We start from the raw sequence: 57,548 nt of genomic DNA, 5'->3' as shown, positions 1-57,548 counted from the left end.
AGATAAAAATTCATTCCCTACCCTTGGATGACCGAAAGCTAATATTTCCGTGACGTCTCTCCCTACCCACATGGCTAGCCTGGGCGGTGGCCATGGTCTTTATCAAACCCTTTTGGCTGCGCGCCGCACCGGCGCGGAGGCGATCTCTGCCATCGTCACTGTGGCTGATGACGGCGGATCTTCCGGACGGCTGCGCCGCGAGATGGACATTATTCCGCCGGGTGATTTGCGCATGGCGCTCGCCGCGTTGTCGAGTGACTCAGAGGAGGGCCAGATGTGGGCCTCAACGCTGCAGCACCGCTTCCAAAGCACCGGCGCCATGGCCGGCCACGCGGTGGGTAATCTCCTCATTGCCGGACTCACTGAGGTCTTGGGGGACTTCCAAGCGGCGCTTGACGCGGTGGGACGGCTAACGCAGTCTGCGGGCCGCGTGCTGCCGGCTGTGAATCTGCCGCTCGATATCGAAGCGGACGTGGCCGGGCTTGACGACGATCCCCGCATCATGCGCTCTGTCCGCGGCCAAGTCGCCGTGGCATCCACCGTGGGGCAGGTTCGCCGCGTCCGGATCATCCCGGAGAAGCCACAGGCCAACCCGGAAACCATCGCGGCCCTGCGCGATGCGGACCTCATCACCTTGGGCCCGGGATCGTGGTTTAGCTCGGTGCTTCCACACGTCCTCGTACCGGAGATTGTCAACGCAATTACGTCCTCGGATGCGCTTCGCGTTGTGGTACTTAACCTTTCCGCGGAACCAGGGGAGACCCAGGGCTTTTCAGCTGAGCGCCACCTGCACGTCTTAGCGCAGCATGCGCCAAACCTGCGGGTAGACAAAGTAATCGTCGATGGTTCTGGTCTTCCGAATGAGTCGGAGCGAGTTTTCGTGCAGCGTGCGGCCAGCGTGCTCGGTGCTACGGCGGTCTTCCGCGATGTGTGCCAGAGCGATGAGAATGGACATTCTCTCAACAAGCATTGCCCAAACAAGCTCGCGCAGGTACTGACTGAGCTTTATACCGACTATGCCGCTCAGCGCGATTCTTCAGCGGGTGCCCCGGGCACTCACCGCGGCTAAGTGCACGATAGACTAAGTGGCATTCATCGCTCACCGCAGCGTCGCTGCGCTTCACAGGCGCGGTGGTGCGTGCTGTGTATGCACGAGCTCAAGGCCCTTCTAGGGCCAGTTGCACCACTGCTGCTTTCTGCGGTGAGTTACATCAAGAGTTGAAAGGGGAGGCACGAGGTGTCTGCGTCATTGACCGATCAGGTCAAGGAGGAACTTACGGCGGTGTCCGTACCGCGCCAGTCCGCTCGTGCGGCGGAGGTTGCCGCGATCCTCAGGTTCGCCGGCGAGCTCCACATCACCGGAGATAGGGTGATGTACGAGGTCGAATTGGAATCGAAGAGCGTAGCCACTCGCTTGGTCACCGCACTCGACGAGTTGTATTCGATTTCTGCGAGCACCCACGTAGCCGGCCTCGCCGCATCCTCTAAAAAGAGCAGAGTGCAGGTGCGTATCACTACCGGGGCCAAGGAGTTGACTAGGCGCCTGGGGTTGGTGACCCGCTCGGGTCACCCAGTCGTGGGCCTGCCACCGCAAGTAATCTCCGGCTCTGTTGCGGATAATGAAGCAGCTTGGCGCGGCGCGTTTTTGGCGCAAGGTTCGCTAACCGAGCCGGGCCGGTCTTCAGCGCTGGAGGTGACCTGTCCTTGCCAGGAGGCAGCACTCGCTCTCGTAGGCTGCGCGCGTCGTTTGGGTGTAGCGGCGAAAACTAAGGAGACCCGCGGGGCCGATCGCGTCGTGGTGCGTGATGGCGATGCCATTGGTGCGTTGCTGACCAGAATGGGGGCCCAAGAGACTCGACTGACGTGGGAGAAGAAACGTATCCAACGCGAAGCCCATGACACCTCCCGCCGCCTAGACAACTTCGATGACGCCAACTTACGCCGTTCTGCCCGTGCGGCAGTTACAGCTGCGGCTCGCGTCGAACGCGCCATGGTTATCTTGGGCGATGACGTCCCGGAACATCTCGCGGACGCCGGCCGCCTACGCGTGCAGCACCGCGAAGCTTCCTTGGAAGAGCTCGGACGCTTGGCTGATCCGCCGATGACCAAGGACGCGGTGGCTGGGCGTATTCGCCGCCTGCTTTCTATGGCAGATAAGCGCGCGAAGGAACTTGGTGTGCCGGATACGACGAAGGCAGTGACAGAGGAACTTTTTGAGGAATCCTAGTCTCTCGTCTTAGCCCCAGACGCAGTCGAATGTTGTGCCCGTTCGGGCACCATCGCGACCGTCTGGGGCAATTTATTGACTATCGATGGTGAATTTATGACCGGCGATAACCGGTTTATTTTTGGATTCACCCGCTCTTTTTTGCTTTAGTGAGATATCCCACCTTGCCCTCTTTAGGGCCAACACAATCCCACATAAACGGGCATATCTGCAGGTGTGTGCGTTTGGGGGATTGAATTAAGTAACTAGCGGTCCATCTAGTGTACGCCCCTTTTCCCTTTCGTGCGAGCATCTTGGTTGGGAACCTGAACGCGCACTGCAGGATGCAAAATCCGTGGGTACTATCGGCCGTGTTGGGAAAACCACCGAGCACGTCACGGAAGTGGCAGGGCAACGGTGCCGCAAGAACGGTCCACCGCACTGCCTATAAAGACAAAGTCTCGGAAGCCCCCACAATTGAACTTCACTCGATTATTTGAGGAGACATTACAGTGACCATTCGCGTAGGTATCAACGGATTTGGCCGCATCGGCCGCAACTTCTTCCGTGCAGTCGCACAGGGCAACAATGACCTCGAGGTCGTCGCAGTTAACGACCTGACGGACAACGCAACCCTGGCCAACCTGCTCAAGTACGACTCGGTTCTGGGCCGCTTCGACGGTGAGATCGAGCATGACGACGAGTCCATCACTGTCAACGGTCACAAGATTGCAGTCTCCGCAGAGCGCGATCCGAAGAACCTGAACTGGGGCGAGTACAACGTCGACATCGTCATCGAGTCCACCGGTTTCTTCACCGATGGTGAGGCTGCCAAGGCTCACATCGAGGCCGGCGCCAAGAAGGTCATCATCTCTGCACCGGGCAAGAACGTTGACGCAACCTTCGTCTACGGCGTTAACTCCGATGAGTACGACGCTGAGAAGCACAATGTCATCTCCGCCGCATCCTGCACCACCAACTGCCTGGCACCGATGGCCAAGGTCCTGCACGAGAAGTTCGGCATCGAGAAGGGCCTGATGACCACCATCCACGCCTACACCGGTGACCAGCGCATCCAGGACGCTCCGCACCGCGACCTGCGCCGCGCCCGCGCCGCAGCCGTCAACATGGTTCCGACTTCCACTGGTGCAGCAAAGGCTGTCTCCCTGGTTCTGCCGGAGCTGGAGGGCAAGCTGGACGGTTACGCAATGCGCGTTCCTACCATCACCGGTTCCGCTACCGACCTGACCTTCCAGGCATCCCGCGACGTCACCGCTGAGGAAATCAACGCTGCTATCAAGGAAGCCGCCACCGGCGAGTTCGGCGAGACCCTGGGCTACACCGAGGACCCGATCGTCTCCACCGACATCATCACCGATTCCCACGGCTGCATCTTCGATGCTGGCATGACCAAGGTTTCCAACGGAAACTTCGTCAAGGTCCTCGGCTGGTACGACAACGAGTGGGGCTACACCAGCCAGCTCGTGCGCACCACCTCCCTGGTAGCCTCTAAGCTCTAAAGCTTCACCCTCTGAAATGAGCACAGTGAAGCAAGCTGTGATTGCCTGCGGAAGCACCGCGGGCTAGATACCGGCCCACGCGCCGCGCCTACTATCTCTGAATATATGGCGTGCGCTGGGCCGGTAGTCGTCTTTAAGGAACGAGTACGCGCTTTCACACACATCGCGAATCAGGTTCCGGCACACTTTCTAATTGAATAGCATTAACCTTTAGCTTGAGTACCCACCTTTAAGGAGAACACAATGGCTTTCAAGACTTTGGACGATCTGCTCGCAGAAGGCGTTTCCGGCCGCCACGTCCTTGTTCGTTCTGACTTCAATGTCCCGCTTGATGATGAAGGAAACATCACCGACTCTGGCCGCATCACCGCCTCGCTGCCGACTATCAAGGCGCTCATTGAGGGGGGAGCGAAGGTCATTCTGTCGGCACACTTGGGGCGTCCGAAGGGCGAAGTAAACCCGAAGTACTCCCTCGCGCCAGTCGCAGAGGCTCTCTCCGAGGCGCTGGATCAGTACGTTGCCCTTGCCGGCGACGTCAGCGGTGAAGACGCTCACGAGCGCGCCAACGGCCTCAACGATGGCGATGTTCTCCTCCTGGAGAATGTTCGCTTCGATCCGCGCGAGACCTCCAAGGATGAGGCTGAGCGCGGCGCCTTCGCCGATGAACTCGTCGCCCTGGCTGCGGACAACGGTGCCTTCGTTTCCGATGGTTTCGGTGTTGTTCACCGCGCACAGGCCTCTGTGTACGACGTCGCCAAGCGCCTGCCAGCATACGCCGGCAAGCTGGTGCAGAAGGAAGTGGAAACCCTGGCTGCGGTAGCAGAGAAGCCAGAGCACCCGTACGTGGTCGTTCTGGGCGGCGCCAAGGTTTCCGACAAGCTCGGTGTGATCGAAGCGCTTGCCGGCAAGGCCGACAAGGTGATCATTGGCGGCGGCATGTGCTACACCCTTTTGGCTGCGCAGGGCTACAACGTCCAGAACTCCTTGCTGCAAGAAGACCAGATTGACAACTGCAAGGAGCTGCTCGAGCGCTTCGGTGAAAAGATTGTCCTGCCGGTCGACCTCGTTGCTGCAACCGAGTTCGATGCTCAGGCAGAGAACAAGGTCGTCGCCCTGGACGGTATTCCGGAGGGTTGGCAGTCTCTCGACATCGGCCCGGAGTCGGTGAAGGAGTTCGACGAGGTCATCGCTTCTTCCAAGACCGTCTTCTGGAACGGCCCAATGGGTGTCTTTGAGATGGAGGCCTTCTCCAAGGGCACCGCCGGTGTGGCACAGTCGATCATCGACGCCACCGCTAAGAACGGTTCCTTCACCGTCGTTGGCGGCGGTGACTCCGCAGCTTCCGTCCGCCTGCTCGGCCTCGATGAAGATGGCTTCTCTCACATCTCTACCGGTGGTGGCGCTTCCCTCGAGTTCCTTGAAGGCAAGGAGCTGCCGGGCGTCAAGGTCCTGGAAGCCTAAGCACTTAAACCGTCAACTCAGTCTGATTTAGAAAGGCTAATCATGGCACGTACCCCGCTTATCGCAGGTAACTGGAAGATGAACCTCGACCACAAGGAAGCTATTGGTTCCTTGCAGAAGTTCGCATTCTCTCTGCCGAAGGAATACTACGAGAAGGTTGACGTGGCGTTCATGGTCCCGTTCACCGACATCCGCACTGTGCAAACGCTGGTCGACGGCGACGACTTGCAGTTCACCTACGGCGCACAGGACATCTCCAAGCATGAGTCCGGCGCATACACCGGTGAGGTGTCCGGCAAAATGCTCTCCGCCCTGGGATGCTCCTGGGCAGTCGTTGGCCACTCCGAGCGCCGTCAGTACCACGGTGAGACCGACCAGCTGGTTGCTGAGAAGGCCGCTGCAGCTCTGACTAACGGCATCAGCCCTATTGTCTGCGTGGGCGAGCCGCTCAACGTGCGCGAGGCAGGCACCCACGTGGATTACGTGGTCACCCAAACCCGCAACTCCCTGCAAGGCCTTTCTGCCGAGGACCTCTCCAAGACCGTCATCGCGTATGAACCGGTCTGGGCAATCGGTACTGGTAAGGTTGCTTCCGCTGAGGACGCGCAGGAAGTGTGCGCAGCCATTCGCGAGCTCGTCCGTGAACTGGGCGGCGATGAGGTGGCCGAGGGGATCCGCATTCTCTACGGTGGCTCCGTCAAGGTGGATTCCATCGCGGAGATCGTAGGCAAGCCGGACGTCGACGGCGGCCTGGTTGGCGGTGCTTCTCTCAAGGGCGAGGAGTTTGCCAAGCTGGCGGCTAACGCTGCCCAGGGTGCATAGCCCTCATACCAGCTAGCATAACGCTCATGAGCCGTGGCGGGTCGGAATGGTATCTGGCCCGCCACGTGGTGTATTATCGGGGATTATTGCGCCCGCTTTTGGCGCCCTCTTCTCCGTGGGCTGACGGCATAGGCTGTCACCACCACATAAAATGAACGAACGCGTAAAACAAGGAACTATTTCATGATCTTGGCACTGGAAATCATCCTCGTGATTGCCGCAATCCTGATGTCTGTCTTCGTGCTGCTGCACAAAGGTAAGGGCGGCGGTCTTTCCAGTCTCTTTGGCGGCGGTGTGCAGTCCAACTTGTCTGGTTCCACCGTGGTTGAAAAGAACCTCGACCGTTATACCGTGGTCATGGTGGTCATCTGGCTCGCTTGCATCGTAGCCCTAAACCTGCTGCAGGCATATAGCAGCTAAAACCGCCAGCTGGTCTACGGCCACAACAACGCAGAACGCCGCGTGCTTCCTCTCATGGAGGAGGGAACGCGGCGTTCTTTTTTCCTAGGCTTCAAGCGACCGGGGAACCGTGGCGCTAAAGCTGCTGTGCGGCGTCTTCACTTACGAAAAGTAGAGTCTCTTCGGTGCCCCGCGCACCTGCGGCAGGCCAATCCTCAGCCGCGGCCCCGGCTACGAGATGGGACGCAGCTTCGGCCTTCTCCTCACCGGAGACAAGGAACCAAATGCGTTGAGAGCGATTGATAGCGGGGTAGGTCAGCGTGACACGCTCCGACGGGGGCTTAGGGGAATCATGGACAGCAAATGCATAGTCCGTATCCTCATAGACTGCCTCCGAGTGCGGGAAAAGAGAGTTGATGTGGCCTTCATGTCCCATGCCCAAGAGGTGAATGTCGAAGCCCTCCGGCGCAAAATCACGAATCTCGCCTTCATAGGCTTGGGCGGCGTGCTCCATGGATACCGCACCCAAGTCATAGCCATGAATGTGCGGTTCTGGAATACCGACCTTGCTGAGAAGAGCCTCGCGAGCTTGTCCCTCGTTGGAATCCGAATCGCTGACCGGAACATTGCGCTCATCCCCGAAGAAGACATGGACCCGCGTCCAGTCCACGGCCAATGCGGGATAGTCGCCGCCTTGCTGCTCGGCAGCTTCGTGGAGGCGTGCCAATTCGCGGAGGACACCGATTCCAGCACCACCACCGGTGAGGACTACGCGTGCTACTCCGTCCTTGTGCAGGCCACCGCCCGGGGCTTGAATCGCTGCAATCGTCTCGATAAAGGCGAGTGCGGCGGAGGATATGAGCTCGTCGATGTCGCTAACGCGACGAAGCGTGACCATGGTGAAGAAAGATCCTTCTGAATGATGGGACTGGGGGAACGATGGAATAGTTACGCCTACACACTGTAGTGCACGCGCGCTAAGGCGCGGAGAGCATGGGCGTATGTCCTATCCGAATCAAGGTGGCGCAGCTCTTCCGAGAGCACCTCCGCTTCGGAACGCACAGCGAGGCTCACGAGCGATTCTGGGGAACCGGGGACGCTGACCTTAACCGTCGTGGCATCGACGGCCGTGACAGTGATATCCGCGGTGGGGCGCCGGAAGACTAAGGAGGTAATCGGGAAGGCGCCTGCCTCGCATTCCGAGATTCTACGGGTGACGGGGACGGAAAGGGCGTCGAGCAGCCAGCCGGCCGCAAAATCGACGGCGGCATGGTGCTCGGCTCCGGAAATCTCCACCGAATTGACAGGCTCGTGTGGATGGCGGTCAAGAGCAGAGGCGATGATGCCACGCCACAGGGTAATGGCGCCCCAGGACATGTCGGAATCACCCGGCTTATAGCCGGAGGACAGCACGTGAAGGTCGTATTGATCAACACCGCTGCCGAAAGCCACGTTAGTGATGCGGCGTTGGGCTAGAGCACCGATGGGTACGGCTGCGGGCGCAGGCGGGCAGGCAGTAGGCCACCAAGCAACGATCGGTGTATCCGGAAGAAGAAGGGGAGTAACCACTGCTTCTGCTTGGTCGGCGAGGGCGCCATGGAGGTGCATAACGACGATTTCCGAGGCACCCGCCTCGCCGCCGACGCGCAGCTCAGCATCGAGGCGGGTTTCTTCTTCGAGGGAGCCCGAGGCGATCACGATGACGCGGGAGGGGTGCTCGTGGGAGGCATCGCGTACTGAAGTGAGCAGGTTGTCAAGGTCATCGCCTTCTTCGGTCATAACGATGAGCGTAAGAACGCGGCCGGTCGTGAGCGTGTAATGCTCCTGCATCTCCACGAGCTTTTTAGAGATTTTGCGCGTGGTCGTATCTGGCAAGGGGATAATCATAAAGCCATTCCTCCTAGGGGCCCTACGGACGGCGCCAGGAATGACCCCGGCGGCGCAGCATTCTATCGGCAGACTCCGGCCCCCATGTGCCAGCGCGGTACTGCTCTGGCTGACCGATGTTGGACCAGTATTCAATGATGGGGTCGAGGATGGACCAGGACAGCTCCACTTCCTCGTTGGTGGGGAAGAGGGAGGACTCGTCTAAGAGGGCGTCGAGAATCAGGCGCTCGTAGGCTTCCGGTGATTCCTCGGTGAAGGCCTCGGCGTAGGCGAAGTCCATGTTGACGTCGCGCACCTCCATGGTGGAGCCGGGAACCTTGGATCCGAAGCGCATGGTGACGCCTTCATCTGGCTGGACGCGGATCACCACGGCATTCTGGCCCAGTGAATCAGCTTGACCTTGGTCAAAAGGCTGGTGTGGGGCGGTCTTAAAGACGAGTGCAATCTCCGTCACGCGGCGGCCGAGGCGCTTGCCGGTGCGCAGGTAGAAAGGAACGCCCGCCCAGCGACGGGAATTGACCTCAAGGGTGCAGGCTGCATAGGTTTCCGTCGTGGATTCGGGATCGAAGCCTTCTTCTTCCCGGAGGCCATTAACATACTCTGAGCCCTGCCAGCCAGCGGAGTACTGGCCGCGGGCTGTGGTCTTGTTAAGTGGGTGCACCGCGTTGGTGGCACGCAGCACCTTGATCTTTTCGGCTTGGAGCGCCTCAGGGGCAAAGGAGGAAGGCTCCTCCATGGCGACGAGGGCCAGCAGCTGCAGGAGATGGTTTTGGATGACATCGCGGGCAGCGCCGATGCCGTCATAGTAGCCAGCACGGCCTCCGAGCCCGATGTCTTCGGCCATGGTGATTTGCACATGGTCGATATAGTGCGCATTCCACATGGGTTCGAAGATCTGGTTGGCAAAGCGCAAAGCCATGATGTTCTGCACCGTTTCTTTACCCAGGTAGTGGTCGATGCGGAAGACCGAGGACTCTGGGAAAACGGCGTTGACAATCTCGTTGAGCTGGCGTGCGGAATTCTGATCGTGGCCGAAAGGTTTCTCAATGATGACGCGGCGCCAGGAATTATCCGTGCTATCTGCCATGCCGACGCGCTCCAACTGATGGCAAATATCGGAGAAGAACTCCGGGGGCACGGAAAGGTAGTAGGCCCAGTTACCGCCCGTGCCGCGGGAAGCGTTGAGCTCAGCGAGTCGGGCAGACAGCTTGTCAAAGCCTTCGTCATCGAAGCTGCCTTGTACAAACTCGATTCCCTTGGCGAGGTGCTCCCACACATGCTCACTGAAAGTGGTTCGTGCTCCTGCCTCGGCGGCTTCGCGTACGTAGTCGCAGAAGGCCTGTTTATCCCAGTCGCGGCGGCCGTAGCCGACCAAAGTGAAGCCTGCCGGAAGCAATCCGCGATTGGCCAGGTCATAGATTGCAGGCAGGAGCTTCTTGCGCGCCAAGTCACCCGTGACGCCAAAAATCACCATGCCAGAGGGGCCGGCGATGCGTGGCAGGCGCTTGTCCTTCGCGTTGCGCAACGGGTTGACCCACGCGCTGGTAGTGCTCACTAAGTGTCCTTTCGGTCTGTGTGAGTTAAGTCCAACTGCTCAGCATAGCGACCCGCGCCGCGTAGGCCATAGTTGCGTGGCCATAGACGGTGCGTGAGTCGCTGTTGAGCAATCACTGTTCGCCGTTGTCTAAGCGAGGCGGTCCGTCATTGAAGCAAGCAAAGCTTCCCATGCATCGACGAACTTGTCGACGCCCTCCTTCTCCAGCACTGCGAAGACATCCGCGAAGTCAATGCCAACTGCCTCCAGCTGTGACCACACCCGCTCTGCCTGCTCCGCAGAGCCACTGAGAGTATCGCCGTGCAGGTTGCCCTGCTCGAGTACGGCATCGATGGTCTTCTCCGGCATCGTGTTAACGGTATCCGGTCCAGCTAGCTCAGAAACATAGAGCGTGGCAGGGTAGTCGGGGTTCTTAACTCCCGTCGACGCCCACAAGGGGCGTTGCGGGTTAGCGCCAGTTGGAAGGTCTTCGCCGCCCGCCGTGAACTCTTTGCGGAACAGGGCGTAGGCCCGCTGAGCGTTAGCCACGCCAGCTTTTCCGCGCAAGGCAAGAGCCTCGTCAGCGCCGTTCAATTCCAAGCGCTTGTCTACTTCGGTATCCAGACGGGAGACAAAGAAGGATGCTACGGAGTGAATCCTAGAAACGTCCTTGCCCGCCGCAGCCGCGCGCTTGATTCCTTCCTTATAAGCTGCAATGACTTGGGCGTAGCGTTCGACGGAGAAGATAAGGGTGACATTGACGGAGATGCCCTCGGCGAGGGCGTCGGAGATAGCAGGAAGGGAGCCATCGGTAGCTGGGATCTTGATCATGAGGTTGGGGCGCTCAACCTTCGCCCACAGCTCACGTGCCTGCTCCAGGGTTGCTTCCGCATCTGCGGAGATGCGGGGATCTACCTCGATGGAGACGCGGCCATCCCGGCCACCCGACTTCTCGTAGATCTCGGTAAAGACGTCGCACGCGTTACGGACATCGTCGATAGCCAGTGCGTACACAGCTTCGTCCGCGTTAGCGGACTTTTCCTTCAGTGCTGCGATATCGGAATCATAGGAGGTGCCGGATGACATTGCGGCAGCAAAGATCGCGGGGTTCGTGGTGACACCCACGATGGACTTAGTGTCCAAGAGCTCACGGAGGTTGCCGGAGTCTAGGCGTTCGCGGGAAAGATCATCGAGCCAGGTTGACGTCCCGAGGTGAGCCAGATCATCAATATGCGTCATGGTGTGGTGTAGGTCCTTTCGTGAGGGGAACTCGGAACGGGAGACTAGTCTGCCTGCGCCGCGCTCAGTGCTTCGCGCGCGGCATCAGCAACGGCCTCGGCGGTGAAACCGAAGTTCTCAAAGAGCTCTGCGGCAGGTGCAGAGGCACCAAAGTGCTCCAGAGACACGGTGCGGCCGAAGGAACCGGTGTACTTGTGCCACGGCATAGAGATACCAGCTTCGACGGAGACGCGCGCGCGGACCGAGGAGGGAAGGACGGATTCGCGGTAGGAAGCATCCTGCTCATCGAACCACTCCAGGCACGGTGCGGAAACGACCCGGGTGGCAGTACCTTCAGCCTCGAGCTGCTTGGCGGCTTCCACAGCGAGCTGCACCTCGGAGCCGGTGGCAAGGAGGATGACATCTGGAGTTTCCTTCGATGCCTCAACAAGGATGTAGGCGCCGCGGCGGACGCCTTCGGCCGCCTTTTCCTTGGTGCCCTCAAGCACTGGAAGATTCTGGCGGGACAGCGCTAGGCCCTTCGGCGCGGCCTTGTACTCGAGTGCTGCCGCCCACGCCAGGGCCGTCTCGTTAGCATCGGCCGGGCGGATGACGGAAAGGTTGGGGATGGCGCGCAGGGCAGCGAGCGTTTCCACCGGCTGGTGGGTGGGGCCGTCTTCGCCCAAGCCAATGGAATCGTGAGTCCACACGTAGTAGGTATCGGTGGACATGAGCGCACCGAGGCGCACGGCGGGGTACTGGTACTCAGAGAAGATAAGGAAGGTACCGCCATAGACGCGGGTATTGCCGTGCAACGCAATGCCGTTCATGATGGCGGACATGGCGTGTTCACGAATACCGAAGTGGAGGTTGCGGCCATAAGGTGTGGCAGTCCAGGCATCCGTAGTGATGGACTCGGGGCCAAAGGACTCCGCGCCCTTGATCACCGTGTTATTGGAGCCTGCCAGGTCGGCGGAACCGCCCCACATCTCCGGCAGGGAGGCCGCAAGTGTTTGAATGGCGGCTTCAGAAGCCTTTCTGGTAGCCAGAGACTCGCCCGCTTCCCACGTGGGAAGCTCGGCGGCGAAGTCAGCAGGAAGTTCGCGTGCCTGGAGGCGGTCGAAGAGCTTCTTCTCTTCCGGGTTGGCTGCGGCCCACGCGTCGAATTTCTCCTGCCACTCAGCATGTTTCTGTGCACCGCGGGCAGCCAGCTCGCGGGTATGAGCGAGAACTTCCTCGTCGATGTGGAAGGACTGCGCAGGATCGAAGCCGAGGACTTCCTTGGTCGCGGCCACCTCGTCTTCACCGAGGGCGGCGCCGTGGACGCCACCGGTGTTCATCTTGTTCGGTGCTGGGTAACCGATGACCGTCTTTACACGGATGAAGGAAGGGCGGGAGGTTTCGGCGCGGGCAGCAGCAGCGGCCGCTTCGATGGCTTCGACGTCCTCACCGGACTCCACGGTCTGCACGTGCCAGCCATAAGCCTCGTAGCGCTTGGCGACGTCCTCGTTGAAGGCAATGTTGGTGTCATCCTCGATGGAGATGCGGTTGTCATCCCAGAAGACGATAAGGTTGCCCAGCTTCTGAGTACCTGCCAAGGAGGAGGCCTCAGCAGTCACGCCCTCCTGCAGGTCACCGTCAGAGGCGATGACATAGACATAGTGATCGAAAGGAGATTCGCCAGCCGGGGCGGAAGCGTCGAACAATCCACGCTCCTTGCGCGCGGCCATGGCCATACCAACCGCCGAAGCCAGGCCCTGGCCCAGCGGGCCGGTGGTGATTTCTACGCCGTCGGTGTGGTGAACCTCCGGGTGGCCGGGAGTCTTAGAACCCCACGTGCGCAAAGACTTGAGATCCTCCATCTCGAGGCCGAAGCCGCCGAGGAAGAGCTGGATATACTGCGTCAGAGAAGAGTGCCCCACGGAGAGGACAAAGCGGTCGCGCCCCGCCCAGTGAACATCTGCTGGGTCATGGTTGAGCACGCGCTGGTAGAGCGTGTAGGCCAGAGGCGCCAAGGACATGGCGGTACCGGGGTGGCCGGAGCCGCAGTTCTGAACGGCATCGGCAGCGAGCACGCGGACGGTATCCACGGCGCGAGTGTCGAGGTCACTCCAGTCCGAAGGATAACGGCGCTGAACCATAGCCTGCAGTTCCGGGGACAACTTTTCGTGCGACACGGCGAAAACCTCACTTCGCTTCTGGAAACAGATATACCGTTAATCAGTGTAAAGGTTTTTCGATCTTCGGCGGGGGATTATATAAACCAGGTTTCGGGCGGTAGTCTGGCATGGTTGACGCCGTTGCTCCCCGCTTTCGGATCTGGCTGGCGAGTGCTTCGAAGAGGAAACCTCGACCGTGCCACACAGCTCTCGGGATATCTCGGGAACTTTTTAGCGCGAGCAGACGACCACTACTTCAGACCTATAAGCCATACACCCACGTGCCGGATATACGGAGGACTATTCCTTGGAGACCATCAAGGCCTATTTTGCGCTAACGAAACCGAGGATCATTGAACTCCTCCTCGTGGCAGCAATCCCGGCTATGCTCCAGGCCCAGCGTGGATTCGAGGCGGTGTCCTCAAACTTCTGGCTCATCGTATCCACCATCTTTGGCGGATGGATGGGTGCCGCTGCGGCCCACACGTTCAACAACGTCGTGGACTATGAGATTGACCAGAAGATGCAGCGCACTCGTGCTCGGCCGCTGGTGCGCAAGACTATTTCGCGTCGCAATGCCGCCATTTTTGCTTGGGTCATGCTCGCACTATCCGTCTTCTGGCTAGGCGTGCTGGCGCATTCCTGGCTGGCGGCGTTCTTCGTGCTGCTGACTAACTTCTTCTATGTCATCGTCTACACGAAGTTCCTTAAGATGCGAAACTCCCAGAACATTGTCTGGGGTGGTCTAGCAGGCTGTATGCCCGCCATGGTGGGCTGGGCAGTGATCCGGGATAACGCACCGGCGGGGGAGCCTGACCGTTGGTGGCAAGCCGTAGTCTTGTTCCTCATCATCTTCTTCTGGACCCCGCCTCATACGTGGGCGCTGGCGATGAAATACAAGGAGGACTACCGCAAGGCCGGGGTGCCGATGCTGCCCGTCGTTGCCGGGGAGGTGGAAGTTACCCGCCAGATTGTGTGGTACACCATCGGCACGGTTATCGTGACCTTCCTTATTATCCCGGCAGCCTCCTGGATCTACTTGGTGGCCGCGGTGGCCTCCGGTGCGGTCTTCTTATGGATGGCAATCCGCCTCCACCAAGATGTGAAGAAGGGCGCAAAGGTCAAGCCCATGCGCCTATTCATCTACTCCAATAACTATCTCTCAGTCCTCTTCATTGGGCTGTCTATCGACGCCGTCGTGGGCTGGGAACCCATCGGTCGCATGCTGGGCTGGTCGGCCGCCCTCTTCTAACGAGGCGGCCTGCCAACCAGATCAGCGAACCTCCAATTATCTCGAACTAGTCCAGGGAGCTACTCCTTGGACTAGTCTTCTCTTACGCGCAGAACGATGGAGCCGGTGGTTTTGCGCTCTTGGAGGTCGCGGTGGGCCTGAGCGGCTTCGGCGAGCGGATATTCCGCCGAGATGCGGAAGTCGAGGTCGCCATCGATGACCGCCTGCACCACTGCCTGGGCGCGCATCTGGAACTCGCCTTCCTGGGAGGTCCAAGCACCGAGCGAGGGGCGGGTGAGGAAGATGGAGCCGTGCTTGTTCAGCAGCTGCGGGTCCATCGGCGGGACGGGGCCCGACGCGGCGCCGAAGAGCGCTACCGTGCCGCGCGGCCGCACAACCTCAAGGGATTCACCGAAGGTGGCTTTGCCGACGCCATCGTAGACCACGTCGACGCCGCGCCCGCCATTGTGACGACGTACCTGCTCTGCCAAGCCACTGCTGTAGCGGAACACGTGGTCTGCACCCGCGCCGTAGGCCAGCTCTTCCTTCTCATCGGTGGAAACCACGGAATAGACGGTGGCGCCCAGGGCCTTGGCCATCTGGGTGAGGATTAAGCCCACGCCGCCCGCACCGGCGGTAATGAGGCAGGACGCACCTTCCCCCAGCTGATAGACACCGTGGGTGAGGTAGTGCGCCGTCATGCCCTGGAGGAGCATGGAACCTGCGACGGCGGAAGGAATCTCGTCGGGGACGGCCACCACGCGGTCGCGCGGCACGCAGACTTGCTCCGCATAGGAGCCGAAAGCGTGATCCCAGGCCACCATCGTGCCCGGGGCGATTTCCCCCTGGGGGTCGTGCACAACGCGTCCGGTTCCCTCGAGTCCGATGATGAACGGCACGGAGGCGTTGTAGATGCCTTCGCGGTAGTAGGTGTCGATGTAGTTGACACCGGCCACGGAGACGTCGACAAGCAGCTGCTCCTTCGTCGGCGTGGGGGATTCTACCTCGGCGTAGGTGAGGACCTCGGGCCCTCCGGTCGTGGTCACCTGAATAGCATGCATGGTGTCTAGGCTAAACGAAGCCGAGGGCTCCGCGCAGCAAAAAGCGCCGCCATCCTCACTTCCTGATGAGAACGGCGGCGCTTCGAGTACCTGTTTTACCGGCTCCGTTGGCTCTGCTTAGCTGTGGGCGGCGGGGACGTTCTCGCCACCGCGCTGGGAGGTGCTGGCAGTTGTGCCATCCTCGTTGCCGACGCGGCGCAAGCCATGCGCCCACAGCAAGGCGGTGAAGGCCGTGACCACTGAGGACATGCCCACGTGGAAGGGGACGGTCCAGCGGGGGATGTGGAGGTAGAACTGGGTGACACCGATAGCCCACTGTATGACGATGCAGGCAATGAGCACCCAGCCGGCCTTCTTCGCCACCTTGGGAGCGCCGGTGCGGTGCAAGAGGAAGACCACGATGAGCGTCAGCGCTAAGTAGACGTACATGCAGACCGCGTGAATGATGGCCATGCCATAGGTGTCCACGCCGAGGCGGCCCTCCATGCCCACACCGGCATCACCGGAGTGGGTACCCGAGCCAGTGACAAAGGTGCCCGTCAGCAGAACGATGGACAGGGCCACAGTGGCCACCACCGCGAGGGTGCGCACCGCGGCGGGGAAGAGGCGAGTGGGAGTGCCGTCATCGGGTTCATTAATGCGGGAGAACAGCATGGCCGCGATCCACACCAAGACCATCGACGGGAGGAAATGCACAGCCACACTCCACCAAGAAAGCTTCAGCACGACTGACAGAGCGCCAATGAGTGCCTGCACCACGATGCCGGTGAGCCCCGCCCAGGCATAGACCTTGAGCTCCTTGCGGCGCTGCGCCTTGTGAACGACCACAATGCTGGCGATGGCAGCCGCCGCGACAACGAAGGTCAGCAGGCGGTTTCCAAACTCAATGGCTTGGTGGAGCATGGGGGCCGCACCCTCAATGGGCACCAAGGAACCGGGGTGGCAGTTGGGCCAGGTAACGCAACCAAGGCCGGAGCCGGTGACGCGCACGATGGAGCCCGATACCGTAATACCGCCCTGACAGAACAGAAGGATGAGGGCGATAATGCGCTGCATCTTCAGCGACGGGCCAGAGGCCACGCCGGCAGGCGCGAGGGGACGTTGAGAAGAAACACTTGCGGTACTCACGGCTATTCAGCCTACCGCTCGGCCCTGCCCCGGAACCAATATCGACGGGTGGGTCACACCACGCAAGGGAGAAGAATCACTTTTAGCCCTCGAAGCGGAACCAACGCACCGCGGCAAACGACGCCACTGCTGCCCACACCACGAGGACCACGAGCTCAATGCCGGGGAAAGAACCGTTGAGGGCGGTATCCAGACCAGCAGCCATGGCCACCGTGGGCACCAGCGTGAGCACCCCGTTGTCGCCGAGACCCTGGGAAAACATCGCCCACCCGACGGCCCCGAGAAGGAGAAACCAAATCAGGTTGGCCACTGCCAGGACTACCTCAGAGCTAAAGGTTCCGCCCAGCAGCAGTCCCAAGGCTGTAAACGTGGCCACTCCTAACGCCAAGGTCAGCACGCCGATGGCAGCGCCCCCAGCAGAAACTCGCAAGCCGAGGATAGCTGCGACAGTGCCGAGCACAAGGACCTGGAGCACCACCATGGAGAGCACGCCGAGAATCTTTCCCACCACGATGGCCCAGGCAGGAACGCCCGATGCGCCGGTGCGCTTCAGTGCACCATAGCGACGGTCGAAGGCCAAGGAGATGGCCTGACCTGTGAAACCGGAGGAGGTCGCTGCAACGGCCAGCACCATGGGGAAAACCTCATCCACACCATGCCCGATAGTGTCCTTCAGCTTCGCGGCGCCGATCAGGATAGCGAGCGGGATAATGATGCTCAGTAACTGTTGCTCGCCGTGCCGCAGCATCAGTTTGGATTCGATAGCCCCTTGGGCACGCGCCATGGCCGCTACGCCGACGCGCTGCGGGTGCGGGCTAAAAGTGCCGGGTGCGAAGGTGCTCATGGAGCGTCTCCTTGATCAAAGAAAGTGGTGAAAAACAGTAGAGGAAATCAGCAGCGGTTCTAGCTGCGCATCTCGCGACCGGTGAGGTCCAAGAAGACCTCTTCGAGGTTGCGGTGCGAGGTATGCAGGTTGCGGAGGACAACGTTTTGTGCGGCCAAACCCGTGGCGAGATCCGCGATAACGGCTGGGCTGACCGTAGAGGTGAGTCGGTAGTGCAAGGGGCGAAGGGCCTCGGCGGAGATCCCGACCTCACGCAAGGCCTCCAGATCCACCGGGGTTGCGGTATCAAAGTTCAGCTGCGGGATGTCGGTTGTCTCCGTGAGGGAAGCTGCGGTGCCGCTGGCTACGAGCCGGCCGTGGTCGATGATGACGACATGGTCGCTGAGCGCTTCCGCCTCGTCCATGAGATGAGTAGTCAAGATGACGGTGACGCCGTCGGCCCGCAAAGAGCGGATAAGGTCCCAGACGGCAAGACGCGATTGGGCATCCATGCCTGCGGTGGGCTCATCGAGGAAGACCAATTCGGGGCGACCAATGATGGCCAGAGCGAGAGAGAGACGTTGTTGTTGCCCACCGGACAAACGGCGGTAGCTATTCTTTGCCACCCCGCGCAGCCCGAGGGTATCCAGAAGCCACTCCGGGTCCAAAGGATTTTCGTTATAGGAGGCGCTGAGTTTCAGCATCTCCTTGACCTTGATGCCGGAGTAGGAGCCCCCGCCTTGGAGCATGATGCCGATGCGGGAGCGCACTGCATCAGGGTTGCGAGCGGGGTCAAGGCCTAAGACTTCAATGTGGCCAGAAGTGGGCTTTTTGAAGCCTTCACACATCTCGATGGTGGTTGTCTTTCCGGCACCGTTAGGGCCCAGCAAACACAGGATCTCGCCATGTTTGGCGCGGAAACTCAGCCCGTTAACTGCGTTGACGTCGCCATAGGTCTTAATGACGTTATCCAATACAAGAGCTGATGTAGTCACGGAGCCTTAGTCTAGGACACGGACGCCTGAGCGTCGCAATACAACCCACCCCGCAGCGGCGAGCGCGAGGAAGGTCACCAGGGCGGCGAGGTAGATGATGAATACCGTCCCGGGAGGAAGCCCGAGTCCGCGGGGCAGGACGATGAAGCTCATCAATCCGGAATAGATCATGACGGCCAAGCGGAAAAAGCGGCGGTTAGCCCACGCGGCGAGCGGCAACACGGCCCACAGGATGTACCAGGGTTGGACAACGGGGAAAAACACCACGAGCACAAAGGTGGACACTCCCAGACCACCCACTGGGTGGATTGCGCCGCGGTAGGTGGCAAACAGCATGCGGATCATGAAACCGGCGGCGATAATGACGCCCACGGTACGGGTGACGCTGAGGATGGCTTCGGTGTGATCGCCTAAACCTAGCAGCATCCCCAGGGAGCCGGCGCCGACACCCACGGAGGTTGTCGCAGACAGCCAGGAACGGATAGTTGCTGCGCCGCCCTGACCGAAAATCCAACCTATGTCGATCCCCGTAATGACAGTGACAGCGGCGATGGACGCTGCGAGCACCAGCAATTGGGTCACGCCAGCGCCAAGCACCGCCCGCACTGGGGGGATGCCGAGCTTGTCGACGAGCCCGCGAGCCGCCGCCATGCCAACAAAGCCTAGGCCAATGAAGCCGGTGACCTTGACCATGCCCGCGCAAGAAATAAGGACACCCGAGGCTAGAAACAACCCCGACACTCGCCATCGGGCGTTGTGCTCGTCATTGACCGCCCGCAGGCCCAGCTCTACACCGACGAGAGCCAACCCCAACATGAAGGATTCATTGTGGATTCCGCCGACGAGGTGAAGGATGGTCAAGGGGTTAAGGATGCCCAGCCACAGCGCCGCCTCGGGGGATACACGGCATCGGGTAGCAAGCCGTGCACTGGCCCAGCCGGCAGCGATGATGCCGAAAAGAGAAAACACGCGGTGCAGCACCACACCCCAAATGATGGAATCGTTGGTCAGCCAGCTCACGACAGCTGCCAAGCCCAAGGCTACGGGGCCATAGGGGGAAGGGGAGTTTGCCCAAATGAAGGGGACGGACCGGGCAAGATCATTATCTGCGCCCAAAAGTTCCACGGGGCCCGCGGAATAGGGATCGAGCCCTTGAAGCACGATGGAGCCGTTGGCGAGATAAGAGTAGATGTCTTGGGTAAACAGCGGCGCGGTGACGAGCAAGGGGAGAACCCATCCCAACCATGTTCGCCACATCTGACTTTGCGTGACTACTCGCGGGGAGTGGCTAAACCGCGGATCTGCGCTAGGTGTTGAGCCTGTACTTGCGCTCGCCGAGTTCTTGCCCAAGCGCAGCGGTGCACCCACCAACGGGGCCATGCATACCCAGGCCGTCACCATGAATCCGACACCAATGAAGACAAGGGCGGATGCTGATTGCAGCATTCGCGTCATGAGCGAGCCAAAGGGCAATGACTCATAAGGGTTACCCACGACGGGCAGGGCACCGGCACCTAGGCCGCCAAGCGCAATGAGTAAGGCTCCAATGGTTCCGAGCCATCTCAGGCTAAAAAGTGTGCGCAGCTGGGCTATGGTGCGGCGGTGAACGTCGCCAAGCGCGGCGTGATCTGCATCTTCGGGGGAGTCGGGAAAATCCTGGTGAAGGAGCGCAGAGCGGGATCCCGGGACTCCCATGCGGGGGAGTTCATCGCGCACACCCCAGATGACTCGGTGCAATCGCCCCGATTGGGTGTAGCCGCGCTCCATATTCATGCCTGTTTACCTTAGTCGCTCGGTGGGGAGAAGCGACTAGGTGCCCGCGACACGAATGAAAGAGTGGAAATCGGGAATGAATTAAGGAACACTAGTGTTGTCTAAAGGGAGAGTGTTTCATTCAAGGAGGTGTACACCGTGACGAAGGAGTTGCCAAGGGAAACTCGCTCTACAGAGGGCGATACCCGCCGACACGTCATGCTGTTGCTTCTCAAGGACGGTCCGGTAACGGCGTCGTATTTGGGTGAACGTCTCGGTCTCTCTGCGGCCGGCATCCGTCGGCACTTAGACATTCTGGTGGAGGAAGGACTCACCGAGGTGGTGCACCGCCGCCCGCCAGCCCGTCCCGGGCAAACAGTAGGCCGCGGTCGCCCCGCCAAGCATTTCCGCCTTACGGATCAAGGGCGCGCCCAATTTGGTCACGCCTATGACCAGTTGGCGGCGGAAGCACTCACAGCGCTGCGAGAAGCGGGTGGTCCGGAAGCAGTCCGCCGCTTTGCCAAGGCGCGATTCGAACGCCTCGTAGAGGACGTGACACCTTTGGTACAGGATGAGGAATCTGTTCCGGAGGTGGCTCGTCAGCTAGCTGAGGTGCTCGATGCGCATGGCTACGCGGCCACGGTGACGTCGGTGGGCAACGGAGTACAGATTTGCCAGCACCACTGCCCGGTTGCCCACGTGGCCACCGAGCACCCGGAGTTGTGTGAAGCTGAACAGGAAGTTTTCTCCGCGCTATTAGGCAAACATGTGCAGCCCTTAGCCTCCATCGCGGATGGCCATGGAATCTGCACCACGAATATCCCCTTAACTCCCGTTCCACCAGCTTCGGCGGAGCGGGAAGAAAACTAATCGAACTAGAAAGGAGCGGGCTTTGACACAGGCACAACCAGCACCAGGGCTTGAGACCAAGATGAGCGATGACGAGATCATCTCTTCCATCGGTGGCTATGAGTACGGCTGGCGTGATTCCGACGAAGCCGGCCAGGCTGCACACCGCGGTTTGAGCGAGGATGTCGTCCGCGATATCTCGAAGAAGAAGAACGAGCCGGAATGGATGCTCGAGTCCCGCCTTAAGGCGCTGCGTGTATTCAACAAGAAGCCGGTTCCGACGTGGGGCCCGGATCTTTCCGGAATCGACTTCGACAACATTAAGTACTTTGTCCGCTCCACCGAGAAGCAGGCCCAGACCTGGGATGACCTGCCGGATGACATTAAGGAAACCTACGACAAGCTAGGTATTCCGGACGCCGAAAAGAAGCGACTTGTCTCTGGTGTTGCCGCGCAATATGAGTCCGAGGTGGTTTACCACAAGATCCGTGAGGACCTTGAGGCCCAAGGCGTTATCTTCGTTGATACCGACACCGCAGTGCGCGAATACCCGGAGATCCTCCAGGAATACTTCGGCACTGTTATTCCGGCCGGCGACAACAAGTTCTCCGCGCTGAATAACGCGTGCTGGTCCGGTGGTTCCTTCGTGTACGTCCCGAAGGGCGTCCACGTGGATATCCCGCTGCAGGCCTACTTCCGCATTAACACCGAGAACATGGGCCAGTTCGAGCGCACCCTCATCATCGTGGAAGAGGGCGCCTACGTTCACTACATCGAGGGCTGTACCGCGCCGATCTACAACTCGGATTCGCTGCACACCGGTGTTATCGAGATCGTCGTGAAGAAGGGCGGCCGCTGCCGCTACACCACCATTCAGAACTGGTCCACCAACGTCTACAACCTGGTGACTCAGCGCGCCAAGGTCGAGGAGGGCGGCACCATGGAATGGGTCGATGGCAACATCGGCTCCAAGGTGACCATGAAGTACCCGTCCTGCTGGCTGACCGGCGAGCACGCCAAGGGTGAGGTCCTCTCCCTGGCCTTTGCTGGCGATAACCAGGTCCAGGACACCGGCTCCAAGATGATCCACATGGCGCCGAACACGTCCTCCAACATCGTCTCGAAGTCCGTGGCCCGCAACGGCGGCCGCGCGGCCTACCGCGGCTTGGTGCAGGTCAACGCTAACGCTACGAACTCCGCTGCCAACGTTGAGTGTGATGCCTTGCTTGTGGACAATGACTCGAGGTCGGATACGTATCCGTACAATGACATCCGTAATGATCACGTCACCCTTGGCCACGAGGCAACGGTCTCCCAGGTTTCTGAGGAGCAGCTGTTCTACCTCATGTCCCGCGGTATCGCTGAGGAAGAGGCCATGGCGATGATTGTGCGCGGCTTCGTCGAGCCGATTGCTAAGGAGCTCCCGATGGAATACGCGCTGGAGCTCAACCGTCTTATCGAGCTGCAGATGGAAGGATCGGTGGGCTAAGTGGTAGCTTCCAATGAATTTAATCCTGCTGACGTCACTAAGGGAGACCAATTCACGTCCTTCAACGTAGAGGACTTCCCAGTGCCGCACGGCCGCGATGAGGTCTGGCGTTTCATTTCCTTGCGTAACCTGCGTGGGTTACATAATGGTGAGTTCGCACCGGCTACGGCGCAGCAGATCGACGTGGTGGCTCCGGAAGGCGTGACCTCTGAGACGGTTGCGCCTGACGACGACCGCCTGGGAACCGCTGGCGCACCTGCTGACCGCGTTGCAGCTCAGGCGTGGTGCTCCATGCCGGAGGCCCAGATTGTCAGTGTTGCCGCTGATGCACGTCCCGACAAGCCGGTGGAGATCACCATCACCGGCGCAGGTGAGGGCGTGACGTCCTTTGGCGCGACCTCCATTCACGTGGGCAATCACGCGGAGGTCACCATCGTTCTTAAGTACGTCGGTTCCGGCACTCACGCAGACAACGTGGAGTTCGTGCTGGGCGACGGCTCCCAGGTCACCGTCGTCGTCGACGCTGACTGGGAGGACGACGCAGTGCACCTGTCCCACCAGATTGCGAAGGTGGGCCGCGACGCCGTACTGCGCCACAACACCGCTATCTTTGGCGGCGAGATCGTGCGCCTCGTTCCACGCGTAATTTTCGATGGCCCCGGTGGCGATGCCGAGCTGCTCGGTGTCTACTTTGCTGATGCCGGCCAGTACTTTGAGAACCGCCTGCTGGTGGACCACGACGTGCCAAACTGCCGCTCCCGCGTCTTCTACAAGGGCGCTCTACAGGGAGCTACGGCTGCGCAGAAGGCCGAAGCCGGCTCTGCTTCCCGTACCCCGGAGGCCCGCACCTGCTGGGTCGGTGACGTGCTCATCCGCAAGAATGCGAACAACACGGACACCTATGAGACGAACAACAACCTGATCCTCACCGAGGGTGCGCGCGCTGATGCCATCCCGAACCTGGAGATCCAGACCGGTGAGATCGTCGGTGCTGGCCACGCCGCAACGGTGGGCCGCTTCGACGACCTCGAGCTGTTCTACCTCATGTCCCGCGGTATCCCTGCCGCCGAGGCACGTCGCCTCATCATCCGCGGCTTCTTCTCTGAAGTCATTTCCCGCATCCCGGTCGAGTCCCTGCGCGAGGATCTGGAATCCCGCGTCGTCGACGAGCTCGCCAAGATCAACGCTTAAATCTTTCCGAAAGCAGGTACCAACTCAATGTCTACCCTGGAAATCAAGAATCTCCACGCGCAGGTGCTCCCACATGAGGAGGACGGTGAGCCCACGCCGATCCTCAAGGGCGTAAACCTCACCATCAATTCCGGTGAGACCCACGCTGTCATGGGTCCGAACGGCTCCGGCAAGTCCACTCTGTCCTACGTTATCGCTGGTCACCCCAAGTACGAGGTGACCGAGGGTGAGGTGCTCCTCGACGGCGAGAATATCCTCGAGATGGAAGTCGATGAGCGCGCCCGCGCTGGTCTCTTCCTGGCTATGCAGTACCCGACAGAGGTACCGGGCGTGAAGATGTCGCAGTTCATGCGTTCCGCCGTGACCGCTATCCGCGGTGAGGCTCCGAAGCTGCGTGAGTGGAACAAGGAGCTCACTGAGGCTCGTGAGAAGCTGGCCATCGATAAGTCCTTTGCACACCGCTCCGTCAACGAGGGCTTCTCCGGTGGTGAGAAGAAGCGCCACGAGGTTATGCAGCTGGATATCCTCAAGCCGAAGTTCGCCGTCATGGATGAGACCGACTCCGGCCTGGACGTCGACGCCCTGCGCGTCGTTTCCGATGGCATCAACAGCTACCAGGAGGAGACCAAGGGTGGCATCCTCCTCATCACTCACTACAAGCGCATCCTCAACTACGTTGTCCCGGACTTTGTCCACGTTTTCGCCGACGGACAGATCATCAAGACCGGCGGCGCTGAACTGGCTGACCAGCTTGAGGCAGACGGCTACGAGCAGTTCCTCAAGTAGGCAGTAGCGCCGATCACGACCACACCACGACACGCTAGAGAAGAAGAACCGAGCACAAGGACCTATGCCTGAACTAGACGTTACTGCGATTCGGGAACAATTCCCTATCCTCTCGCGCACCGTGCGCGACGGTAAACCACTGGTGTACCTGGATTCGGGAGCGACCTCGCAACGTCCCCTGCCGGTATGGAAGGCCGAGGAGGAGTTCGTGCTCGGCACCAACGCGCCGGTACACCGTGGCTCTTACCAGCTGGCGGAGGAGGCCGATGACGCCTATGAGTCCGCTCGCCAGGCCATTGCCGCCTTCGTTGGAGCTGATCGCGATGAGATTTCCTTCACCAAGAACGCCACGGAGGCGTTGAATGAAGTTGCCTATGTGCTCAGTGACGAGCGCGCGGGCGAGCTTTATGTTGGTGAGGGCGATACCGTCGTGGTCACCGAACTGGAGCACCACGCGAACTTGGTGCCGTGGCAAGAGCTGTGCCAGCGCACCGGCGCGACGCTGAAGTGGTACTCCATGACTGAGGACGGCCGCATTGATCTCGATTCGCTCGAGCTCGATGACACCGTCAAGGTGGTGGCTTTTACCCACCAATCCAACGTGACCGGGGCCGTGGCGCCCGTCGCAGAGTTGGTGCGTCGTGCTCGTGCCGTGGGCGCCATGGTCGTCCTCGACGCCTGCCAGTCGGTGCCGCACATGCCCGTGGATTTCCACGAACTCGACGTCGACTTCGCCGCGTTCTCTGGGCACAAGATGTGCGGGCCGACCGGCGTGGGCGTTCTCTACGGCAAACAGGAGCTGCTGGCGCAGCTGCCGCCTTTCCTCACTGGCGGTTCCATGATCGAAGTTGTCAAGATGGAGGGCTCGACGTTTGCCGAGCCACCCACCCGCTTCGAGGCCGGAACCCAGATGACCAGCCAGGTTGTGGGCCTTGGTGCAGCAGTGAAGTTCTTGAGCGAGGTGGGCATGGACGCCATCCACGCCCATGAGCAAAAACTCACTGCATTGGCCTTGGAGAAGCTTGCTGAGATCCCCGGCGTGCGCATCATCGGGCCCGAGAACACCGAGGATCGCGGGGGAGCGGTCTCTTTCATCGTGGATGGGATCCACCCACACGATTTGGGCCAGGTACTTGATGCTCATGGCGTGTCCATCCGCACTGGTCACCATTGTGCGTGGCCGCTGCACCGCGCGTGCCAGGCTAATTCGACCGCACGCGCTAGCTTTTACTTGTACAACACTGAGGACGAGGTCGACGCCCTCATAGAGGCAGTGCGGGCTGCCCGCACCTTCTTTGGAGTGAGCGCATGAACCTAGATTCCATGTACCAGGACGTCATCCTGGACCACTACAAGAACCCGAAATTCTCTGGCCTGCGCGAAGGCCAAGCAGAGGTTCACCACGTCAACCCTTCCTGTGGCGATGAGCTCACCCTGCGCGTGAAGCTGTCTCCTGATGGTTCCACCGTCGAGGACGTGTCCTACGACGCCGAGGGATGCTCCATCTCGCAGGCCTCGACCTCTGTCATGGCGGAGGAAATCGTCGGCATTCCCCTCGAGGAGGCGAACGCCAAGCTAGCCGAGTTCGAGAGGATGGTGACCTCCCGCGGGGAGGTTGAGGGTGATGACGAGATTATTGGGGATGGCATCGCCTTCGCCGGCGTGGCTAAGTTCCCAGCCCGTGTAAAGTGCGCTCTCCTCGGTTGGAAAGCTTTCCAAGCCGCCACCGTCGAAGCGCTGAATGAATTGGAGAAGTAGATGGCTGATAACACTGAAACCACCGGTGGCAGCACTGATCCTTACCAGGATCAGAATGCTTCCTTTGATGGCGCTGCTGTCAAGCCTGAACAAACCGAAGAGCAGATTTCCAAGGTCTTCGATATCACCGAGTATCTTCGCGATGTCATCGACCCGGAGCTTGGCATCAACATCGTTGATCTGGGCTTGGTTTATGACGTCTGGCTCGACGAGATCGACGGCAAGAACACCTGCGTCATTAACATGACTCTGACCTCCCCGGCTTGTCCGCTCACTGATGTCATCGGCGAGCAGATCGAGGATGTCATCGTGGGCAACAAGCTCGCCGAGGCAGTCCAGCTCAACTGGGTCTGGATGCCACCGTGGGGCCCGAACATGATTACTGAGGAGGGCCGCGAGATGCTCCAGGCCCTCGGCTTCGCGGTCTAGGTTCCGCGAATCGCCTTAGTTAATATCACCGCCGGTTCGAGAGTGCGCATTGTTCTTGTGTCCACACGAACCGGCGGTGTTCTGCGTATATGTGAGCATCCCTCGCCACTGTCAACGCGGTCTCCTCAACCAAAAGCAAAGCCCCAGACCTCGATCCCGAAAGACGCAGGTGGGCGTCGCCAAGCACTGGCTCACTCAGTAGAGGCGAACAGGAGGTTGCGGGATCGAGGTCTGGGGATCTATTCGTCAGTGGTGGTTCGCAAGCGATGCTGTGCCTGGGCGCCGTGCAGTTCGGGTTTAACTGCCCTGGTTGCTAGACTGTTTCGACGTGATTGTGACCAATGATTTCGAGGTGCGCGTGGGCGCACGCACGCTTCTCGACGCCCCCGGCCAGCACCTTCGAGTGCAACCGGGGGATCGTATCGGCTTGGTCGGCCGCAATGGTGCGGGCAAGACGACGACGATGCGCATCCTGGCGGGGGAGACCGAGCCCTATGGCGGCTCGGTGACACGCTCTGGTCCTATTGGTTACCTGCCGCAGGATTCCCGTGAGGGCAATATCGAGCAGACCGCTCGTGAGCGCGTGCTCTCCGCTCGCGGCTTAGATGAGATCAAGCGCCGCATGGCCAAGCAGCAAGAGCTGATGGAAACCGCCACGGACGATAGGTTCCGCGACAAGGCCATTCGTAAGTTCTCCCGCCTCGAGGAGGAGTACCACACCTTAGGTGGCTACGAGGCAGACTCCGAGTGCGCCCAGATCTGCGACAACTTGGGCCTGCCGCAGCGTGTGCTCGACCAGCAACTCAAGACCCTGTCCGGCGGTCAACGCCGCCGCGTGGAGCTGGCGCAGATTCTCTTCGCAGCTTCGGCTGGGTCAGGCAAGTCCCAGACCACGCTGCTTCTCGACGAGCCCACGAACCACCTCGACGCGGATTCGATTACCTGGTTGCGCGGCTTCCTGTCCAAGCACGAAGGTGGCCTCGTGATGATTTCCCACGACGTAGACCTGCTGGAAGCCGTCTGCAACAAGGTCTGGTTCCTTGATGCCGTGCGCGCCGAAGCAGACGTCTACAACATGGGCTTTAAGAAGTACCTTGATGCCCGCGCCACCGATGAGGCACGCCGTCGCCGCGAGCGCGCCAACGCGGAGAAGAAGGCCGCAGCACTACACAAGCAAGCCGCCAAGTTAGGCGCTAAAGCCACGAAGGCCGCCGCCGCCAAGCAGATGCTGCACCGTGCTGAGCGCATGATGAACGAGCTGGATGACGTTCGCGTGGCCGATAAGGTAGCCCACATTAAGTTCCCGGAACCAGCTCCCTGCGGCAAGACTCCGATGAACGCCAAGGGCCTGACCAAGATGTACGGTTCGCTGGAGGTCTTCGCTGGCGTCGATTTGGCCATCGACAAGGGCTCCCGCGTGGTTGTGCTGGGCTATAACGGTGCGGGCAAGACGACTCTGCTCAAGCTTCTGGCGGGTGTGGAGCGCACCGATGGCGAGGGCGGCATCGTCTCCGGCCACGGCCTGCGCATCGGCTACTTTGCGCAGGAGCATGACAACATCGACCCAGACAAGACCGTGTGGGAAAATACCATCGAGGCCTGTCCTGATGCTGGCCAGCAGGATTTGCGTGGACTGCTGGGTGCCTTCATGTTCTCCGGTGACAAGTTGGAGCAACCCGCCGGAACGCTCTCCGGTGGTGAGAAAACCCGACTGTCGCTGGCAACGCTGGTGTCCTCGCGTGCCAACGTGCTGCTTCTCGACGAGCCTACAAACAACCTCGACCCACAGTCCCGCGAGCAGGTGCTCGATGCCCTAGGCACCTACACCGGCGCCGTGGTCTTGGTTACCCACGACCCGGGTGCGGTCAAGGCGCTCAACCCGGAACGCGTCATCATCATGCCGGACGGCGATGAGGATTTGTGGAACGACGAGTACATGGAAATCGTGGAGCTAGCCTAAAGACTATTTTCCAAATATAGCTCTGTCCTGATTCTGCTTCCTGCGCTAGACTCGGGCTCACAACCACACCGCTCAAGACTCTTCTCTTGGGTCCTTCCGCTTCCCACGCACAGGGTCTAGAAGTGGTAAGACCCTTTCGCGCCGCCGCTGGAGAGGAAGAGACCATGAGCACCGCCGCGACCCTAGATTCCGTCATCGAACCTTTGCTCACCGGATTGGTGAGCAAGCGCCCTGAAGTACGAGTGGACTGGGCCTATACCGAATTGAAAGAAGGCATTGAGTCAGGCCAGTGGGACAGCCATCTCGGCCAGATTCGGGAGCGCCTCACCGGTTACTTGCGTACAGGCAAGGTGTGGACCAAGGCTTTGTCCGCTCAGTTGCTGAATGTGCTCGCGGAAGCAGGCCACTTCCACTACGAGGACTACCTCACCTTCCGCGCGTGGTATGTCACAGAGGAGGACACACGCGGCATCGTCAAAGACATTGGTCCTATCATGGCCGTCGGCTACGGCGCTGACTACGTAGAAACCTGTGTTCGCATAGGAATGATCCCGGCTGTCGAAGGTGCGGCGATCATCTCGTGCCGCCTTCGCGCGCCCGGAGGAGTGTGGCATGACGATGAGAGCATCCGCTTAGCGCGTGCGGCCTGCACCACGATTGCCAAGAGTACCTCGCCGCATATCCTCGAAATTTGGACCGAACGGCTGAGCACTACCGTGCTCACCGAAGGCATTCGCAACAATAGCCGTGCCGTAGTCGAAAATTTCGCCCACTTTCTTACGGCCACAGCTGACATGGTCCGCAGTGAACCGGAGAAGTGGGGAATTGACGCTGAACGTGCGGATCTCGTGTTGCCGATGATTGCGGAGATTGAAGAAGAACTTCGCAACGCCAGTAATTAGCAAGAAATAGCACCATAAAAGCGCACCTTCGTTACCTCCTTTGGGTGAGCGCGCTGCCATGGGTAGCGGTCCGGTGATGCCTGGACGGGTTCACTGAGGTCAAGGATGGTATCGGTTCCAGCTGGGCCACCTACAGTTAGTTCACCTTTGTTTATAACAACCGCTGATTCGAATGTTCGGTCTGCCCGCCTGCTACGGACAAGAACCATCGGTACCTTAACGAAGACAGTTTTTCCGCGCCGCAAAACTGTGAGTTCGTTGGTGACATAGCTAGGTCGAATACGTTCAGCAGCGATCAAGCCCCACACAAAGATGATGGCCCACAGCGACAGCAGCAACGCCAGAATTCGTAGAACGCCCACAGGGAGTAGAAAGTGAACGGCCACCATTTCAACCACCAGCACCGCAGTGACGAAGCCGAGCATCTGTAGCCTGCCCGGAGGGTGGGGAAGTGCCACCGCTCCGGCGGGGACCAACGTCTGGCCCCGCATCCAGCGCCACAGATCGTGGTAGAGGCCCAATTCATATTTGGCTAGGCGAAATCCAGGATGTTTCTCCACAAATCGCCAGATACTAGCCACCTGAGCCACCTACCAAAGCTTTGAGCGCTACACCTTGCGCACCAGTAGTCGGAGCATCAGCCACGGTCAGCGGAGCGTTACCAGGTCGCAAGGTGGGATAGATTCCTCGCATCAACCCGTGTTCCCCCAGGTAGCGCATCTTCTCGATGATACGCGCGACCTCACAATCATGCGGAGACAGCGAGCCAAGCTCTCGCCACAACATTTCAGCCTCGCGGAGAGCTGCAAGGCAATGGTCGTCGGCGAGGTTCTGTCGTAGCTGTTTCCAGGTGGCTGATGTAGCGACTCCGGTAAGTGCAATGAGATCCCAGGAATCCAGTTCGAGTTGAAGCATTGCCGGATCCTCGATGACCTGGCTGAGGGAGTCACGGATATCCTCTGGTGTCCCTTTGGGGGCTTGAGAAAGGGCACGCAAACGTTCTCGCTGCTGTTGCAGCCGAGCAATGCGCTCATCCAGCATGTTAAACGAGCGCTCGACCGCATCAGGAGATGAGACATCAGCGACGGGAACGCCGGCGTCGATAAGCACACGCGCTCGCAGCACCGAAGCCAGGTCAGACACAGAATAGTCGCGATAGTTTCCGCTGGTGCGTGCGGGTTCAGGAACCGCGCCCGTTTCGTGCAAATGGCGCACGGAGCGCACTGAGCAACCAGCGACCGCGGCGACGTCCGATATCTTCATAGGATAAAGCTAAACCCTCACATTGTGTGAGGGTCAAGTGCTCGGTGCGCATTGCTCCGTGTGGCGTTTGCCTTAGTTGCGGAAACCGTGTACCGGCGCCGGGATGAAGCCACCGCGGTTGATGAAGGTGGAGTTGCCCACGTCATTAACCGGGATGACCGGGGCGTAGCCCAGGAGGCCACCAAAGTTGACCTCGTCGCCAGCCTTGGTGCCTGGAGCAGGGATGACGCGCACGGCGGTTGTCTTATGGTTCATCACGCCAATGGCGGCTTCGTCCGCGATCATGCCGGCGATGGTCTCCGCAGAGGTATCGCCCGGAATGGCGATCATGTCCAAGCCCACAGAGCAGATCGAGGTCATGGCCTCCAGCTTGTCGATGGAGATAGTGCCAGAGCGCACCGCATCGATCATGCCCTTGTCTTCAGAGACCGGGATGAAGGAACCGGACAGACCACCCACGCGGGAGCAGGCCATCATGCCGCCCTTCTTGACGGCGTCGTTAAGCAACGCGAGCGCTGCCGTGGTCCCGTGCGTGCCCACCTGATCCAGCCCCATGTGCTCCAGGATGTGTGCGACGGAGTCACCCAGTTCCGCGGTGGGAGCAAGCGAGAGGTCAATGATGCCAAAGGGGACACCGAGGCGCTGAGAAGCCATGGAACCCACGAGCTGGCCGGCGCGTGTTACCTTGAAGGCTGCCTTCTTGACTTCCTCGGCGACCTCATTGAGGGTGGCTCCCTCAAGGGAGCCGAGCGCGCGATCGACGACACCGGGTCCGGATACGCCAACAGAAACCACGCAGTCCGGCTCCTCAATACCGTGGAAAGCGCCGGCCATGAAGGGGTTATCGCCCACGGAGTTGGAGAAGATCACGAGCTTGGCGCAACCGATAGCGCTGCGGTCCTTGGTCAGCTCGGCTGCTTCCTTGATGATGCGTCCCATCTGGGCCGCGGCATTCATGTTGATGCCGGCGCGGGAGGAAGCGATGTTCACCGAGGAGCAGACGAGGTTCGTCTCTGCGAGGGCTTCCGGGATGGATCGGATCAGGGCCTTTTCAGCAGTGGTAGCGCCCTTTTCAACGAGCGCGGAGTAGCCGCCAACGAAGTCGACGCCGGTCGCGGCTGCCGCACGGTCGAGCGCGCGGGCGACGTCTACGGGGTTTCCTTCGACGCCGGCCACGATGAGCGCGATTGGGGTGACGGAGATGCGCTTGTTGACGATCGGGATGCCGAGCTCGGCCTCGATTCCCTCGCACACCTCAACCAGCTGTGCGGCGCGGGTGGTCACGAGGTCGTAGACAGCCTCAGCGGTGGCTTCCATGGTGGAGCGCGTGCAGCCGAGCAGCGAAATGCCCATGGTGACGGTGCGGATATCGAGACGGTATTTCTCGATCATCTCGATGGTGTCGAGAATGCTGGCGGTATTGAAGCGGTTAAGCATGACTGGTTATCGCCCCTAAATCTCGTTCATTGCGGTGAACAGCGCTTCCGACTGCACGCGAATGGATTGTTTGATGGACTCACCGACGGTGTTCATCCGCTCCTGGAGCTGCTGGATGCTGACCTCGTTCTCATCGAATTCGACGCGCAAGATCATGGTGAAGTACTCAGACATGAGGGTCTGGGAGACATCTACGATATTGACGTTAAGCTCTGCGAGGGCGGTGGACACGGCGGAGATAATGCCGGTGTTATCGACACCGGTAACAGTCATGATGGCGATCATGACTAGATTGTAGCCTGTAGGTTTTTCCAGCTGTCCTGGGGTCCTGCAGAGATATCAGACAGCGCGTACGGTGGCGCTCATGACTGATACGACAACAACTGCACGCAAGAAGGTTCTGTACATCGGCGGCCATGGCAAGGTTGGGCTTTTAGCGGCGCCCAAGCTTGTCGACGCCAATCTTACCGTCCATTCCCTTATCCGTAACCCCGACCAGGTCGCTGATGTTGAAGCCCTCGGCGCCACTGCAGTGGTGCGCGATCTCACCGAGCTTTCTGTTGAAGACTGGGTAGAGCTTTTGGCTGACTATGACGTCGTCGTGTGGGGTGCCGGAAACGGTGGCCGCGCTGGCGCTGACGTAACCTGGGCGGTGGACCGCGATGCCGCGCTCGCATCGATTGCGGGTCTGGAGAAGCTAGCTGCTGACGGTAAGAACACTCCGGCCTACATCATGATTTCCTACATGGGTGCCACGACCAATACCACCGATCCCGCGGACGAGAAGTGGTATGCCTACGTGGAGTCCAAGAAGGCAGTAGATAATAAGCTGAATTCGACCGATCTCAATTACCTTATTCTGGGTCCCGCGGCACTCACGGAAGAGCCTTCTCATGGCATCACCGTGCTCGATAGCGATGCTGAGCGCACGAGCGACATGACGACTTCCCGGGAGCTTGTGGCCGAGGTTGTCGCTGAGGTGGCTCGCCGCGATAGCTTCCCGGCCTCGCCTCTGGAATTCATCGATGGTGAAGGCAGCGTTAAGGACATCTAGGAAGCAGAGGATGCGGCGGCGTTAAGCCCGGCTATTACTTGCTCGCGGCTGAGTCCATGACGCAGGCTTGCAACGCGTAGTGGCTTTGTGGATAAGTGAGCGGCAATGTACCACCCCGTGGTGCGCTCAAAGATGGCCTTGCTTTGAAAACGCACCACGCCGATGCCCTGTTCGCGGAAGGCACGTGGAGAAGTGAGAGACGCAAACTCATCGCTGATGATGTCGTGAATAGTGCCATCGGGAAGGAAAAGGCGCACTTTCGCTTTGTAATAGTACTGGGTGGGTTCATATTCTGGGACGTATTGGCCGGTCTGCCAGATCTCGCTGAGCAATGCGGGATAATACTCTATCCATCCATTTTCTGCGGCGGTACGTATCCGGCGCGCACCCCATGTCGAGCTGCGTATTGACCAAAGATTTCTAGCTGCTGTAACCACGAACAAGACAGCGAAGAATGCCGCGGCCAATCCCTGCCATCCGGAGCTGAAGGACAGATCTTCAAAAATAAGGATTGGAACCGCCATGGCGCAGAGTATTACTGCCACCACAATGCGCGTGCGAAGTTCTTTAGTTTCAAGCGTTTTCCCGCCAAGAAGTGGACTTGCTGTTGCGATTGCACACGTGATGGCGCTAGTTGCTGGCGAGGGGTTGGGAGAAGAAACTGACCGATGACTTCGAGGAATCAGCCTTTCATTGTATTCATGGTCGGGAAAGTCAAAAGGGGCTATGTAGTGTTGAGGCATTCTTATCGGCTCCTAGAAGGCGGCCAGTCTAGACTGTAAATCCTTGAGCATTAACCTTTTATCTAGTTTTGCTCGGCAAAAGACAGCGCCGCCTCGATGTTCTTCTTGCGCAGACCATGCTGGAGTTCTAGTCGCGGATTATCCGAGTCGGCGCGGTATCCCACCACACTCCAGCCGTTATTGTGGTTGAAGTCGACGGTGGCGACGAGGGGACCGTCGGCGAGCAACCGGCCACGCAGCTTCAGCCAGTTCGGATTCGGAGCAATGAACTCCGCTGTCCGGCTCTTTGTCAATGAGCCGTCCGGCTGCAAAATCAGTATCGGGGCGGTGTAGTAGTAATCGGTGGTGTCGTTGTAATCGACGCGACGCTTATAAACCAGCTCACCGATCAATGCGGGGCGGTACTCAATCCATCCATTCGCCCACGCAGTGCACAGCCGCGTCGTGGATCCCCAGCGCCCTCGCATGACCATAACTCCGATAAGGATGAATACCAGTGCGGTGAGCGCGATGATAATGCTGGCTATCGGTATCCCGCCGATGGTTCCATCTGCGCCGGGAAAAAGGACGAAGAGGAAAAGCGCATGCGTCACTGAGAAGAACAGGGACATAACTCCCATGGAGATGACAATGAATCCAGCGATGGTCATGCCGAGATTCGTTTGGCCGATCGGTGACCCGACGCTATCGATAGCTTCGCGTATGCCGCTGCGATCTACGTTGGGGTTGGGCTGCTGATCGTGCTCCTTTAGCTCCTTAGGCGCGAGGGAGCCGGCGCTGGCTGCATCAAATTTCAGCGGTGACCGAGGCAATTGAATAGAAGATTGCGTCATGGATCACAGTGTAAAGGGCTTGGAGCCGCCTTTCTCGTCGCTTCAACACCCAACGGGGAGCAGGACCCGTGTGGAGCGGCGGGCCGACCCCAATGAAAGAGCGGCCTTAGCGCACCCAGCGCTGTTCGGCGAAGGAGAGAACGGCTTCTACCTGGCGCCCGGTGAGGCCACACGAAAGTTCTGCTTCTGAACTCGTCCCGTCGGTACGGTAAGCAGCGACGGTCCATCCATTGTTATTCGTGGAGTCCACGGTTGCTAAGCGGGATCCTTCGGCAATAGCAGTGCCCCGCGATCTCAGCCAGTTCGGATTGCCAGCGCGGAACTCACCGGACATGGCTCTAGCTAGTGTGCCGTCTGGCTGGAGGAGCAGAAGGGGCGCCGAGTAATAAAAATAGGTTCGTTCACGGTCGTCGGGGCCTACGGTTTTGCTGCGTAGGTACACCAACTCACCGATGAGAGCAGGACGGTATTCTACCCAGCCGTTGCGCCATGCAGTGCGCAGACGCCGAGAACGACTGACTTTCATGGCCACGCGTCGCAAGCAAATCCCCACGATGATCAGGATGATCAGTAAAGGGAAGACGGGAATGAAAGAGATGAGCCGAAACTGTGAAATGACATGTCGCGCTGAGCCGAGGAAATCGTAAATAAAAGTGAACGCCATGCCACATACGAAGAGCACCACGATAGTGATAAAAATCCAGGTAGCCACGTCGCCAGACTTCAGGCGCCCAGGCAGCGGCCCAGCCTCCTCGATAACCTCGCGGAGCCCTGAATTATCTATTCGCGCGCTCGGCTGAGCATCGTGGGCGCGCTGTTCTTTCGGAGCAAGCCGGGGTGTGGCGTTTAGACTAATTCCACACTGCGTCCGCGGAAGCTGTAGGGGAGTATGGTGCATACGCCATAGTGTAGCGTCAATCACACTCCGCCACTGAGCGTTAATCGCTTAGTGCTCGGCGCGGGAGCCACGAATCGATTGTTCTACCAAACTCAACACCTGGTCTAGGTTCTTGGTGTCTCCCAGCGCGAGGCGGTTGATGAAGCCGTCCATGAAAGTCTCTAGGTACGTCACGAGGGTATCGATGGAGACGTCATCGCGCAGGCGACCTTTTTCCGCGTTGGATTCCAAGCGAGCGCGTACCGCCTTATCCAGAACTTCTTGCTCTTCGTGCCACCGAGCGGCGAAAGACGGATCAGTGCGCAGCATCGAGGTAACGGCCAGGCGAGTGGCCAACCAGTCGTGGCGCTCAGGGTGGCGCAGCATCTCGCTCATAACCTCAACCAGACCGTTATTTGCCACAACCTCGGCCTCGCGGGCCGCGTCTTCCCGGGCCAGGGCCAAAAAGAGAGACTCTTTATCGCCGAAGTGGTGAAAGATAGCCCCACGCGATTTGCCCGTGGCTTCTTCAAGGCGGCGGACTGTAGCACCGTCATAGCCGTGCTCCGCAAAGCATTTTCGTGCCCCAACCAGGATGTCGTTGCGGCGGCGATGAAGTTCGGAGTCGCTCATAATCGGCATGGCTGGAATCTCGCTCCTTAAGGCACGGCGGGGGATAATCAGGTGATGAAAATACGTAAAGGTTAGGAAATAGAAAAGGCCAGCCAGCACTCGTTGTTGCTAGCTGGCCTTTTGCCTAGTTATGCGGGGCTATCCGTAGTCGGCGTCCCCGCATGCGGGACAAGGCTGGTTTAGGCCTTGACCATCTGGCGCAGAACGAACTGCAGGATGCCGCCGTGGCGGTAGTAGTCGGCCTCACCAGGCGTGTCGATGCGAACCTTGGCATCGAACTCAACGGTCTCGCCGGATTCCTTGGTGGCGGTCACGTGGACCGTCTTCGGAATGCCGCCCTCGTTAAGAGCCTCAATGCCCTCGATATCGAAGGTCTCGGTGCCGTCCAGGCCCAGAGACTCGTGGGACTCGCCCTCCGGGAACTGCAGCGGGATGACGCCCATACCGATGAGGTTCGAGCGGTGGATGCGCTCGAAGGACTCGGTGATGACGGCCTTCACACCAAGCAGGTTGGTGCCCTTAGCAGCCCAGTCACGGGAGGAACCGGTGCCGTACTCCTTGCCGGCAAGGACAACCAGCGGGATGTTGGCTGCCTTGTAGTTCTCGCAAGCATCGAAGATGAAGGCCTGCGGTGCGCCCTCCTGGGTGAAGTCGCGGGTGTAGCCACCGGCGACGTCGACCAGCTGGTTCTGGAGGCGGATGTTGGCGAAGGTACCGCGCATCATGACCTCGTGGTTACCACGACGGGAACCCAGGGAGTTGTAGTCCTGGCGCTCCACACCGTTGGCATCCAGGTACTGAGCGGCCGGGGTGCCCGGCTTAATGGAGGAAGCAGGGGAGATGTGGTCGGTGGTTACGGAGTCACCGAGCTTAGCCAGAACACGAGCGCCCTTGATGTCCTGAACCGGTTCCGGCTCAGTTGGCATGCCGTCGAAGTACGGTGCCTTGCGGATGTAGGTGGAGTCCTCGTTCCACTTGAAGGTCTCACCCTCCGGAACGTCCAGGCTGCGCCATGCGTCATCGCCCTTGAACACGTCGGCGTAGTCCGCCTCGTAGAGCTCGCGGGAGATGGCCTGCTGGATGGTGTCCTCAATCTCCTGCGGGGAAGGCCAGATGTCCTTGAGGAAGACATCGTTGCCATCCTGATCCTGGCCCAGCGGCTGGGTCTCGAAATCGAAGTCCATGGTGCCGGCAATAGCGTAGGCGATGACCATGATGGGGGAAGCCAAGTAGTTCATCTTGACGTCCGGGGAGATGCGGCCCTCGAAGTTACGGTTACCGGACAGCACCGCGGTAGCAGCCAGGTCATGCTCGTTGATGGCGTTGGAAATTTCCTCCGGCAGCGGGCCGGAGTTACCGATACAGGTGGTGCAGCCGAAACCGGAGAGGTAGAAGCCCAAGGCCTCCAGATCCTTCCAGAGGTCTGCGCGCTGGAAGTAGCCATCCACAACCTGGGAACCCGGAGCACAAATGGTCTTAACCCACGGCTTGGACTTCAGGCCCTTCTCGGCCGCCTTGCGGGCGATGAGGCCTGCGCCGACCATGACGGACGGGTTGGAGGTGTTGGTGCAGGAGGTGATGGAAGCGATGGCAACCATGCCGTGGTCCAGGGTGTACTCGCCGCCGTTCGGGGAGGTGACAGTCACTGGGTTGGACTGGCGGCCGGAGCCACCCTTGGCTGCGGATTCGCCCTCACCAGCGCGAGACTTGTTCAGGCCACCGGTCACGTCGACGAGGGAGTTCTCGTCGGCACCCTCAGCGGTCATGCGCTTCGCCTCGATGGTGGACTCGTCTGCAACAACCTCGCCGGAAGCGTAGGTCGGCAGATCCTTACGGAACTGCTCCTTGGCCTCGGAGAGGAGGATGCGGTCCTGCGGGCGCTTCGGGCCGGCGATGGAGGGCTTAACGGTGGACAGGTCCAGCTCGAGGTACTCGGAGTACTCTGCCTCCGGAGCGTCCTGCTCCAGCCACATACCCTGCGCCTTGGCGTATGCCTCGACGCGGTCGATCTGCTCCTGCGGGCGGCCGGTGAGTTCGAGGTACTTGATGGTCTCCTCGTCGATCGGGAAGATTGCGGCGGTAGAACCGAACTCGGGGGACATGTTGCCGATGGTGGCGCGGTTGGCCAGCGGCACCGACTTCACGCCATTGCCGTAGAACTCAACAAACTTCTGAACGACGCCGTGCTGACGCAGCATCTCGGTGATGGTCAGAACCACATCGGTTGCGGTCACACCGGTCGGAATCTCGCCGGTGAGCTTGAAGCCCACGACGCGGGGGATCAGCATGGACACCGGCTGGCCCAGCATTGCAGCCTCGGCCTCGATGCCGCCGACGCCCCAGCCCAGAATGCCCAGGCCGTTCTCCATGGTGGTGTGGGAGTCAGTGCCGATACAGGTATCCGGGTAAGCAACACCGTCGTTGTCGAAGACAACGCGGGAGAGGTACTCAATGTTGACCTGGTGGACGATACCGGTTCCCGGAGGAACAACGCGGAAGTTGGAGAAGTTCTCAGCACCCCAGCGCAGGAACTGGTAACGCTCCTGGTTGCGCTCGTACTCGATCTCAACGTTCTTCTCCAAAGCTTCGGTGGAGCCGAAGGCCTCGACGATGACGGAGTGGTCAATAACCATCTCAGCCGGGTTGAGCGGGTTCACCTGGTCCGGCTTGCCGCCGAGGGCGGTGATAGCTTCACGCATGGTTGCCAGGTCCACCACACAGGGGACACCGGTGAAGTCCTGCATAAGAACACGGGCCGGGGTGAACTGGATCTCGGTATCCGGCTCAGCGGAGGGATCCCAGTTCGCCAAAGCGTTAATGTGATCCTTGGTTACGTTCTTCCCGTCCTCGTAGCGCAGCTGGTTCTCAGCCAGCACCTTGAGGGAGTAAGGAAGCTTCTCCAGGCCCTCGACTGCGTTGATGTCGAAGTAGTCATAAGACTTACCGTTGACCTCAAGAGTCTTCTTGGCGCCGAAGGAGTTCAGGCTTTCAGTCATAAGGAGCTCCATTCCTTGCTTTTGCTTGTGGGTTATCGAACACTGGTCGAAGGTTCATCGAATTTGCCGTCATGCCCTAGCAGCCAACTGGAGCCAGGAATTTCGACAGTCTCAGAACGCTAATGTTCCGTATCTATTGTAGATGTAAGAACCCTCGGTTGACACCAGCATAACAGTACGAGCGTTCTGTTTCCTACATTTCGGGGGTAGCGGCGAGTCGCCCACGTCAACCGCACTGCACGGTTTAGGCTCAGTCGGGAGCAGCAGGGGGGGCACGCCCCGCCAAAGAAATGAGCTTGACGAGCCGTGACGCCAAGCACAGCGATCAAGGTCCCAATGATCATTGAGGCTAGAGATTAAGGAGAGGCGAATGATTCCTGCGGGAGTAGACATAGATGACATCGCCGATCAGCTCTCGGCCGATGGCGTGGCATTCTCCAATCCAGAACTAGCGCTTGACGACGACCTCCAGACCCACATCGCAGAATCCCTCCAACCCAACCACGGCATTGCTGTCGTTGATGTTTTTCCGGAGAAAATTCCAGATCTCCGCGATCTGGCCACAACCCTTCAAGAGCAAACGGGCCTTGACACAGTAATTCTCCAGGCGCCCATGCGGGTGTCCGCGGTCAGTAATTCTTATGACCGGGCAGCCCTAGAGGCGGCCGAAGATTCGCTTCCCACCGGACTCGATCAGGTAACCCTGCTTAATGATTTTTATGCCGTTGCAGATCAGTTCTCCGTGCCGTGGTTGTTGATTTTTGCGGTCGCGTTCACCGTTGCGGCGGTCGCTGGATGGGCTAGTTTCCGGGCAGCCGCCACGGAGGTTGAACCAGCCAATCACTAGGCGAGAAGACGCCGACCAACACGCGCCGGCCTTCAGTGCGGGGGAGTAGGGAAGTGGCGAAAATCAACCACTAAGACTTGATTTTTCGCCGGGGGAGTGGTTGCCGCTAGGCTTTCGAGCCTTCCAAAGCTAGGTGTGCCACGAGACTTGAGACAGGCGCAGGGCGGGCAATTTCTCGTCCCGCTGGAGGGTGAAATCTCCGGCCGGCGGGCGGGCGATCCCGAGGTCGAAGCTGACGCCGCGAGGCAGAGTTCGAAGGGCGAAAGGCTAATGGGGTCTCGCACGCAAGTGCCGCCTCCTCAAGCACCCTCCGAATGGTGCGCCGCTAGGAACTCGCCCCCGAAGAGAGAAAGGCGCAAGGCAAGGCTTGGGACGCGACAAAGGGGCGGTGCCCGATGGGCAGGACAGGTGAGGGCCGAGAGTAGAGTGAGAAACATCACAGTCACACCTTGGTAACAATGTCATTGCAGGTTAGGTGCGCCTGTAACGCCGTGTGGTCATGCGTGGCTTATGTGAAAGATGGGGAAAGTGTGCGAGAAGGCGTGTCGGTGACGTATGGTTCACGTATCGACTCACGGGTTGACTATTGCTCCATACGTTCATGGACCAAGCCTTGACTCTCAACTGATTTGTCGCACGGGTATGTGGGGAAGCACGCCACGAGCGAAGGGAACTGTTGAGGTTCACCGCCTGGTGGATGACCGTCGCACCACTATGTTGATGCGCATAGCAGTACAGTTTGCTCGGCGCAGTCGGTACCAGTGTTCAAATTTTTTTACATATCGAAACACCTACCTCCCGAGTGGAAGAGGCTTCATACACTTCATGCGCATGCCTTTTTGAGGGCTGCGTCGGCCTGGGTTCCATCGGTTTCCGGTTGGGTGCCAGCCACGAGGGCTTGCGCGTGCGCCACTATTGGTGCGAGACGCGACCCTTCCATGAGCGCGGCGCCGAGCGAGGAGGAACCGACATAGGACTTATCGCCAGATTAGGGTGTGTGCCCCCTCATCGCCGGATCGCGCAGTCATATTTAAGCGCGCTCTATGCGGAGCAAACGAGCCCGCGAGTGCGCAGTCTGATTTGCTTTTATAAAGCGGTCCGGCTTGATGTTGGTGCACACACGAGACGCCGCGCAGTATCGTGTTGCCCCGTGTCAGTGATGGTGCAGCCCAACTTATTCGACCTATATTGTCGTGAAGTTGCTCGTAATCATCTAGGGCAACCCGCGTGGGCATACCCCGGCCAGCACCGGGTGCCAGCCTTTTCGGTTCCACTTATTCCTTTGGACGTAGCCGTCGTCGTAACATCCTGCGGGAAGACCGAGCTAGCTATGCGCACTTTGCGTGCCTTAACTACCGTTTGCCTGGCTGACTCGTTGCCTGTACCGCTCGATGTCCGGCACGCATGTCTGCACGACACGCATGACAGTTCCAATGAGGTAGGTGCCTAGGAGATAACTCTCGTGGCCACCACATCGTCATTTGGCTTCCGGCGTTTCAAGGCAGCTTTCGCTGCCATTGCGACCACCGCAGCCTTGTCTACCGCTTCTTCGCTCGCTCCTGCAGTGGCGGAGGAGCCTGAGCGGCTCAATATTGAGTCACTGCTGTCCTCTGATAGTCCTTCCATCGCTGACCTCGCCGGCGCCATCGCTCAGATTGAGGAACGCATCGCGCAAGCGGAGGCCGAAATCGGCATCCAACGTGAAACCGTCAACCGGGCGCTCGTTGATCTCAATGACGCTCGCACTAAGGCAGCCCAGGCTCGCCAGGGAACCACGACGGCTCGCCAGGAGCTTGATGATGCCCAGGCAGACGTCGCCGATGCTCAAGCCAAGCTGGACGAGGTCTCACGCTCTGCCTACCGCCGAGCAAATACCTCTGACGCCGTTTCCCACGCGGCCGGCAAGGATGCCCGATCGGATATGTTGGAGCGCCAGTCCTACCTCCGCTCGCAATCAGAAAAGCAACAGGCCATTGTGAGCGATCTGGAAAAGGAGCGCACGGAGAAGGCCAACAAGGAGTCGCAGCTACGCAAGACCCAGCAGTTGGCTGAGGAGCGCGCAGAGAAGGCGGCCGATGCTGAGTCCGCTGCACGCGAACAGCTCTCCGCTTCCGAAGCTTCAATTGAAGAATCTGCGGCCGAGCGCGAGGACCTTCTCTCTCAACTCTCATCTCTCCACAAGGCCCTTAATCAAGCTAAGGGTGTTGACGTGGTCGATTCGTCAAGTCCAGAGACCGGAAAGAACGTCAACGATGAGGCCTTGTCGCCAGCGGGGGAGGCCGGTACTCAGGACACAACTACGGCCCCAGCCGATGACTCCACAGAGTCGACCCCAGAGACCGATTCCGTCGCGGCCGCCGGCCCTTCAGCCTCCGAGGCGAAGAACCCTACTTTGCAATCACAACGCTCTGCGCCCTCCGTTTCTGCTGAAGACATGGATGCGCTCTCGAGTGCCGCAAGCACTGTGGCCAACGATCCGAACGTGCAGGAATTGTCGTCGACAAGCACTGCAAGCTCCGCTAAAGAGGAGGCGACTTCAGGCGGCAGCGGCAGCTCCTTCGACCCGAGCGGGATCGATGCTGAGACTGTTGCATTGGGTATTGGCGCGGTAGGAACCGTAGCTTCCTTGGTCGCCGCTTCTCAGCCAGGCCACAGCAATAGCTTGAGCCAGGACGAGATCGACGCTTTGGTTGAAGGCTCCTCAAAGCTTTTCGCCCTGCAGGGCGAAGGCGCGAGGACCGCGGAGGCTAACGATTCTGCTTCCGCGACTTCGGATGAAGACACTGTGGAGTCCGAGGTTTCCGGTGTGCTGGATCCACTTGACACGACCGATAGCGTCACGGATAAGGCTTCCGAATCTCTGGGTGATGCCTCCCGTGAGGCAAAGATCGAGACTGTCATTTCGCGCGCGACGTCCCAGGTAGGTGTTCCGTATGCGTGGGGCGGTGGCGATGCAAACGGTCCCACCCAAGGCATTCGTGACGGCGGCGTGGCGGATTCCCACGGTGACTACAACAAGGTCGGCTTCGACTGCTCGGGCCTGGTTCTCTATGCCTTTGCAGGAGTAGGCATTTCCCTGCCGCACTACACCGGCTACCAGTACCAGAAGGGGACCAAGATCGCACCGAGTGAGATGGAGCGTGGTGACCTAATCTTCTACGGCCCAAGCGGCAACCAACACGTGGCGATCTACCTCGGCGATGGCACGATGGTTGAAGCCCCGCAGTCTGGTCAAAACGTCAGCATTACCCCTGTGCGTCAAGGCGGCATGGCACCCTATGCCGTGCGCCTGATCTAGAACAGCCCGTTGCTAGACTGGGCTGCATGACTGACACACTGCGTACTGCCCAGGGCAACGCCCACAGCACCGATTCGGTGCCCTCTTCATTCGACGCCCTCCTCGTTCTTTCTTTCGGTGGCCCGGAAGCAAACGAGGAGGTTGTCCCGTTTTTGGAGAACGTTACCCGTGGCCGCGGCATTCCCCGCGAGCGCCTCATCGAAGTTGGGGAACACTACTTTCACTTCGGTGGTAAAAGCCCCTTGAACGAATTGAACCGAGAGATTATTGACAACGTGGCCGCGGAGCTCAAGGCTCGCGGACATAATCTACCGCTTTACTTTGGTAACCGTAACTGGCATCCCTTCGGAACAGAAGCTGTCGAGAAAATGGCTGCCGACGGAGTGCGCAACGTGGCTGTCTTTGCTACCTCGGCGTGGGGTGGCTACAGTGCTTGCCGACAATACAACGAAGACATCGTCGCTTTGCGCAAGTACGTCGAAGACAAGAACTTGCCCGCCATGACCTTCACCAAGCTTCGTCAGTTCTTCGATCACCCGAAGTTCATCGAAGAGATGGCTGCCGCGGTCCGAGATGCCTACGCACAGGTCCCGGAAGACAAGCTGGCTAGCACCCGCATGCTGTTTACTGCCCACTCAGTTCCAACGGCGCACGATGCAGTGGGGGGTGCTGAAGGAGATAAGCACATTTACTCCCGCCAGGTGGCGGAAGCTTCCCGTCTCGTCGCCGAGGCAGCAGGGGTGGAGGACTATGACCTTGTATGGCAGTCGCGGTCAGGCAACCCGGCTACTCCATGGCTAGAGCCGGACATCGTCGATCACACGTCGCTCATCCACCAGGAGGACGGTGTCGATGGCGTCGTCGTGTGTCCCATCGGATTCATCTCCGATCATATGGAGGTCATCTGGGACCTCGATTCAGAACTGAAGCAAGCCGCCGAGGAGATGGGGGTTAGCGTCTATCGCACCCACACCGCCGGTCCAACCACTCGTTTCGCCTCGCTCATCGTGGACCTCATCGATGAGCTGGAGCAGGGAACCGAGCCCGTTTCTCTCGGAGACGTCGCTGTCCAAGGTTGCACCGTCGATGGTGCCCCCTGCGCTGAAGGGTGCTGCGATATCTGGTCGCTGCACAAGCCGCATTAACGCGCGAAATCCGTGAGCGCGTAGGCCACGCCAGCCATTCGTGCTTGACGGATGTGGCGCCATAGGCGCAGCAGCTGTGGATCGAGGCTGTGGTCCTGGATGCGGTCGGTCACTGTCTCGATGATGGCCGCGACGCGATCAGCGCGCGCAAAAAGTTTTGCTGCGCGCCCCGGTACCGCAGCGGGTAAACCCGGAGTGTCATAGAAGTCACTAAGAGTTCCCACCGTCAGCCGCGGATTGGGGAGAGCATCGCTGCGGTAGCCCAGAGCTTCGATGAGTGCTGCGGATTCATTCGTTGCGGCGCTCAATAGCGCATCAGCCTCGCCCGGGCTTAGCCACGCAGGCGAGGGGAGCGCAGCAGTTTCCTCAATTACCATCCACTGGGTGGCGCCGTCGGCATAAGAGGGCACCAATACTAAATGACGGTCTCTATCGTTGGTCCGCACCACGATAGCGCCGGCCGGATTATTAGCCGCTGCACGCGCCGAATCCGAACCCGCCGGTAGTGCTGGCGCCTCACCCGGGCTAGAAAGGATGAGTCGCAGGAGGGGCTCGCGTTCATCGCGCTCGATAATGGAGATGGTTTCGCGTCGGAGACGTGACATAACATCAAGGAAGGGTTCTCCGTTCGCTCCCTGCTGTTCCCCGCCTAGCTCGCGGAGGGCATCAAGGAAATCATCGGCGGATTCGTGTCCCCACAGCCACGCGCCAAGCCAGACTGCGACGTTTTGTACGGGGGACCAGACTTCGGCGCGCATATCCATGGCTGGACAGTGTAGACGATAGGGTAGACCGCTATGAACTTGAATTCCCGGGATCCTTACGGCGGCGACATTTTCGCCGGACATACACGCAACAAGAAAACCGAATACCCCGAGGTGCCCGCAGAACCGGGGCTGGTCGTCGAGGTTCGGGGAGACGATTTCGTGGGGGCGGTGATGGGCGTGGACAAGACCGCGTGGGGGCCAGTCGTGCGCCTCGAAGATCGTCACGGTACCGAGCGAGTATTCAAACTTGTCAAGGGCGGCTTCCTTGTAGTGGGGCAGCCGGTGACGCTGACGAGATACGTCGAGAAGCAAGCGCCCAGAAAGTCGAACTCTGGATCGCGCCGCGTTGAGAACGTTGAGGCGAAAGTAGCCGCGCCATCGCGCATTTGGGTCGAAGGTATCCATGATGCGGCGATCGTGGAGAAGGTCTGGGGGCACGACCTGCGAGTAGAGGGCGTGGTAGTCGAATACCTCGAGGGTCTAGACAACCTCGAGGAACGCCTCGCTGAATTCCAGCCAGGACCTGGGCGCCGCGTGGGAGTTCTCGCGGATCACCTCGTAGAAGGCTCAAAGGAAACGCGGTTGACGCAAACAGTGGGCGAGCATGTGCTCGTGACCGGACATCCCTTCATTGATATCTGGGCAGCCGTTAAACCCGAGCGCCTAGGGCTGCGCGCCTGGCCCGAAGTTCCCTATGGGGAGGACTGGAAGACTGGTATCTGCCGGCGAACGGGCTGGTCCGATCCCAAGGAAGGCTGGAGCCGTGTTTATAATGCCGTCAATTCCTTCCGGGATCTCGATTCCACGCTCATCGGCGCTGTAGAACGTCTCGTAGACTTCGTCACGACGCCCGAGCTGCGCAAAGAAGATCTTCTTTAGTTCGAGTTCGCTCGGTCGATGAGATTCACCGCGAGCTGGCATCCGGCGGTTTCCGCTGCCCAGCCTGCCGCCTGGAGGCGCTGGGACATAGCCTGTTTGGAGATACCCAATTCCTCGGCGGCCTCATTCTGGTTTAGTCCTCCGCGCACCAAGGATGTAGCCTCGCGGCCCTCCATCGTGCGCTTAGTGAGTACGAAGCCGAGGAGAGCGAAGGCCGCTGCAATATCCTGCGCTTCCTGCGCCCGCCCGCGCCGATCAACCTTGGCGTAGACATGCCCCGCGCGTGCTGATCCCTTCACAGCAGCGGTAGCGACGGCGCGCGTCTCGGCATCTCCCGCGCCCTCGCCCGGGACAACACCGATACCGATGGCCCAGTCACCGTCCGCAAGAAGTGCCATGACGACATCGCACACCGCGGAAGAGGAGTAGGCAACGGCGCAAATATCCTCGACGCCAAGGACCTCGAATTCACCGACGCCCTCCAGCGTGGAAAGCGCAGCTGCGGAGCGTTGGACCAAATCGGCGCGGCGCACCGAGCGACCGCGGTAGCGGGCATGGACTGCTAGCACGGTGAGAGACTCCTTCCAGTGAGAAACAACGTTTAGTCTACCCCTTGCGCTTGACCGGTCGTTGCATACCGGGCTCGAGCGGCAAGCGCGTGTCTAAAATGAGTCCGGCGATACCGAGTGCAGCGGCGAGGACAAAGCCAACGATGGTGTAGGGGCTTGTCTTACCGGTAAGCGCGTCCCCGAAAAAGACACCGATAGCGGTCGTGGGAATCGAACCGATGAGAGTGGCGATGGAAAACTGCAGGACCGAAATTGGGGTGAGGGCCGCGACATAGTTTAATAAGGAAAACGGAACTCCCGCGACCATCCGCAATGAGGCCACGGCGAGCCAACCGCGGCGGTCCAGGCGCGCATTGATGGCATAGACCGCCGGGTGCGTGAGGTGCGGGCGAATCCATTCACCAAGCAACCTGCGGATTATCAGCAGGGAAACAGTGGCGGAGATGGTCAGTGCGACGAGGGAGATGACCAGCCCGAGCCACGGGCCGAAGAGGAGCCCCGCGGCTAAAGTCCATACTGTTCGGGGGATGGGGAACTGCGTGAAGAAGATATAGGCGCCGGCAAAGGCGATGAGGAACCATGGTCCGAGGTGCTGCGACCAAGAACGGAGCGCGGCGAGAGAGGGGACGTCGACAAACACGGCAAGTATCACCAGCGCCGTGCCGGTGAGGATTACCGCCGCCCAACGCTTCCACGTCCAGCGGCTGCAGCTCCGCCAAGCCGAGCGCGCCAAAGACGTAAAAAAGTCACCGACGCTGTGCACCCAACCAGTTTTCATAGGGCTACAAGCTTAATCTGAGTGAGGCCAAAATCCTCATTGAACACCAACGTACCCGCGAGTCGCGGTGTCTGCGGGCCCATAGAGGCTGTTTACAGTTATGGCACGTCGAAGAAGAAGGCGACCGTAGCGGAAGAATCGGAACCTTCTAGCAGCCCGGCAGCTTAGCAGTCTGCGTAACGAGCGTACTCACCCCGCAAGCGAGCATGGGTGACATAAACGGGTTCGTTGTCCGCAGCGTGCCGCAATTCCTCTGTGAGGCCGCTCATGACCGCATCGCGGGCTTGCGCATGGGTGGCGTGGAAGCTCATCACTGTGCCATTAACGACGGCGTCACCGCGCCGTTTAACCACAACATACTGAGAGCCCTCGGGGGCTTCGACTACATGGCGCTGGGCGGTGAAAGGATCGAGATAGGTAAAAGTAGCGTTCATACGCACCCACTGTACCGAGGCGAAAACCCCGTGACTCACCGGTCATTTCTGACAATGTGAAACACGGGGTTTCTATTTGTGCCCGAGGGGGGACTTGAACCCCCACGTCCGTTAATAGGACACTAGCACCTCAAGCTAGCGCGTCTGCCATTCCGCCACCCGGGCTAGGGTGTTTGTTCAGCCTCTCGGCTGGGCACTCGCATACTGTATCCCGAATTGGCATAACTTCACAAATCAGCACTTCAAACAGTGTTTTAAAGCTTATTCTGAGTGTTGAAAACACACTGATGAAACTTGCTAGGCCCTCGAACAGACCCTCAAGGTTGAGGTTGAGTTTATGTCGATAACCCAAGGCCGAACGCCGGCGCGGGTTTTAGCTTTCCGGTACAAATGGATCTATGACTAAGAACACTTCTGATTCCATTGCGAGCTACGCCACCGATTCCCGTTTCCCGGGCCCAGACCCTTATGCGCCACTGGGTAATGTCCCAGCATTCACCGTCACGTCCTCCGACATCGAGGAGGGGGCGGAAATTGCAGAGCGCTTCCGCGCTCCTGAGAACATCTCACCGCAACTCTCGTGGTCGGACGTACCCGAGGGAACCAAGTCCTTCGCTGTCACCTGCTTTGACCCGGACGCTCCGACGGGTTCCGGTTTCTGGCACTGGGCTGCGTTCAATATTCCGGCTAACGTACGTGAGCTTCCTACGGGAGCAGGCTCCGCGGAAGACCTTGGGCATGAAGGTGTCATCAGCTTGCGCGGAGACTCCGGCCAGCGCGTTTATTACGGGCCCCAGCCGCCAGCTGGTCATGCCCCGCACCGCTACCTCTTTGCGGTCCACGCCGTCGACGTTGAGCGCCTCGACATCGACCCGGAGGCAACGCCGACGGTCCTTGGGTTTAACCTTTTCTTCCACACCCTCGGCCGTGCGATTACGTGGGGCTGGTACGAGGCCCACTAATACGGCCCATTAGACTCGGCACAATGACTAGGAATTCGGATACTAACCCCACGACTGACGGAGTAGATATCCCCGCCGCCCTGCGCGTGGGCGGCGCTTTCATGTTGCTGGCCGCCGTGTTAGCACTATTTGGGCTCGTATCGATTTTCACCGACGGCTGGGGCGCCACCTTTGAATGGACATGGCGCCACCTCGCCATCGTTGGTGCCGCACTGCTCGTCGGTGCATTCAGCACCCAACGCCGCGATCAGCGCGGCAGCCGCGAGCAAATCATTGCGCTAGTCCTAGCGCTGGTGCTCATCATCGCTAGCCGCGCACTGCCCAGTACGGTCCTCACCACGATGGGGCAGTACGTGGTTTTCCTCTACGCCGTGGCTGCAGGCCTGTGCGCGGTCATTATCCGCCGCACACTGCGTTAAGCGAAACGCTTAAAGCGCGGAAGCCCCCCCATCCGTGCTTCTCTTCATCGACAGGGCTGAGCCCCCTCGAAGACTCTTTGGGGGCTTAGTCGATCCATCCCAGACCGGAGCCAACTGCCTCCGAGATGTTACTGAGGCCGTGCGCGTGAATCTGCTGGGCAATGCCGCGGTGAATGTCGCGAATCCAATCCGGTCCACCATAAATCAGTCCGGTGTAGCCCTGCAGCAGCGAGGCACCGGCAGTGATACGCTCCCATGCCTGCTCCGGCGTGGAGATTCCTCCTGCAGAAACCAGCACCAGTTCATCGCCCACGCGGGTGTGAAGGCGCTTGAGCACTTCCAGCGAACGCTCAGCCACCGGGGGACCCGACACGCCACCCGCGCCCATGGCAGCAACCTCGTCGGCCGGGGTATTCAACCCCTCACGGGAAATAGTGGTGTTGGTAGCCACGATCCCAGCCAAGCCAACTTCCACGGCCATATCCGCCACGGCATCAATATCTTCATCGCTGAGATCGGGAGCAATCTTGACCAAGACCGGCGAGGAAGTCGATTCCACCACGGCTTCCATGATGGGGCGGAGGGACTCCACTGCCTGCAGGTCACGCAATCCTGGGGTATTAGGGGAGGACACATTAACCACGACATAATCGGCCAGATCTCCCAGCACAGATGCGCACTGACGGTAATCATCCACAGCATGCTCGGCGTCGGTGACCTTGTTCTTGCCAATGTTGATGCCCACGACATCGTTGTAGCGGCGCTTGCGTAGATTGCGCGCGGCGGCCAGAGCACCCTCATTGTTAAAGCCCATGCGGTTTAGGATTGCCTTGTCCGCCTTGAGTCGGAACAGGCGGGGAGCAGGGTTTCCGGGCTGCGCCTTCGGGGTGATGGTGCCCAGCTCGGCATAGCCGAAGCCAACGGGGGTCCAGACATCAGCAGCCGCCGCGTTTTTGTCGAAGCCGGCCGCCAACCCTAGCGGACGTGGGAAGCGCACCCCAAAGACTTCCTGTTCCAATACCGGATCATTAACCGGTACCACCTTTCCCAGCGCGCGATTGAGCGGGCCACCGGCTTGGAAGATAGCGAGCCCGCCGTTGATGATTCCGTGGATTCGCTCTGGGTCGAGTTTAAACATTCCCTTCAATGCTGCCTGGTAGGCAGCATGGCGGGCGCGGTCAAGAGAGGAGTACTGCATGAAGTGTCCTTAGCTGAGGTTGCGAATGAGGTCTTTGAGACCGGATGCTAGCGCGGTGATATGTCGAGTTGCGGATCGGTGATGAACTGGAGGCCTTCACCGGATGCGGAGGCGGTGACGAGGGTGCCGTCGCCCAGCACAGCAATAGTGCGTGCATCAGCCACAGTGTCCATGGTGCCAACGTTTTCTGGGACGCCCGCGGAAACGGTATAGGCGTGGAGATGGTTGTTATCGGTGGTGGTTACCCACGCCAGTGTGCGGCCGGCATCCCAAGCCACGCCCCACGGTGTGCCGTCGGTGTTGCCGTATTGGTGCAGGCGAATAACGTCGCTGGCAGTGTAGATAGCCACGCGTTTGCCTACGGTGTCCGATGCTACGACCACGGCTCCTTCGCCGCCGGCGATCTGGCCGACGCCCTGGCCTACGCGCAGACGCCCGCCCGCACGGTCCTTTTCCCAATCGAGAGATTGAATCGTCGAGTCTTCCCTTAAGACTCGGACGATGCCGTCCGCACCATCAGAAACGGGAACGGAAATGAGCTGATCCGAACCGGCCTCCACCGTGATGCCGGTGCTGCGTTCCCCGTCGCGGTACACGCCGACGGTGGTCGAGTCCTTTGAACCAACGAATACTTCACCGCTGGAAGCCTCCGCGGCTACCGTTACTGGCTGCTCCTCATCCACTGCCAATTCCTGGGGGGAATCCGGCTGGGATGGATCAACAAGCAAGACTTTTTCCCCACACGCGAGGAGGAAATGCTTGTCGGAAGCGGTCAGGTCGCCGCACTTCTGATCGACGGAAATCTGCGTGGCCTTTTCTTCCTCAAAGTCTGCAGCCGAACCTACAGCGAGGGAGTCCTCGGTGCGCACGGCGAGGGTATCACCCACCGCCTCGAGGTCAGTCACGGCAGTGTAGGGCACGACGGTGCCCACTGGCTCCGATAACTCTGGGGAAGAAGCGGGTTCGGCCTTGCCATAGACCGCCGAGTTGGGGTCCCCGCCAACCCCTTCCGTGGGATTGCAGGCGGCAAGGGCGCATGTGCTGGCAAGAAGGGCAGAAGAAAGCAGGACTCGACGCATTTTCACGATCCCTCATCCTAGCAGTCAGCGTGGTGGAAACCGGAAGCCATGGAGCGCGCTAGTAGGCTGTCGCGGGTGACTACAACAGCTACAACTGACGCCATGACATGGGTACAGGTCATCGTCTTGTCTCTTGTCCAAGGCCTCACCGAATTCCTGCCCGTGAGCTCTTCGGGGCACCTACGCATCGTCTCCACGCTCTTTTGGGGGCAGGACGCCGGCGCCTCCTTTACTGCCGTTATCCAGCTCGGCACTGAGTTAGCAGTGATTGTGTACTTCGCGGGAATGATCTGGCAGATCCTCAAAGGGTGGTTCATAGGTCTCGTGCACAAGGAGCAGCGTGGCCAGGACTACCGCATGGGGTGGATGGTCATCGTCGGCTCAATCCCGATTGGCATCCTAGGCGTCCTGGGCAAGGACCTGATCAGGGATAACTTGCGCAACCTGTGGATTACAGCGTCCATGCTCGTGCTTTTCTCCGTTGTCTTCATCATCGCTGAGAGGGTGGGCAAAAAGGAGCGCAGCTTCGAGGACTTGACGATGCGCGATGCCATCGTCATGGGCCTATGCCAGTGCTTAGCTCTCATCCCAGGTGTCTCGCGCTCGGGAGGCACGATTTCGGGCGGCCTCTTTTTGGGCTTGGATCGCGAGGTGGCGACGCGCTTTAGCTTCCTCCTCGCCATTCCTGCGGTTATGGCTTCGGGCCTGTTTTCGCTTGGCGACGCCTTCGGCCCCACCGTGGGGCAATCTGCCACCGGCGCCCAACTGCTCGTCGGCACGCTCATCGCGTTCGTCGTCGGTTATGCGTCTATTGCGTGGCTGCTGAAGTTCGTGGGTAACCACTCCTTCGAGTGGTTTGCGGCCTACCGCATCCCTGTCGGGCTCCTCGTCATGCTCTTGCTGGGCCTCGGGGTGCTCGCCCCTTAATAACCGGGCATGCGCCAGTTGCGGAGTCAGTACACGTTAGGATGGTGCCCATGCACTCTTGGCCTGTCCCGCACATCGATTCCGTACCTGGCGCCCCGTCGCCGCTTCACCTCTATGATTCCGCTGATGAAGAGGTAAAAAAGCTCAACATCGAGGGGGAGACCGCCACCATGTATGTCTGTGGCATTACCCCGTATGATTCCACCCACCTGGGCCATGCGGCGACCTATCTCACCTTTGATCTGATCTACCGCCAGCTGCTGGATAACGGCTACAAGGTGAATTACGCCCAGAACATCACCGACGTGGATGATCCGCTCTTCGAACGCGCCGAGCGCGATGGCGTGGATTGGCGCGAGTTGGGTACCTCGCAGATCAATCTTTTCCGCTCCGACATGGAACTGCTCTCTGTGTTTCCTCCGGAGCACTTCGTTGGGGCGATGGAAGCCATCGATGAGATCACGGAGATGGTGCAGGCGCTTCTCGACGCAGGTGCAGCCTACGTCGTCGATGACCCCGACTATCCGGACGTCTACGCATCCATCGAGGCCACGAAGAACTTCGGCTACGAATCGAATTATTCCCGGGAGCAGATGGAGACCTTCTTTGCCGAGCGCGGCGGTGACCCGGACCGCCCCGGTAAGCGTGATCCGCTAGATGCCTTGATTTGGCGTGCCCACCGCGAGGGCGAACCCGCCTGGGAATCTCCTTTTGGTCCGGGGCGTCCGGGCTGGCACATTGAGTGTTCTGCCATCGCGACCAACCGGCTCGGCTCCAGCTTCGATATTCAGGGTGGAGGTTCGGATCTCAAGTTTCCGCACCACGAGTTTTCTGCGGCGCATGCTGAGGCCGCCCGTGGTGTCAAACGCATGGCCCAGTCCTATGTGCACACCGGCATGATTGGCTTGGAGGGCACCAAGATGTCCAAGTCTTTGGGTAACCTGGTCTTCGTCCACAAGCTAGTGGAGGCAGGCGTTGATCCCTCTGCGATTCGCCTTGGAGTATTCTCCAGCCACTACCGTGAGGACCGGGACTGGTCCGACGAGGTCCTGCACACCGCGCAGGAGCGTTTGGAGCGCTGGCGCGCGGCCTCCCGAAACCCAGGAACCGTGGAAGAGATCAAGGACGTTGTCCACAACGTGCGCCAAGCGTTGGCGGATGATTTGGCTACCCCGCGCGCTATTGCGGTTCTGGATCAGTGGGCTGAGAAGGCCACAGGGGCAGTGGAAGCGTCCGAAGAAGCATCTAACGTTCTGCGCACTGCAGTTAATTCCTTGCTGGGCGTGCGCCTCTAGGAAACTTCAGGCATGATTTAGCTCATGACGATTCGTGCAGAATTCCAGCCCACCGTTGATGAGTTCATGTCCAACCTGCAGTCCTTCGCCACCGGGGATTACCTCAAGGAAGAGGAGAAGGAGTTCTGGGAGGCACCGTTTGATGCCTCGGTGCTCCCAGACCTCCGCTCTATCTTGGAGTCCTTCCTCGAGAACCTAGATAAACTTCCAGATGATCCAGATGGTGGTCTCCTGGGAGCCGCGGTACGTCCTTCCGTCGAGAAGCTCGCAGCTTTCAACCGCAAGAACGCCGACGCTGTACTTGAGCCAGAGGAGAAGGAGGAGCTCACCGAGCTTATTCACTCGGCCTCCGCAGCAACAGGTGCAGATGATGAAGCCCTCGCGCAGCTACCGGAGCTGGATTTCTAATTGACTGATACCGATCAGACCGCACATACCTGTCGTCCCGCCGCGATCTTCTGGGACATGGACGGCACACTCACTAACTCTGAACCTTTATGGGAAGAGGCCACCTTTTACCTCTCCGAAACGTTGGGGCGCCGGCTGACACCTACTGAGCGTTTGGCGACGGTCGGCGCGACCTTCGAGGACACGCTCGCGATCTGCGCTGACAAAGCCGGCGTCGAGCTCCAGTCTGGTGATAGCGAACGCTACCGCATGCTCATGTTCGACTACGTAAAGTCGCTATTTGCCGAGCATCTCGAGATATTCCCGGGAATTTCGGAGCTTCTTGGTGAGCTCAAGGATGCGGGAATGCCGATGATGGTGACCACGAACACTGAGCGCTACGTGGCGGATTCCGCAATCGCGGCGTTGGGCCGAGACTATTTCGTTGACACGATCTGCGGCGACGAGGTTCCCCACGGCAAACCAGCTCCTGATATGTATGCCGAGGCTGCCCGCCGGGTAGGTGCTCGACCCCAGGATTGCCTCGTATTCGAGGATTCGGCGGCAGGTATGCGCGCGGCGGTCGCCGCTGGCTGCTCCGTCATTGGCCTGCCGGAAGGGGAGCACGTTACAGTCCCAGACGAGGTCACTGTCATCGCCGAACTGCGAGGCAGCGGGCACCGCCACCTGGAAGGTGCGACGGCGCACGATATTTATGAGTGGTATCAGCGCTTGCGCTCACTGTAGCCGGCGAATTTCGGCCGGGGTGCAGAATTTTATGCAGCGGTGTGGAAGAATATCCCTTTGTGAAGAATTTTGAAAGCCTGTTTGAGGAACTGTCCCAGAAGATCGCCGAACGCCCCGAAGGCTCCGGCACCGTGGAAGCCTTCGATAAAGGAATCCACCACTTGGGCAAGAAAATCATCGAAGAGGCTGGCGAAGTGTGGATTGCGGCCGAGTACCAGTCCGATGAGGAACTCGCTGAGGAGATGTCGCAACTGCTGTACTGGCTCCAGGTTATGGCGCATAAGCGCGGCCTGAAGCTCGAGGATATTTACTCCTACCTTTAGTCGGCCCCTTGCCGTCCTAGTACACAGCCAACATCGCAGTCAGCGTAGAAAGTACCGCACACCAATGATCAAAATTGCCGTCCCCAACAAGGGGTCCCTGTCCGAGGCCGCCCTCGAAATCCTGAAGGAAGCTGGATACAAAGGCCGTGGACACAACAAGTCACTCAACGTCGTGGATGAGGAGAACGGAGTCGAGTTCTTCTTCCTGCGCCCAAAGGATATTGCCATCTACGTGGCGCAGGGCGTCCTGGATCTGGGCATCACCGGCCGTGATTTGGCACTGGATTCCCGCGCAAAGTTCAACGAAGTTCTAGCCCTGAATTTTGGCGGCTCCACCTTCCGCTATGCCGCACCGGCGGGGGAGGAGTGGGACGTCGCCAAGCTGCAGGGCAAGCGTATTGCCACGTCTTATCCCAACGTGGTTCGTGATAACCTCGCAGCCAATGGCATCGACGCGCAAGTCATCCGCCTTGACGGTGCGGTCGAGATTTCGATTCACCTTGGTGTCGCAGATGTCATTGCCGATGTGGTTTCCACAGGCACCACACTGCGCCAGCAGGGCCTTGAGCCCTTCGGTGAGCCCATCGTGACTTCGGAGGCTGTGGTGATTAAGCGCGAAGGCGAAGACGTCACTGCAGATGAGAACGTTGTGCTCAGCCGCATCCGCGGAATCCTCAATGCACGCCACTTCGTCATGCTCGACTACAACGTGGCAGAGGAAAAGCTGCCTGAGGTCGAAGCAGTGACTCCTGGTCTGACGGGACCGACCATCTCTCCTTTGGCCCGGGAAGGCTGGGTCGCTGTGCGCGTCATGGTTCCCCGCAAGTTGGCGAATCAAGTTATGGACAGCCTCGAAGGGCTCGGAGCAGAAGCGATTCTCGCTTCAGATCTGCGCATTGCCCGCTTTTAGGGGGATATTCCAAACATTTTATTCGCGCACCTAGCTACTATGGTGGCTGACCATCATCGTTCTTCGATTTTTATGCAAGGAGTCAGCCCCGATGGCAAAGACAACAAAGAAGGATGCTCAGCCAGAGGCCAAGGAGACCAAGGACGTGAAGTCTCAGGTCGAGGAAAAGGCCACTAACAAGTCTTCGAAGGCCCCGTCTAGCAAGAAGACGCGTACTGAGACTGATCTTCTCGGCTCCGTGGAGGTTCCGAGTGATGCGTACTACGGCGTTCACACGCTGCGCGCTATCGAGAACTTCCAGATTTCCTACGTGACCATCAACACCATCCCGGATTTCATCCGCGGTATGGTGCAGGTCAAGAAGGCCACCGCGATGGCTAACCGCCGTCTGCACGTCCTTCCTAAGAAGAAAGCAGAGGCAATCATCTGGGCTTGTGACCAGATCCTGGAAGAAGGCCGCTGCATGGACCAGTTCCCGCTGGATGTCTTCCAGGGCGGTGCTGGTACCTCCCTCAACATGAACACCAACGAGGTTGTAGCCAACCTGGCGCTCGAGTACCTCGGTGAGGAAAAGGGTTCCTACGACGTCATCAACCCAAACGATGATGTCAACATGTCCCAGTCCACCAATGACGCGTACCCAACCGGCTTCCGCTTGGGCATCTACTACGCCATGGAGGACCTCATCGAGCGCATCGATGCCCTGCAGGCAGCATTCCACGCCAAGGGCAATGAGTTCGTTGACATCCTGAAGATGGGCCGCACCCAGTTGCAGGATGCCGTTCCGATGACCCTTGGTGATGAATTCAAGGCCTTTGCGCACAACCTTGCGGAAGAGCAGGCCATCCTGCGCGACGCCCAGAAGCGTCTGCTGGAGATCAACCTCGGCGCAACCGCTATCGGCACTGGCGTGAACACCCCGGCCGGCTACCGCCACCAGGTCACCGCCGCACTGTCCGAGGTCACTGGTCTGGAGATTAAGACCGCCCGCGATCTCATTGAAGCAACCTCTGACTGTGGTGCTTATGTACTGCTGCACTCCACCATCAAGCGTGCGGCAATGAAGCTGGCCAAGATTTCTAACGACTTGCGCCTGCTGTCTTCTGGTCCGCGCGCGGGCCTGGCAGAGATCAACCTGCCGCCGCGTCAGGCTGGTTCCTCCATCATGCCGGGTAAGGTCAACCCGGT

At 59.6% G+C, this 57,548-nt stretch carries 55 protein-coding genes and 1 tRNA gene; 30 read left to right on the top strand and 26 right to left on the bottom strand.

Features of this window, described 5'->3' with window-relative positions; genetic code table 11:
• Positions 1–70: 70 nt before the first annotated feature.
• The 6 genes from yvcK (at position 71) to secG (ending at position 6,429) form a co-directional block, all read left to right on the top strand.
• Entirely contained in the window at positions 71–1,069 is a 999-nt protein-coding gene (gene yvcK / locus HMPREF2996_RS04375) for a gluconeogenesis factor YvcK family protein (RefSeq protein ID WP_070444892.1), read from the top strand.
• A 168-nt stretch (positions 1,070–1,237) separates the two neighbouring features.
• Entirely contained in the window at positions 1,238–2,227 is a 990-nt protein-coding gene (gene whiA, locus HMPREF2996_RS04370) for a DNA-binding protein WhiA (protein ID WP_070730287.1), read from the top strand.
• Between the two features lie 491 nt (positions 2,228–2,718).
• Positions 2,719–3,726, top strand: coding sequence for a type I glyceraldehyde-3-phosphate dehydrogenase (gap, locus tag HMPREF2996_RS04365; RefSeq protein WP_070444886.1), 1,008 nt, complete (start codon positions 2,719–2,721; stop codon positions 3,724–3,726).
• Positions 3,727–3,969: 243 nt separating this feature from the next.
• On the top strand, positions 3,970–5,187 hold the full coding sequence (pgk, locus tag HMPREF2996_RS12955; RefSeq protein WP_070643464.1) for a phosphoglycerate kinase: 1,218 nt from the start codon (positions 3,970–3,972) through the stop codon (positions 5,185–5,187).
• A gap of 42 nt (positions 5,188–5,229) precedes the next feature.
• Positions 5,230–6,009 (top strand): triose-phosphate isomerase, encoded by a 780-nt coding sequence (tpiA, locus tag HMPREF2996_RS12950; protein ID WP_070444881.1) that lies wholly within the window; start codon positions 5,230–5,232, stop codon positions 6,007–6,009.
• A 183-nt stretch (positions 6,010–6,192) separates the two neighbouring features.
• Positions 6,193–6,429, top strand: a complete 237-nt coding sequence (gene secG, locus HMPREF2996_RS04350) for a preprotein translocase subunit SecG (protein WP_070643470.1) — start codon at positions 6,193–6,195, stop codon at positions 6,427–6,429.
• A 115-nt stretch (positions 6,430–6,544) separates the two neighbouring features.
• On the opposite strand, the gene pgl is transcribed toward secG, so the two are convergent.
• From pgl to tkt, 5 genes are all read right to left on the bottom strand, one after another.
• Positions 6,545–7,306, bottom strand: a complete 762-nt coding sequence (pgl, locus tag HMPREF2996_RS04345) for a 6-phosphogluconolactonase (protein ID WP_070444878.1) — start codon at positions 7,304–7,306, stop codon at positions 6,545–6,547.
• A gap of 56 nt (positions 7,307–7,362) precedes the next feature.
• Positions 7,363–8,295, bottom strand: coding sequence for a glucose-6-phosphate dehydrogenase assembly protein OpcA (locus HMPREF2996_RS04340; protein ID WP_070444875.1), 933 nt, complete (start codon positions 8,293–8,295; stop codon positions 7,363–7,365).
• 22 nt (positions 8,296–8,317) lie between these two features.
• Entirely contained in the window at positions 8,318–9,850 is a 1,533-nt protein-coding gene (zwf, locus tag HMPREF2996_RS04335; protein WP_083276434.1) for a glucose-6-phosphate dehydrogenase, read from the bottom strand.
• A 129-nt stretch (positions 9,851–9,979) separates the two neighbouring features.
• Positions 9,980–11,068, bottom strand: a complete 1,089-nt coding sequence (gene tal, locus HMPREF2996_RS04330) for a transaldolase (protein ID WP_070730285.1) — start codon at positions 11,066–11,068, stop codon at positions 9,980–9,982.
• Between the two features lie 44 nt (positions 11,069–11,112).
• Positions 11,113–13,188 (bottom strand): transketolase, encoded by a 2,076-nt coding sequence (gene tkt, locus HMPREF2996_RS04325; protein WP_210398897.1) that lies wholly within the window; start codon positions 13,186–13,188, stop codon positions 11,113–11,115.
• A gap of 325 nt (positions 13,189–13,513) precedes the next feature.
• Here tkt and HMPREF2996_RS04320 point away from each other — a divergent pair, with 325 nt between their 5' ends.
• On the top strand, positions 13,514–14,458 hold the full coding sequence (locus HMPREF2996_RS04320; protein ID WP_070730281.1) for a heme o synthase: 945 nt from the start codon (positions 13,514–13,516) through the stop codon (positions 14,456–14,458).
• Positions 14,459–14,529: 71 nt separating this feature from the next.
• Here HMPREF2996_RS04320 and HMPREF2996_RS04315 read toward each other — a convergent pair whose 3' ends face one another.
• From HMPREF2996_RS04315 to mptB, 5 genes are all read right to left on the bottom strand, one after another.
• Positions 14,530–15,498: a quinone oxidoreductase family protein gene (locus tag HMPREF2996_RS04315; RefSeq protein ID WP_070444867.1), complete on the bottom strand. Its 969-nt coding sequence runs from the start codon at positions 15,496–15,498 to the stop codon at positions 14,530–14,532.
• A gap of 117 nt (positions 15,499–15,615) precedes the next feature.
• The gene (locus HMPREF2996_RS04310; RefSeq protein WP_070730279.1) at positions 15,616–16,626 is read right to left on the bottom strand and encodes a COX15/CtaA family protein; all 1,011 of its coding nucleotides are present in this window, start codon (positions 16,624–16,626) and stop codon (positions 15,616–15,618) included.
• 82 nt (positions 16,627–16,708) lie between these two features.
• Entirely contained in the window at positions 16,709–17,470 is a 762-nt protein-coding gene (locus HMPREF2996_RS04305) for an ABC transporter permease (RefSeq protein ID WP_070730278.1), read from the bottom strand.
• Between the two features lie 59 nt (positions 17,471–17,529).
• Positions 17,530–18,444: an ABC transporter ATP-binding protein gene (locus tag HMPREF2996_RS04300; protein WP_070444857.1), complete on the bottom strand. Its 915-nt coding sequence runs from the start codon at positions 18,442–18,444 to the stop codon at positions 17,530–17,532.
• Between the two features lie 6 nt (positions 18,445–18,450).
• Complete coding sequence (gene mptB, locus HMPREF2996_RS04295; protein ID WP_070710610.1) at positions 18,451–20,217, bottom strand: polyprenol phosphomannose-dependent alpha 1,6 mannosyltransferase MptB; 1,767 nt, start codon at positions 20,215–20,217, stop codon at positions 18,451–18,453.
• Positions 20,218–20,355: 138 nt separating this feature from the next.
• On the opposite strand from mptB, the gene HMPREF2996_RS04290 reads away from it, so the two are divergent.
• The 9 genes from HMPREF2996_RS04290 to HMPREF2996_RS04250 all read left to right on the top strand — a co-directional run bounded on the left by HMPREF2996_RS04290 (position 20,356) and on the right by HMPREF2996_RS04250 (position 29,560).
• A complete protein-coding gene (locus HMPREF2996_RS04290) occupies positions 20,356–21,066 on the top strand; it encodes a helix-turn-helix transcriptional regulator (protein ID WP_070444851.1) in 711 nt (236 codons plus the stop codon).
• Between the two features lie 61 nt (positions 21,067–21,127).
• Positions 21,128–22,534, top strand: a complete 1,407-nt coding sequence (gene sufB, locus HMPREF2996_RS04285) for a Fe-S cluster assembly protein SufB (RefSeq protein WP_201829579.1) — start codon at positions 21,128–21,130, stop codon at positions 22,532–22,534.
• Complete coding sequence (gene sufD, locus HMPREF2996_RS04280; protein ID WP_070444846.1) at positions 22,535–23,725, top strand: Fe-S cluster assembly protein SufD; 1,191 nt, start codon at positions 22,535–22,537, stop codon at positions 23,723–23,725.
• A gap of 27 nt (positions 23,726–23,752) precedes the next feature.
• The gene (gene sufC / locus HMPREF2996_RS04275; protein WP_070444843.1) at positions 23,753–24,511 is read left to right on the top strand and encodes a Fe-S cluster assembly ATPase SufC; all 759 of its coding nucleotides are present in this window, start codon (positions 23,753–23,755) and stop codon (positions 24,509–24,511) included.
• Between the two features lie 64 nt (positions 24,512–24,575).
• Complete coding sequence (locus HMPREF2996_RS04270) at positions 24,576–25,823, top strand: cysteine desulfurase (RefSeq protein WP_070730276.1); 1,248 nt, start codon at positions 24,576–24,578, stop codon at positions 25,821–25,823.
• Positions 25,820–26,269: a Fe-S cluster assembly sulfur transfer protein SufU gene (gene sufU / locus HMPREF2996_RS04265; protein WP_070444838.1), complete on the top strand. Its 450-nt coding sequence runs from the start codon at positions 25,820–25,822 to the stop codon at positions 26,267–26,269. The genes HMPREF2996_RS04270 and sufU overlap by 4 nt, the downstream gene beginning before the upstream one ends.
• Complete coding sequence (locus HMPREF2996_RS04260; RefSeq protein WP_070444828.1) at positions 26,270–26,698, top strand: metal-sulfur cluster assembly factor; 429 nt, start codon at positions 26,270–26,272, stop codon at positions 26,696–26,698.
• A gap of 328 nt (positions 26,699–27,026) precedes the next feature.
• Complete coding sequence (locus tag HMPREF2996_RS04255) at positions 27,027–28,658, top strand: ABC-F family ATP-binding cassette domain-containing protein (RefSeq protein ID WP_070444825.1); 1,632 nt, start codon at positions 27,027–27,029, stop codon at positions 28,656–28,658.
• 164 nt (positions 28,659–28,822) lie between these two features.
• The gene (locus tag HMPREF2996_RS04250) at positions 28,823–29,560 is read left to right on the top strand and encodes a hypothetical protein (protein ID WP_070444822.1); all 738 of its coding nucleotides are present in this window, start codon (positions 28,823–28,825) and stop codon (positions 29,558–29,560) included.
• Here the strand turns inward: HMPREF2996_RS04250 and HMPREF2996_RS04245 are convergent.
• From HMPREF2996_RS04245 to HMPREF2996_RS04230, 4 genes are all read right to left on the bottom strand, one after another.
• Positions 29,557–30,141 (bottom strand): hypothetical protein, encoded by a 585-nt coding sequence (locus tag HMPREF2996_RS04245; protein ID WP_070445034.1) that lies wholly within the window; start codon positions 30,139–30,141, stop codon positions 29,557–29,559. The two genes, HMPREF2996_RS04250 and HMPREF2996_RS04245, sit on opposite strands and share 4 nt — an antisense overlap.
• Positions 30,134–30,823, bottom strand: coding sequence for a MerR family transcriptional regulator (locus tag HMPREF2996_RS04240; protein ID WP_070730275.1), 690 nt, complete (start codon positions 30,821–30,823; stop codon positions 30,134–30,136). The genes HMPREF2996_RS04245 and HMPREF2996_RS04240 overlap by 8 nt, the downstream gene beginning before the upstream one ends.
• Positions 30,824–30,895: 72 nt before the next feature.
• Positions 30,896–32,260 (bottom strand): PFL family protein, encoded by a 1,365-nt coding sequence (locus tag HMPREF2996_RS04235; protein WP_070730273.1) that lies wholly within the window; start codon positions 32,258–32,260, stop codon positions 30,896–30,898.
• 15 nt (positions 32,261–32,275) lie between these two features.
• Positions 32,276–32,545, bottom strand: a complete 270-nt coding sequence (locus HMPREF2996_RS04230; protein ID WP_010186707.1) for an ACT domain-containing protein — start codon at positions 32,543–32,545, stop codon at positions 32,276–32,278.
• 79 nt (positions 32,546–32,624) lie between these two features.
• On the opposite strand from HMPREF2996_RS04230, the gene HMPREF2996_RS04225 reads away from it, so the two are divergent.
• Positions 32,625–33,314: an SDR family oxidoreductase gene (locus tag HMPREF2996_RS04225; RefSeq protein ID WP_070730271.1), complete on the top strand. Its 690-nt coding sequence runs from the start codon at positions 32,625–32,627 to the stop codon at positions 33,312–33,314.
• Here HMPREF2996_RS04225 and HMPREF2996_RS04220 read toward each other — a convergent pair.
• The 5 genes from HMPREF2996_RS04220 to can form a co-directional block, all read right to left on the bottom strand.
• On the bottom strand, positions 33,311–34,057 hold the full coding sequence (locus HMPREF2996_RS04220) for a hypothetical protein (RefSeq protein ID WP_070730270.1): 747 nt from the start codon (positions 34,055–34,057) through the stop codon (positions 33,311–33,313). The genes HMPREF2996_RS04225 and HMPREF2996_RS04220 overlap by 4 nt on opposite strands.
• 62 nt (positions 34,058–34,119) lie before the next feature.
• Entirely contained in the window at positions 34,120–34,890 is a 771-nt protein-coding gene (locus HMPREF2996_RS04215) for a hypothetical protein (protein ID WP_070730267.1), read from the bottom strand.
• A 106-nt stretch (positions 34,891–34,996) separates the two neighbouring features.
• Entirely contained in the window at positions 34,997–35,602 is a 606-nt protein-coding gene (locus HMPREF2996_RS04210; protein WP_246822986.1) for a hypothetical protein, read from the bottom strand.
• Between the two features lie 234 nt (positions 35,603–35,836).
• The gene (locus tag HMPREF2996_RS04205; RefSeq protein WP_070444799.1) at positions 35,837–36,409 is read right to left on the bottom strand and encodes a TetR/AcrR family transcriptional regulator; all 573 of its coding nucleotides are present in this window, start codon (positions 36,407–36,409) and stop codon (positions 35,837–35,839) included.
• 170 nt (positions 36,410–36,579) lie between these two features.
• Positions 36,580–39,396 (bottom strand): aconitate hydratase, encoded by a 2,817-nt coding sequence (can, locus tag HMPREF2996_RS04200; RefSeq protein WP_210388748.1) that lies wholly within the window; start codon positions 39,394–39,396, stop codon positions 36,580–36,582.
• 370 nt (positions 39,397–39,766) lie between these two features.
• Between can and HMPREF2996_RS04195 the strand changes: the two genes are divergently transcribed.
• From HMPREF2996_RS04195 to HMPREF2996_RS04185, 3 genes are all read left to right on the top strand, one after another.
• Positions 39,767–40,243: an Rv1476 family membrane protein gene (locus tag HMPREF2996_RS04195; protein WP_070730263.1), complete on the top strand. Its 477-nt coding sequence runs from the start codon at positions 39,767–39,769 to the stop codon at positions 40,241–40,243.
• Between the two features lie 1,462 nt (positions 40,244–41,705).
• Positions 41,706–43,541 carry a DIP1281 family NlpC/P60 protein gene (locus tag HMPREF2996_RS04190; RefSeq protein WP_070730261.1) on the top strand — a complete coding sequence of 612 codons (1,836 nt, stop codon included), beginning with the start codon at positions 41,706–41,708 and terminating at the stop codon, positions 43,539–43,541.
• Positions 43,542–43,567: 26 nt separating this feature from the next.
• Entirely contained in the window at positions 43,568–44,686 is a 1,119-nt protein-coding gene (locus tag HMPREF2996_RS04185; RefSeq protein WP_070730260.1) for a ferrochelatase, read from the top strand.
• Here the strand turns inward: HMPREF2996_RS04185 and HMPREF2996_RS04180 are convergent.
• Positions 44,683–45,450, bottom strand: a complete 768-nt coding sequence (locus HMPREF2996_RS04180; protein WP_070730259.1) for a hypothetical protein — start codon at positions 45,448–45,450, stop codon at positions 44,683–44,685. The genes HMPREF2996_RS04185 and HMPREF2996_RS04180 overlap by 4 nt on opposite strands.
• Positions 45,451–45,483: 33 nt before the next feature.
• On the opposite strand from HMPREF2996_RS04180, the gene HMPREF2996_RS04175 reads away from it, so the two are divergent.
• Positions 45,484–46,332 carry a DUF3097 domain-containing protein gene (locus HMPREF2996_RS04175; RefSeq protein WP_070730257.1) on the top strand — a complete coding sequence of 283 codons (849 nt, stop codon included), beginning with the start codon at positions 45,484–45,486 and terminating at the stop codon, positions 46,330–46,332.
• Here HMPREF2996_RS04175 and HMPREF2996_RS04170 read toward each other — a convergent pair.
• The 4 genes from HMPREF2996_RS04170 to HMPREF2996_RS04155 all read right to left on the bottom strand — a co-directional run bounded on the left by HMPREF2996_RS04170 (position 46,329) and on the right by HMPREF2996_RS04155 (position 48,278).
• On the bottom strand, positions 46,329–46,901 hold the full coding sequence (locus tag HMPREF2996_RS04170) for a MarR family transcriptional regulator (RefSeq protein WP_070444784.1): 573 nt from the start codon (positions 46,899–46,901) through the stop codon (positions 46,329–46,331). The genes HMPREF2996_RS04175 and HMPREF2996_RS04170 overlap by 4 nt on opposite strands.
• Positions 46,902–46,938: 37 nt before the next feature.
• Positions 46,939–47,679, bottom strand: a complete 741-nt coding sequence (locus tag HMPREF2996_RS04165; RefSeq protein ID WP_070730256.1) for a TVP38/TMEM64 family protein — start codon at positions 47,677–47,679, stop codon at positions 46,939–46,941.
• 164 nt (positions 47,680–47,843) lie between these two features.
• Positions 47,844–48,113: a hypothetical protein gene (locus HMPREF2996_RS04160; protein ID WP_070445031.1), complete on the bottom strand. Its 270-nt coding sequence runs from the start codon at positions 48,111–48,113 to the stop codon at positions 47,844–47,846.
• Positions 48,114–48,192: 79 nt separating this feature from the next.
• A tRNA-Leu gene (locus tag HMPREF2996_RS04155) sits at positions 48,193–48,278 on the bottom strand.
• Between the two features lie 233 nt (positions 48,279–48,511).
• On the opposite strand from HMPREF2996_RS04155, the gene HMPREF2996_RS04150 reads away from it, so the two are divergent.
• A complete protein-coding gene (locus HMPREF2996_RS04150; protein ID WP_070730254.1) occupies positions 48,512–49,075 on the top strand; it encodes a YbhB/YbcL family Raf kinase inhibitor-like protein in 564 nt (187 codons plus the stop codon).
• 23 nt (positions 49,076–49,098) lie between these two features.
• Positions 49,099–49,494: a hypothetical protein gene (locus HMPREF2996_RS04145; protein WP_070446604.1), complete on the top strand. Its 396-nt coding sequence runs from the start codon at positions 49,099–49,101 to the stop codon at positions 49,492–49,494.
• Positions 49,495–49,579: 85 nt separating this feature from the next.
• Here HMPREF2996_RS04145 and HMPREF2996_RS04140 read toward each other — a convergent pair whose 3' ends face one another.
• The gene (locus HMPREF2996_RS04140) at positions 49,580–50,692 is read right to left on the bottom strand and encodes a quinone-dependent dihydroorotate dehydrogenase (RefSeq protein WP_070730251.1); all 1,113 of its coding nucleotides are present in this window, start codon (positions 50,690–50,692) and stop codon (positions 49,580–49,582) included.
• A gap of 47 nt (positions 50,693–50,739) precedes the next feature.
• A complete protein-coding gene (locus tag HMPREF2996_RS04135; protein ID WP_070730249.1) occupies positions 50,740–51,771 on the bottom strand; it encodes an NHL repeat-containing protein in 1,032 nt (343 codons plus the stop codon).
• 75 nt (positions 51,772–51,846) lie between these two features.
• On the opposite strand from HMPREF2996_RS04135, the gene HMPREF2996_RS04130 reads away from it, so the two are divergent.
• From HMPREF2996_RS04130 to HMPREF2996_RS04100, 7 genes are all read left to right on the top strand, one after another.
• Entirely contained in the window at positions 51,847–52,698 is an 852-nt protein-coding gene (locus HMPREF2996_RS04130; RefSeq protein WP_201828226.1) for an undecaprenyl-diphosphate phosphatase, read from the top strand.
• Positions 52,699–52,748: 50 nt separating this feature from the next.
• Positions 52,749–53,993 carry a cysteine--1-D-myo-inosityl 2-amino-2-deoxy-alpha-D-glucopyranoside ligase gene (gene mshC, locus HMPREF2996_RS04125; protein WP_070730247.1) on the top strand — a complete coding sequence of 415 codons (1,245 nt, stop codon included), beginning with the start codon at positions 52,749–52,751 and terminating at the stop codon, positions 53,991–53,993.
• 24 nt (positions 53,994–54,017) lie between these two features.
• Positions 54,018–54,401 carry a hypothetical protein gene (locus HMPREF2996_RS04120; RefSeq protein ID WP_070446609.1) on the top strand — a complete coding sequence of 128 codons (384 nt, stop codon included), beginning with the start codon at positions 54,018–54,020 and terminating at the stop codon, positions 54,399–54,401.
• A complete protein-coding gene (locus HMPREF2996_RS04115; protein WP_070730245.1) occupies positions 54,402–55,127 on the top strand; it encodes an HAD family hydrolase in 726 nt (241 codons plus the stop codon).
• A 59-nt stretch (positions 55,128–55,186) separates the two neighbouring features.
• The gene (locus tag HMPREF2996_RS04110) at positions 55,187–55,450 is read left to right on the top strand and encodes a phosphoribosyl-ATP diphosphatase (protein ID WP_010186658.1); all 264 of its coding nucleotides are present in this window, start codon (positions 55,187–55,189) and stop codon (positions 55,448–55,450) included.
• Between the two features lie 64 nt (positions 55,451–55,514).
• Entirely contained in the window at positions 55,515–56,360 is an 846-nt protein-coding gene (gene hisG, locus HMPREF2996_RS04105) for an ATP phosphoribosyltransferase (RefSeq protein ID WP_070446611.1), read from the top strand.
• Positions 56,361–56,451: 91 nt separating this feature from the next.
• On the top strand, positions 56,452–57,548 hold a 1,097-nt coding region (locus tag HMPREF2996_RS04100), incomplete at its 3' end, for an aspartate ammonia-lyase (protein ID WP_070730351.1).

The organism is Corynebacterium sp. HMSC066C02, from assembly GCF_001814945.1.
GTDB classification, from domain to species: Bacteria; Actinomycetota; Actinomycetes; order Mycobacteriales; family Mycobacteriaceae; genus Corynebacterium; species Corynebacterium aurimucosum.
This window is presented reverse-complemented; position numbering and strand designations above follow the sequence as displayed.

Bases quoted from the DNA above. Each gene is read 5' to 3' on its own strand.
- mshC (WP_070730247.1), top strand. From the start codon at position 52,749: ATGCACTCTTGGCCTGTCCCGCACATCGATTCCGTACCTGGCGCCCCG.
- HMPREF2996_RS04220 (WP_070730270.1), bottom strand. From the start codon at position 34,057: ATGCCTCAACACTACATAGCCCCTTTTGACTTTCCCGACCATGAATAC.
- HMPREF2996_RS04195 (WP_070730263.1), top strand. From the start codon at position 39,767: ATGATTCCTGCGGGAGTAGACATAGATGACATCGCCGATCAGCTCTCG.
- sufC (WP_070444843.1), top strand. From the start codon at position 23,753: ATGTCTACCCTGGAAATCAAGAATCTCCACGCGCAGGTGCTCCCACAT.
- pgk (WP_070643464.1), top strand. From the start codon at position 3,970: ATGGCTTTCAAGACTTTGGACGATCTGCTCGCAGAAGGCGTTTCCGGC.
- HMPREF2996_RS04240 (WP_070730275.1), bottom strand. From the start codon at position 30,823: ATGAAGATATCGGACGTCGCCGCGGTCGCTGGTTGCTCAGTGCGCTCC.
- HMPREF2996_RS04145 (WP_070446604.1), top strand. From the start codon at position 49,099: ATGACTAGGAATTCGGATACTAACCCCACGACTGACGGAGTAGATATC.
- HMPREF2996_RS04215 (WP_070730267.1), bottom strand. From the start codon at position 34,890: ATGACGCAATCTTCTATTCAATTGCCTCGGTCACCGCTGAAATTTGAT.
- HMPREF2996_RS04340 (WP_070444875.1), bottom strand. From the start codon at position 8,295: ATGATTATCCCCTTGCCAGATACGACCACGCGCAAAATCTCTAAAAAG.
- yvcK (WP_070444892.1), top strand. From the start codon at position 71: ATGGCTAGCCTGGGCGGTGGCCATGGTCTTTATCAAACCCTTTTGGCT.
- HMPREF2996_RS04175 (WP_070730257.1), top strand. From the start codon at position 45,484: ATGAACTTGAATTCCCGGGATCCTTACGGCGGCGACATTTTCGCCGGA.
- HMPREF2996_RS04225 (WP_070730271.1), top strand. From the start codon at position 32,625: ATGACTGATACGACAACAACTGCACGCAAGAAGGTTCTGTACATCGGC.
- HMPREF2996_RS04160 (WP_070445031.1), bottom strand. From the start codon at position 48,113: ATGAACGCTACTTTTACCTATCTCGATCCTTTCACCGCCCAGCGCCAT.
- HMPREF2996_RS04305 (WP_070730278.1), bottom strand. From the start codon at position 17,470: ATGAGCACCTTCGCACCCGGCACTTTTAGCCCGCACCCGCAGCGCGTC.
- HMPREF2996_RS04140 (WP_070730251.1), bottom strand. From the start codon at position 50,692: ATGCAGTACTCCTCTCTTGACCGCGCCCGCCATGCTGCCTACCAGGCA.
- tpiA (WP_070444881.1), top strand. From the start codon at position 5,230: ATGGCACGTACCCCGCTTATCGCAGGTAACTGGAAGATGAACCTCGAC.
- HMPREF2996_RS04180 (WP_070730259.1), bottom strand. From the start codon at position 45,450: ATGGATATGCGCGCCGAAGTCTGGTCCCCCGTACAAAACGTCGCAGTC.
- pgl (WP_070444878.1), bottom strand. From the start codon at position 7,306: ATGGTCACGCTTCGTCGCGTTAGCGACATCGACGAGCTCATATCCTCC.
- HMPREF2996_RS04205 (WP_070444799.1), bottom strand. From the start codon at position 36,409: ATGCCGATTATGAGCGACTCCGAACTTCATCGCCGCCGCAACGACATC.
- can (WP_210388748.1), bottom strand. From the start codon at position 39,396: ATGACTGAAAGCCTGAACTCCTTCGGCGCCAAGAAGACTCTTGAGGTC.
- hisG (WP_070446611.1), top strand. From the start codon at position 55,515: ATGATCAAAATTGCCGTCCCCAACAAGGGGTCCCTGTCCGAGGCCGCC.
- HMPREF2996_RS04185 (WP_070730260.1), top strand. From the start codon at position 43,568: ATGACTGACACACTGCGTACTGCCCAGGGCAACGCCCACAGCACCGAT.
- tal (WP_070730285.1), bottom strand. From the start codon at position 11,068: ATGACGCATATTGATGATCTGGCTCACCTCGGGACGTCAACCTGGCTC.
- mptB (WP_070710610.1), bottom strand. From the start codon at position 20,217: ATGAATATGGAGCGCGGCTACACCCAATCGGGGCGATTGCACCGAGTC.
- HMPREF2996_RS04120 (WP_070446609.1), top strand. From the start codon at position 54,018: ATGACGATTCGTGCAGAATTCCAGCCCACCGTTGATGAGTTCATGTCC.
- HMPREF2996_RS04250 (WP_070444822.1), top strand. From the start codon at position 28,823: ATGAGCACCGCCGCGACCCTAGATTCCGTCATCGAACCTTTGCTCACC.
- sufU (WP_070444838.1), top strand. From the start codon at position 25,820: ATGAACCTAGATTCCATGTACCAGGACGTCATCCTGGACCACTACAAG.
- HMPREF2996_RS04165 (WP_070730256.1), bottom strand. From the start codon at position 47,679: ATGAAAACTGGTTGGGTGCACAGCGTCGGTGACTTTTTTACGTCTTTG.
- HMPREF2996_RS04150 (WP_070730254.1), top strand. From the start codon at position 48,512: ATGACTAAGAACACTTCTGATTCCATTGCGAGCTACGCCACCGATTCC.
- secG (WP_070643470.1), top strand. From the start codon at position 6,193: ATGATCTTGGCACTGGAAATCATCCTCGTGATTGCCGCAATCCTGATG.
- HMPREF2996_RS04135 (WP_070730249.1), bottom strand. From the start codon at position 51,771: ATGCGTCGAGTCCTGCTTTCTTCTGCCCTTCTTGCCAGCACATGCGCC.
- HMPREF2996_RS04270 (WP_070730276.1), top strand. From the start codon at position 24,576: ATGCCTGAACTAGACGTTACTGCGATTCGGGAACAATTCCCTATCCTC.
- HMPREF2996_RS04230 (WP_010186707.1), bottom strand. From the start codon at position 32,545: ATGATCGCCATCATGACTGTTACCGGTGTCGATAACACCGGCATTATC.
- HMPREF2996_RS04235 (WP_070730273.1), bottom strand. From the start codon at position 32,260: ATGCTTAACCGCTTCAATACCGCCAGCATTCTCGACACCATCGAGATG.
- tkt (WP_210398897.1), bottom strand. From the start codon at position 13,188: ATGGTTCAGCGCCGTTATCCTTCGGACTGGAGTGACCTCGACACTCGC.
- HMPREF2996_RS04315 (WP_070444867.1), bottom strand. From the start codon at position 15,498: ATGCATGCTATTCAGGTGACCACGACCGGAGGGCCCGAGGTCCTCACC.
- HMPREF2996_RS04260 (WP_070444828.1), top strand. From the start codon at position 26,270: ATGGCTGATAACACTGAAACCACCGGTGGCAGCACTGATCCTTACCAG.
- sufB (WP_201829579.1), top strand. From the start codon at position 21,128: ATGAGCGATGACGAGATCATCTCTTCCATCGGTGGCTATGAGTACGGC.